Below are 54,496 nucleotides of genomic sequence, written 5' to 3' on the forward strand. Positions count from 1 at the left end.
TCGTGACCGAGACCATGGTCGGCCACAAACTGGGCGAGTTCGCGCCCACCCGCACCTTCCGCGGCCATGTGAAGGACGACAAGAAGGGCCGTCGCCGCTGACGCGGTGACGCTCTGGAGAGAAACAGAGGAGGAGAACAATGGTGGATTCCATCGCACGCGTCAAGCACATTCGCGTGACCCCTCAGAAGGCTCGTCGTGTCGTCGCCCTCATCAAGGGCAAGCAGGCGCAGGAAGCACTGGCCATTCTGAAGTTCGCCCCGCAGGGCGCCAGCGAGCCGATCTACAAGCTCGTCGCCGCTGCGATCGCGAACGCACAGGTCAAGGCCGATCGCGACGGCGAGTTCCTGGACGAGCAGGATCTGTACGTGAAGAACGCGTACGTCGACGAGGGCACGACGCTCAAGCGCTTCCAGCCCCGTGCTCAGGGACGCGCGTTCCAGATCAAGAAGCGCACGAGCCACATCACGGTCGTGCTGGCCACCCCCGAGGTCGCTGACGCGGCTCCGGCGGCCACGACGAAGAAGGCGAGCAAGTAATGGGCCAGAAGGTCAACCCGTACGGCTTCCGCCTCGGCATCACCACGGACCACGTGTCTCGCTGGTTCTCGGACTCGACGAAGCCCGGCCAGCGTTACGCCGACTACGTCGCCGAGGACATCAAGATCCGTCGCCTGCTGCAGACGCAGCTCGACCGCGCCGGCGTCTCGAACATCGAGATCGAGCGCACCCGCGACCGTGTGCGTGTGGACATCCACACCGCGCGTCCCGGTATCGTCATCGGCCGCCGCGGCGCCGAGGCTGAGCGCATCCGCGGCGACCTCGAGAAGCTGACCGGCAAGCAGATCCAGCTGAACATCCTCGAGGTCAAGAACCCCGAGGCAGACGCTCAGCTGGTCGCACAGGGGATCGCCGAGCAGCTGTCTGCTCGCGTGGCGTTCCGCCGTGCGATGCGCAAGGGTCTGCAGGGCGCGCAGCGCGCCGGCGCCAAGGGCATCCGCATCCAGGTCTCCGGCCGCCTCGGCGGCGCGGAGATGAGCCGCTCGGAGTTCTACCGCGAGGGTCGTGTGCCGCTGCACACGCTGCGCGCGAACATCGACTACGGCTTCTACGAGGCCAGGACCACCTTCGGCCGCATCGGCGTGAAGGTCTGGATCTACAAGGGCGACCTCACCAACAAGGAACTCGCGCGCGAGCAGGCCAACATGAAGCCGCAGCGCGAGCGCGGCGATCGCCGTCGCGCTCCGCGCAACGAGGCGCCTGTCGCAGAAGGAGCGTCGGCATAATGCTCATCCCCCGCAAGGTCAAGTACCGCAAGCAGCACCACCCGAAGCGTACGGGTCAGGCGTCGGGCGGCACGAAGGTCTCCTTCGGCGATTACGGCATCCAGGCACTGACTCCCGCGTATGTGACCAACCGTCAGATCGAGTCCGCTCGTATCGCGATGACCCGTCACATCAAGCGCGGTGGAAAGGTGTGGATCAACATCTACCCCGACCGTCCGCTCACCAAGAAGCCCGCCGAGACCCGTATGGGTTCCGGTAAGGGCTCCCCTGAGTGGTGGGTCGCAAACGTCAAGCCGGGCCGCGTCCTCTTCGAGGTCGCGGGCGTGAGCGAGGAACTCGCACGCGAGGCGCTCACCCGGGCCATTCACAAGCTGCCGCTCAAGGCACGCATCATCAAGCGCGAGGAGGGCGACGCGTAATGGCGATCGGCACCAAGGAGCTCGCACCCGCCGAGCTCGACACGTTCGAAGACCAGCGCCTCGTCGAGGAGCTGCGCAAGGCCAAGGAGGAGCTGTTCAACCTCCGCTTCCAGTCGGCCACCGGCCAGCTGGAGAGCCACGGCCGCATCCGCGCCGTCAAGCGCGACATCGCGCGCCTGTACACCGTGATCCGCGAGCGCGAGCTGGGCATCCGTGCCACGCCCGCCCCCGTCGAGGCTCCGGCGAAGGCGAAGAAGAGCAAGGCGAAGAAGTCCGGGGATGCCTCGGCTGACGCCGAAGGGAAGTCCGAGTAATGGCTGAGAAGAAGGCTGCTGAAGCCGTCTCGCACGGCGTGCACGATGTGCGCGAAGCCGGTGCGCGCGGTTACCGCAAGGCCCGCCGTGGCTACGTCGTCAGCGACAAGATGGACAAGACCATCGTCGTCGAGGTCGAGGACCGCGTGAAGCACCCGCTTTACGGCAAGGTCATCCGCCGCACCGAGAAGGTCAAGGCGCACGACGAGAACAACACCGCCGGCATCGGCGACCTCGTTCTCATCAACGAGACCCGCCCGCTGAGCGCCACCAAGCGCTGGCGTCTGGTGGAGATCCTGGAGAAGGCAAAGTGATCCAGTCCGAGTCCCGCCTCAAGGTCGCCGACAACACCGGCGCGAAGGAGCTGCTCGCGATCCGCGTCCTCGGTGGTTCCAGCCGCCGTTACGCCGGTCTGGGCGACACCATCGTCGCGACTGTCAAGGACGCGATCCCGGGCGGCAACGTCAAGAAGGGCGATGTGGTCAAGGCCGTCATCGTCCGCACCAAGAAGTCCACGCGCCGTCCCGACGGCTCGTACATCAAGTTCGACGAGAACGCCGCCGTGCTGCTGAAGAGCGACGGGGAGCCCCGTGGCACCCGCATCTTCGGGCCGGTCGGTCGTGAGCTTCGTGACAAGAAGTTCATGAAGATCGTCTCGCTCGCCCCGGAGGTCATCTGATCATGGCGAACATCAAGAAGGGTGACCTGGTTCAGGTCATCACGGGCCGCAAGCAGGACAAGGGCGGCGACCGCGGCAAGCAGGGCAAGGTCCTCGAGGTCCTCGTCGAGCAGAACCGCGTCGTGGTGGAGGGCGTGAACTACGTCACCAAGCACACCCGCGTCGGCCAGACCCAGCGCGGCACCAAGACGGGTGGGATCGAGACCGTCGAGGCCCCGATCCACATCTCCAACGTCGCCGTCGTGGACCCCTCGACCAAGAAGCCGACCCGTGTCGGCCACCGCGTCGAGGAGCAGGTCAAGGACGGCGTGAAGCGCACGGTCCGCGTGCGCTACGCGAAGAAGTCAGGTAAGGACCTCTGATGGCAGCGACTGAGGCTGCGGAGGCTGTCAAGGTGCAGCCCCGCCTGAAGGCCAAGTACAACACCGAGATCAAGAAGGCCCTGCAGGAGCAGTTCGGCTACGCGAACGTCATGCAGATCCCCGGCCTGGTCAAGGTGGTCGTCAACACCGGTGTCGGCGAGGCCGCTCGCGACAGCAAGGTGATCGACGGTGCGATCGACGATCTCACCAAGATCACCGGCCAGAAGCCGATCGTCACCAAGGCCCGCAAGTCCATCGCGCAGTTCAAGCTGCGCGAGGGACAGGCCATCGGCGCGCACGTCACCCTCCGCGGCGACCGCGCCTGGGAGTTCGTCGACCGCCTGGTGAACCTCGCACTGCCCCGCATCCGCGACTTCCGCGGGCTGTCGGACCAGCAGTTCGACGGCAAGGGCAACTACACCTTCGGTCTCCAGGAGCAGAGCGTGTTCCACGAGATCGATCAGGACAAGATCGACCGCGTCCGCGGATTCGACATCACCGTGGTCACCACGGCCAAGACGGATGACGAGGGTCGTGCACTCCTGCGCGCGCTCGGCTTCCCGTTCAAGGCCGCCGACGCCCCGGCTTGACACTTCGACGGGCTCAGCGACCTGACGGTCACTGAGCCCGTCGATGTGCCCGTATAATTGAAGATTGTGTGTTCACGCAGGTCGGCGTTCGTGTAACGGGCGTCGAAACCTCATGATCGAAAGAAGAAGACAATGACAATGACAGACCCGGTCGCAGACATGCTGACCCGTCTGCGCAACGCGAACTCGGCTCATCACGACTCCGTGTCCATGCCGTCGAGCAAGCTCAAGACGAACATCGCCGAGATCCTCCAGCAGGAGGGCTACATCGCCGGCTTCGAGGTCGCAGACGCCCGCGTCGGCAGCAGCCTCACCCTGTCGCTCAAGTACGGTCCCAACCGCGAGCGCTCCATCGCCGGCATCAAGCGCGTGTCGAAGCCCGGTCTGCGTGTCTACGCGAAGTCGACCGAGCTGCCCAAGGTCCTCGGCGGCCTGGGTGTTGCCATCCTGTCCACCTCCTCCGGTCTTCTCACCGACCGTCAGGCTGAGCAGAAGGGCGTGGGCGGAGAAGTTCTCGCCTACGTGTGGTGATCTGACATGTCGCGTATCGGACGACTTCCCATCGACATCCCCGCGGGTGTGACCGTCTCGGTCGACGGCCGTGAGGTGTCGGTGAAGGGCCCCAAGGGCGAGCTGAGCCTGACGGTGGCCTCCCCCATCCAGGTCGAGGTGCAGGACGGCCAGGTTCTGGTCACCCGCCCCGACAACGAGCGCGAGTCGCGGTCGCTCCACGGCCTGACCCGCACTCTCATCAACAACGACATCATCGGCGTGACCCAGGGCTACACCAAGGGCCTCGAGGTCGTCGGCACCGGCTACCGCGTGCAGCAGAAGGGCAGCTCGGTCGAGTTCGCTCTCGGCTTCTCGCACCCGGTCCTGATCGACCCGCCCGCCGGCATCACCCTGACGGTCGAGGGCACGAACAAGCTCACCGTCAGCGGGATCAGCAAGCAGGCTGTCGGCGAGGCAGCTGCGAACATCCGCAAGATCCGCAAGCCCGAGCCGTACAAGGGCAAGGGCGTGCGTTACGCCGGCGAGGTCGTGCGTCGCAAGGCCGGAAAGGCTGGTAAGTAACCATGGCTGTCAAGTCCAAGTCCGCCGCTCGCGCGGTTCGCCACGCTCGTCTTCGCAAGAAGATCAGCGGCACCGACACCCGCCCGCGTCTGGTCGTCAACCGTTCGGCTCGCCACGTCTTCGTGCAGCTCGTCGACGACAGCAGGGGCCACACCGTGGCATCCGCTTCCACGCTCGAGACCGACCTGCGCACCTTCGACGGCGACAAGACCGCCAAGGCGCGCAAGGTGGGCGAGCTGCTCGCCGAGCGCGCGAAGGCCGCCGGTTTTTCCGAGGCGGTGTTCGACCGCGGCGGTAACCGCTACGCCGGTCGGGTCGCGGCCATCGCCGAAGGCGCCCGTGAAGGGGGCTGGCACTGTGAGTGACAACAAGGAGAACGAAGTGACCGAAACCGCTCCTGCCGAGGCTCCGGCTCAGGCCGAGCCGCAGCGCGAGCAGCGTGACGGCCGTCGTGGCGGCCGCGATCGCGGCCAGGGCCGTGACCGCAACTCGCGCGACCGTGGCGACAACCAGTTCCTGGAGCGCGTCGTCACCATCAACCGCGTCTCGAAGGTCGTGAAGGGTGGTCGTCGCTTCAGCTTCACCGCTCTCGTGGTCGTCGGCGACGGCAACGGCCTGGTGGGCGTCGGCTACGGCAAGGCTCGTGAGGTCCCTCTGGCGATCTCGAAGGGCGTCGAAGAGGCCAAGCGCAACTTCTTCCGCGTGCCCCGCGTCGGCTCGACCATCCCGCACCCGGTGCAGGGCGAGGCCGCTGCCGGTGTCGTGCTGCTGCGTCCGGCCGCTGCCGGTACCGGTGTCATCGCCGGTGGTCCGGTCCGCGCCGTCCTCGAGTGCGCCGGCATCCACGACGTCCTGTCGAAGTCGCTGGGCTCCTCGAACACGATCAACATCGTGCACGCGACTGTCGAGGCTCTGCAGAGCCTCGAGGAGCCGCGTGCCGTCGCCGCGCGTCGTGGTCTCGACTACGACGCCGTCGTGCCGGAGATCATCATCCGCAACGAGGCGAGGGCTGCTGCCGCCGCCGCGCAGAAGGTAGGTGCCTGATGGCCGAGCGCCTCAAGGTCACACAGGTCAAGTCCAAGGTGAGTGAGAAGCAGAACCAGCGCGACACGCTGCGTTCGCTCGGACTCAAGCGGATCGGCGACTCGGTCGTCCGTCCCGACGACGCGCAGACGCGCGGTTACGTCCGCACCGTCGCTCACCTCGTCAAGGTTGAGGAGATCGACTAATGGCTGAGAAGAACGAAGCCGTCGAGGCTGAGAAGAAGGCCGCCGCTCCCAAGGCTGCTGCCAAGAAGCCCGCTGCTGCCGCCAAGGCCGCTCCGGCCAAGGACAAGGCCGCTCCGGCCAAGTCCGCAGCCAAGAAGGCTCCGGCGAAGAAGGAAGCGGATGCCGAGGCTGCGCGTCCTGCCGTGCTGAAGGTGCACCACCTGCGCCCGGTCCCCGGCGCCAACACCGCGAAGACCCGTGTCGGTCGCGGTGAGGGGTCCAAGGGCAAGACCGCCGGTCGCGGCACCAAGGGCACCAAGGCCCGCAACACCGTGCGCCTGGGCTTCGAGGGTGGGCAGATGCCGCTGCACATGCGCACCCCGAAGCTGCGCGGGTTCAAGAACCCGTTCCGCGTCGAGTACCAGGTCGTGAACCTGGCCAAGCTCGCCGAGCTGTACCCGAAGGGTGGCGACGTCACCGTCGGCGACCTGGTCGCCAAGGGTGCTGTGCGCAAGAACGAGAAGGTCAAGGTCCTGGGCGACGGCGACATCTCGGTCAAGCTCACCGTGTCGGTCGACAAGGTCTCGAGCAGCGCGGAGCAGAAGATCGTCGCCGCCGGCGGCTCGGTCAACTGATCCGTCAGGTGTGAACGCTCGGAGGGGTCGGAGATTCTCCGGCCCCTCCTGTGCGTTACCCTGGACTTTCGGCCGTCCTTCGACGTTCGGCAATCCCTTCAGGAGGAACGCCCTTGTTTAGCGCCATCGCGCGAATCTTCCGCACACCCGATCTGCGTGCGAAGATCCTTTTCACCATCGGCATCATCGCCCTGTACCGCCTGGGCTCCAACGTGCCCTCGCCGTTCGTTCACTTCCCGAACGTCGAAGTGTGCCTCGCCGCGAATGCGGGCACCGACGGACTGCTGGGCCTGGTCAACCTGTTCTCCGGCGGTGCGCTGCTGCAGCTGTCGATCTTCGCGCTGGGCGTCATGCCGTACATCACGGCGACGATCATCACGCAGCTGCTGCGCGTGGTCATCCCGCACTTCGAGACCCTCCACAAGGAGGGTCAGGCCGGGCAGACCAAGCTCACGCAGTACACGCGCTACCTGACCATCGCGCTGGCGCTGCTGCAGTCCAGCACCCTGGTGACCGTGGCCCGCAGCGGACAGCTGTTCGGCCAGACCAACGTCTCGGCGTGCCAGAACCTGCTCACCAACGACGTGTGGTGGGCGCAGCTGCTCATCATCATGGCGATGACGGCCGGCACCGGTCTGATCATGTGGATGGCCGAGCTCGTCACCGAGAAGGGCATCGGCAACGGCATGTCGGTGCTGATCTTCACCTCCATCGCGGCGACCTTCCCGAGCGCCATGTGGGGCATCGAAGAGGCCAAGGGCTTCGACGTCTTCCTGCTCGTGCTGGCGATCGGCCTGGTCGTGATGACGCTGATCGTGTACGTCGAGCAGTCGCAGCGCCGTGTGCCCGTGCAGTACGCCAAGCGCATGGTCGGCCGGCGCACCTACGGCGGCACGAACACGTACATCCCGATCAAGGTCAACATGGCGGGTGTGATCCCGATCATCTTCGCCTCGTCGCTGCTGTACCTGCCGATGCTGGTGGCGCAGTTCAACACCCCCACAGACGGCAGCGAGCCGCCCGCGTGGGTCGCATGGATCTCGACGTATCTGGTCTCGGGCGATCAGCCGCTGTACATGCTGATCTACTTCCTGCTGAACATCGCCTTCACCTACTTCTACGTCGCGATCACCTTCAACCCCGTCGAGGTCGCCGACAACATGAAGAAGTACGGCGGGTTCATCCCCGGCATCCGTGCCGGTCGGCCCACGGCCGAGTACCTCGACTACGTGATCACCCGCATCACGTTCCCCGGTTCGCTCTACCTCGGCCTGGTCGCCCTGATCCCGCTGATCGCCCTGGCGACGGTGCAGGCCAACCAGAACTTCCCGTTCGGCGGTGCCTCGATCCTGATCATCGTCGGCGTGGGGCTGGAGACCGTGAAGCAGATCGACGCGCAGCTGCAGCAGCGCCATTACGAAGGGCTCCTCCGATGACCTCATCCGCTCGTCTGCTGATCGTGGGCCCGCAGGGCTCGGGCAAGGGAACCCAGGGCGTGCGCGTGGCCGAGGCCCTCGGCATCCCGGTCGTCTCCACCGGCGACATCTTCCGCGCCAACATCAAGGCCGGCACCGATCTCGGCAAGAAGGTCACCGCTATCCTCGATGCCGGTGACCTGGTGCCCGATGAGCTGACCAGCGAGATCGTGCGCGACCGGCTGTCGCAGCAGGATGCGGCGAACGGCTTCCTGCTCGACGGCTACCCGCGCAACACCGCCCAGGTCGGTCACCTCGACGCGTTCCTCGCCGACCAGGGCGCATCGCTGGACGCGGTGATCCTGCTCGACGTGCCGCGCGAGGAGAGCATCGCCCGTCTCAGCCTGCGCGCAGTGGAGCAGGGCCGCTCGGACGACACCGAGGCGGGCATCGCGCACCGTCTGGACATCTACGAGAACGAGACGGCTCCGATCATCTCGGTGTATCGGGAGCGCGGCATCGTCGATCGCATCGACGGCGTCGGCACGCTCGACGAGATCACGGCGCGGATCTCCGCGGCCCTCGGCGCGCGCGGCATCGGCCAGCTGGTCTGACGCGTTGTTCCGCAAGTCGATCTACAAGACGCCCGCGCAGCTGCGCTCGATGATCGAGCCGGGGCTGATCACGGCTGCGGCGCTGGACGCCGTGCGTCCGCTGGTGCGGGCGGGGGTCACGACCGCCAAGCTGGATGCCGTGGCCGAGCGCACCATCGTGGAGCGTGGCGCGGAGTCGAACTTCAAGCTGGTGCGAGGCTACCGCCACACCACCTGCATCTCGGTCAACGAACAGGTCGTGCACGGCATCCCCGGATCCCGGGTGCTGCAGCCGGGCGACATCGTCTCGGTGGACTGCGGTGCGCAGTACCAGGGTTGGAACGGCGACAGCGCCGTCACCTTCGTCGTCCCTGATCCTTCGCAACCCGAGACGGTCGCACGCCGGGAGGAGCTCTCCCGCGTCACAGAGGGCTCCCTGTGGGCCGGAATCGCCGCCATGGCGACCGCGACCCACATCGGCGAGCTGGGAGCCGCCATCGAGGACTACATCGAGGCGCAGGGGGCCTCTGCCGTCTCGGGCGCGAACTACGGCATCCTGCGTGAATACGTCGGGCATGGCATCGGGCGACGGATGCACGAGTCGCCGAGCGTGTTCAACTACCGCACCCCGGATGCGGGCGCCGAGATCCGCCCGGGTCTGGCGCTGGCGATCGAGCCGATGGTCACCGCCGGGGGAGAGGCCACCTTCGTCGAGGACGACGACTGGACCGTCTCCACGACCGACGGCACCGACGGTGCGCACTGGGAGCACAGCGTTGCCCGCCACGAGGGCGGCATCTGGGTGCTGACCGCGCCCGACGGCGGCGCCGAGGGCCTGGCACCCTTCGGTGTGACCCCCGTCCCCCTCCCGTAGTGAGACTTCCCCTCGGGCGCGAGACTTCCTTTCGGGCGTGAGACTTCCTTCCATGCACGAGACTTCCTTTCGTGCACGAGACTTCGTGCATGGCGTGCGTTCTCGTGCTGGAAGAGAAGTCTCGCGCTCAGGCATGGCGATCACGGGTGCGGCGCCGCAATGACGCGAGCATCGCGGGCTGTGACGGATGCCGTTGACGCAGACCTGCCGCACGCAGAGCCTCGACGAGGGGCTTCACACGCCAGGCATCGTTGAGCTCCCATCGGGCGAACGGATGCCCGTGCCGGCGCAGCCGGTCCTCGCGGCGCTTCTCTTCGGTGAGCAATGCCGCGGCGGCGCTGGGGTCATCGAGCTGATACTTGCCCCAGCCGTCGGCCTCACCGATGGTGCCGCTCCGTGGGAAGAGGAAGTCGACGCGGTCGTGATGCCCGTCGTAGCGGAACTCGTGCTGCAGCTCCGGCTGCTCGAAGCCGCTCCATTCGATGACCGCGCGGCTGATGCTCTCGGCCGGCGATTCTGCGCGCTCGTCAGCGCTGCTGCACACCCAGCGCGCTTGCGACCGCGCTCGCGGGTTGTGCTGGCGGACGATCAGCTCGTAGGCGTCGGCGAGCTGCACGGTCCCTCCCTGCGCCGGAGAGATCGCACTGTCGACGACGGCGAGAGCGAGACCGGGCGAGAGCGCTCGCGCCAAGTCGACGACGGTGTCCAGCAGCGACGTGACGAGGACTCCGGCCTCTGAGACGACCTCGCGCCCGTCGACACTCGTGTGCACACAGACATCTCCGTAGCGCTGCGAGGTCCTCAGGGACGCATCGAACACGTGGATGTCTCGAGGGTGACCGAACAGTGGCAGGCCGTAGATCACGCCGGCGGACTCCAGGCAGAGCACGGCATCCGGATGCGAGCGCACGAACGCATGCACGCGGGTTGCATACTGCTCCCACGGGGTCGCGCGGAGGTAGTCCTCCCGCAGCACGTATATCCCGCGCCGAAGACGGATGTGAGTGCGAGGATGCAGCGCAGTCCCCAGCATCCGTGCTTCCGTCCGTGTGATCAGCGGTATCGGCGAGTCGGTCACGGCGCGATCGGTGAGCTTCAGCATCCGCTCATCCTGCCCAACCCGGGCATCGCAGATCTCATGATCTCCAGTCGCTGTGGAGAACCCACACAGATCACCGCGTTGTGCAGGAGGACTCCCGAGCGCGCGAGACTTCCCCTCCCGCACCAGACTTCCCCTCCCACACAGGACGCTTCCTTTCCAGCACGAGACTGAAGGCACTGGGCCCGGTCTCGTGCTGGAAAGGAAGTCTCGCGGCGGATGCTGGGGAAGCGGCGGATGCTGGGGAAGCGGCGGATGCTGGGGAAGCGGCGGATGCTGGGGAGGGGAGCGGATTCACATGCGGGGCATAGCGTGGGCACGGCAGAATGGGGTGTTACTGCCCGCCGGAAGATCGGACTCTCATGGCCCAGGCCCAGAGCAAGCCCAACTGGTTCGTCATCGGCATCTCCGCCGCTGTCGTCGTCGTGCTCATCGCGCTCGGCGCGATCGTGGTGTGGATGAACAGTCGGGCGACGGATGCCGGGCCTGCGCCCTCGGGCGACCTGATCAACTCCGAGACCGGGGCAATCGTCTTCGGCGATGGTGACAACGTGGTCGACACGTACATCGACTTGATGTGCCCGGCGTGCAACGCCTTCGAGCAGACATTCGCCGAGCGGCTCAACGCGCTGGCAGCCGATGACACGATCACCCTCAACATCCATCCGATCGCGATCCTCGACCACTACTCGGCCGGCAGCAACTACTCGTCGCGTGCGGCGGCAGCGGTCTACTGCGTGGCCGAGAAGAACTCGGATAAGACGCTCGACTACATCAGCACGCTGTACGAGAACCAGCCCGATGAGAACACGACGGGGCTGAGCGACGAGCAGCTCGCGGACTACGCAGAGCAGGTCGGTGCAACCGAAGCGGCCGCCTGTATGTCGGAGGGCACCTACCTGAAGTACCCCGCTGCGCAGGCCAAGGCTCACAAGATCCAGGGCACTCCGACCATCGAGCTCGACGGTGATGCCGTCGAGGGGCAGAGTCTCCAGGAGATGTTCGCCAAGGTCGATGCCTACCTCAAGCCTCTCGAGTGACCCCGAGTTGCCGCAGGCGCCCGGGGGTCTAACATAGATCCTTGGTGCCTTGCGCCTTATCCCGGCGTGTCCGCATAAGGCGGCATCATCATCATTCATCCACCGCAGATCGACCGGTCTGCAGAAGCGTCAGCGAGGCTATGGCTAAGAAAGACGGTGTCATCGAGATCGAAGGCGTGATCTCCGAGGCTCTGCCCAACGCGATGTTCCGCGTCGAGCTCAGCAACGGTCACAAGGTCCTGGCGACGATCTCCGGAAAGATGCGGCAGAACTACATCCGCATCATCCCCGAGGACCGCGTGGTCGTGGAGCTCTCGCCCTACGATCTCACCCGCGGCCGCATCGTCTACCGCTACCGCTGATCGGTCGAGAAGTAACACCTCGGGCATCCGCGCCCGCCCGGTGAAGACAGCGAACAGGAAACATCATGAAGGTCAACCCCAGCGTCAAGCCCATCTGCGACCACTGCCGCGTGATCCGTCGTCACGGTCGCGTCATGGTGATCTGCAAGAGCAACCCGCGTCACAAGCAGCGTCAGGGTTGACGTGAGTCGTGTCACTACGGCGAAGCCACGGTGACACGCGAACGTCAAGGTTGAGCGAGCGCGAGCGAGTCGAAACCCAGGCGAACAACTCAATATCGAACAACAGGCAGCATCGGAACCCGCGCGAGCGGGGACACCTCGGGGCGGAGGCCCGGGAACGGATGCTGCTCCACACCTCCACAACACTCCAGGAGAACCGCATGGCACGTCTTGCCGGCGTTGACATCCCGCGCGACAAGCGCGTGGTGATCGCCCTCACCTACATCTACGGCATCGGCCGTACCCGCTCCGTCGAGATCCTCAAGGCGACCGAGATCGACGAGTCGATCCGCGTCAAGGACCTCAGCGACGAGCAGCTGATCGCACTGCGCGACCACATCGAAGGCAACTACAAGGTGGAGGGTGACCTGCGCCGCGAGGTGGCCGCCGACATCCGCCGCAAGGTCGAGATCGGGTCGTACGAGGGCATCCGCCACCGTCGTGGCCTTCCGGTCCGCGGCCAGCGCACCAAGACCAACGCCCGTACCCGCAAGGGTCCGAAGCGCACGGTCGCCGGCAAGAAGAAGGCCCGCTAAGCGGCCAGGGATTAGGAGAGAATCATCATGGCTGCACCCAAGGCCGCCGCGCGCAAGCCGCGCCGCAAGGAGAAGAAGAACATCGCGCTGGGCCAGGCCCACATCAAGTCGACGTTCAACAACACGATCGTCTCGATCACCGACCCGTCCGGCGCTGTCATCAGCTGGGCCTCGTCGGGTGGCGTGGGCTTCAAGGGCTCCCGCAAGTCGACCCCGTACGCCGCAGGCATGGCAGCCGAGTCCGCTGCCCGTCAGGCATCGGAGCACGGCGTCAAGAAGGTCGACGTGTTCGTGAAGGGTCCGGGTTCGGGCCGCGAGACCGCGATCCGCTCGCTGCAGGCCGCCGGCCTCGAGGTGGGGTCCATCCAGGACGTCACCCCGCAGGCGCACAACGGCTGCCGCCCCCGAAGCGTCGCCGCGTCTGATTTCGCTTGACTCTGCCGGTCCCCGCCTCGGGGATCGGCAGAGTCGCCCGCAGATTCCACAACTCAAGACCTCATCACCCACATGTCATATAGCGGGCATGTGATCGAAAGGAACACATAGTGCTCATTGCACAGCGTCCCACTCTCACCGAGGAAAAGATCTCCGAGAACCGCAGCCGGTTCATCATCGAGCCGCTGGAGCCCGGTTTCGGATACACGATCGGCAACGCGCTGCGCCGCAGCCTGCTGTCGTCGATTCCCGGTGCATCCGTCACCACCATTCGCATCGACGGCGTGCTGCACGAGTTCAGCACGATCCCCGGTGTGAAGGAGGACGTCACCGAGATCATCCTCAACATCAAGCAGCTGGTCGTCTCCAGCGAGCGCGACGAGCCCATCACCGCCTACCTGCGCAAGACGGGCGCCGGTGAGGTCACCGCGGCCGACATCTCCGCTCCGGCAGGCGTCGAGGTGCACAACCCCGACCTGGTGATCGCCACGCTCAACGACACCGCTCGCTTCGAGCTCGAGCTCACCATCGAGCGCGGTCGCGGCTACGTGTCGGCCTCGCAGAACCGCAACGAGTACGCCGAGGCCGGGCAGATCCCGGTCGACTCGATCTACTCGCCGGTGCTCAAGGTCGCCTACCGCGTCGACGCCACGCGCGCCGGTGAGCGCACCGACTTCGACAAGCTCGTCCTCGACGTCGAGACGAAGTCGGCGATCAGCCCCGCGACGCCGTCGCATCGGCGGCCAAGACCCTCACCGAGCTGTTCGGCCTCGCCCGCGAGCTGAACGTCGAGGCCGAGGGCATCGAGATCGGCCCCGCGCCGGTCGAGGCCGTCCTCTCCAGCGAGCTCTCCATGCCGATCGAAGACCTCGATCTGTCGGTGCGCTCCTACAACTGCCTCAAGCGCGAGGGCATCAACACCGTTTCGGAGCTGGTCGCCCTTTCCGAGACGCAGCTGATGAATATCCGCAATTTCGGACAGAAGTCGGTCGACGAGGTGCGCGACAAGCTCGTCTCGCTCGGTCTGTCGCTGAAGGATTCGGTGCCCGGTTTCGACGGCGCCCACTTCTACAGCGGCAGCGAAGACGAATCCTTCTGAAGCCCGACCTCTTTCTGACCAGGAGTTAGACGATTATGCCCAAGCCCACCAAGGGACCCCGCCTCGGAGGCGGCCCCGCCCACGAGCGCCTTCTTCTCGCGAACCTCGCAGCAGCGCTGTTCGTGAACAAGTCGATCAAGACGACCGAGACCAAGGCGAAGCGCCTTCGTCCGCTGGCCGAGCGCCTCATCACGCTCGGCAAGCGCGGCGATCTGCACGCCCGCCGTCGTGCGCTGACCGTGCTGCGCTCCAACAAGGATGCCGCGCACATCCTCTTCAACGAGATCGCGCCGCTGGTCGCCGAGCGTGAGGGCGGCTACACCCGCATCACGAAGGTCGGCAACCGCAAGGGCGACAACGCCCCCATGGCCGTGATCGAGCTCGTGCTCGAGCCGGTCTCGCCGAAGGTGAAGAACGCCAAGCCGGCCGCCAAGGCCGAGAAGGCGTCCAAGGCAGAGAAGGCCGAGAAGGTCGAAGAGGCTCCGGCCGAGACCCCCGCCGAGGAGACCGCCGCTCCGGCAGCGCTCGTCGACGGCGGCTTCGGTGAGGACTCGGCCGCTCCTCTCGAGGACGGCTCGGCTCCCGAGGGCTTCGACATCAAGGGCAACAAGGACTCGATGAAGTACCACCAGCCCGGTGGTCAGTGGTACGACGCCACTGTCGCCGAGGTGTGGTTCCGCACCGCGGAGGCCGCGGAGGCCGCCGGCTTCGTCGAGGCCGGCAAGTAAGCACCGCCGCTGCAAAGAGGCCCGCCGACCCGAGAAGGGTGGCGGGCCTCTCTGCATCCGTGGCGCGCCTGTAGCACTCCGGCGCCTCAGTGCACCCGCAGATCCTTGCGCAGGATCTTCCCGGAGCTCGACTTCGGGATCGCCTCGATGAACTCGACCTGACGCACCTTCTCATGCGGGGCGACCCGCGAGGCGACGAAGCCCATCACCTCGTCGGCGGTCAGCTCGGCATCCGGCTGCCGCACGACGAACGCCTTGGGCACCTCCTGGCCGTCCTCGTCGTCGGCGCCGATGACGGCGGCATCCGCGATCTTCGGATGCTCCAGCAGCAGTGCCTCGAGGATCGCCGGGGCGACCTGATAGCCCTTGTACTTGATGAGCTCCTTGAGCCTGTCGACGATGCGGAACACCCCGTCGTGGGTGACCGTGGCGATGTCGCCGGTGTGCAGCCAGCCGTCGGCGTCGAGCATATCGGCGGTGGCATCCGGACGATTCAGATAGCCCACCATCACCTGCGGTCCGCGCACCCACAGCTCGCCGGGCTCGCTCTGCCCGTCGGCGGGCACCTCGACATCCGTCCCGGTCTCGGAATCGACGATGCGCGCCTCGGTGTTCGCCAGCAGCATCCCGACGCTGGCCCGGTCGACGTCGTCGCGGTCGACGGGCACGGCGTGCACGACCGGACTCGTCTCGGTCATGCCGTAGCCCTGGCAGACGACGCAGTCCAGCCGCTCGCCGACGGCCGAGGCGAGCGTGCCGTCCAGCGGTGCGGCGCCCGAGAAGATCACCTTCACAGCCGACATGTCGTACTGGTCGACGAGCGGATGCTTGGCCAGAGCCACCGCGATCGGCGGGGCGATGAACACCCAGCTGGTGCGGTGCTCGGCGATGATCCGCAGGAACTCGGGCAGGTCGAACTTCGGCATCGTGACCAGCGCGGCCCGCATGCGCACGGCGAAGTTCAGCAGCACCGTCATGCCATAGATGTGGAAGAACGGCAGCACCGCCAGCACGCGATCGTCGGGCGTGATCGAGATCGTGCTGGCACACTGCGCGACGTTGGCCACCAGGTTGCGGTGCGTGAGCATGACGCCCTTCGGCCGCCCCGTGGTGCCGGACGAGTACGGCAGCACCGCCAGGTGCGTGGCAGGGTCGAAGACGACGTCGGGAGCCGCATGCCCTTCGCCGAGCAGCTCGCGCAGACTCGGATGCCCTTCGGCGCCGTCCATCACGATCAGATGATCATCGGCGATGCCGAGTCGGTCGGCCGCGGCCTTCGCCCCTGGGAGCAGCGGCGAGACGGTGATCAGCCAGTCCGCCTCGGCATCCTCGAGCTGATTCGCGATCTCGTCGGCGGTGTAGAGCGAGTTGATCGTCGTGGCGGTGGCTCCGGCGCGGAGGATGCCGTGGAAGACCGTCGCGAACGCCGGCACGTTCGGGCACAGCAGGCCCACCTTCGTGCCGACCCCGACGCCGCGGGCCGCGAGCGCACCGGCGAACAGCTCGATCTGGCCGATCAGCTGCCGGTAGCTCGTCTCGGCACCGGAGGTGCCGTCCACGATCGCGACGCGATCGAGCATGGCGTCGTCCAGGTCGCCGAACAGGTAGTCGAAGATCGGGATCTGCGGGATCTCGACGTCGGGGTAGTCGCTGCGAAGCATGTGATCTCCTTTGATCGTTCGCACAGAGCGGATGTGAGAGTCAGTCTCGCACAATCTGAGACACCGTCCCAGGCGAGTCGGGTGCCGCCGGCGAAGGCGGCGTCCCGATCGGCTCGTTCGCGCGGTACCGGGTACCGGGGCGCCCCTTCGTGGCGTAATCCAGCGAGCGGAGCGCGCGCCCGGTGCTGGCCAGATGCTCCAGATATCGTCGCGCGCTCACGCGGGAGATGGAGAGCACTTCGCCCAGCTCTGCCGCGGAGCATCCCGGATGCGCGGACAGGGCGGTCGAGACGCGTTCCAGGGTCTCGGCGCTCAGCCCCTTCGGCAGGCCCGCGCGCTGGCGGAACGCGATGATCGCGTCGGCGGCCTCCACGCGCCGCACCACGTCGTGCAGCTCGGTGTGGTCGCGCAGCAGCAGGGTCGCCTGCTCGGCCTCGTCACCCGCCGAGGTTCCGGTGCCCCGCGCGACCAGCACCCGGTCGCCGACGATCACCGGCCGGCCGGCGTCCTCCCCGTCGCGCAGCACCGACAGCAGATCGTCGTCGAGCACCTCGGCGGCGGGCCGGTCGGCCAGTGCCGCGGCATCCGTGCCCAGCAGACGTGCGGCAGCGTCATTGACGAGCGTGATCGTGCCGTGCGCGTCGACCGTGATGACACCCTCGCTGAGCCCGTGCAGCGTGGTCTCCTGGTTGTGCACCAGCGCGGTGATCTCGTGCGGCTCCAGCCGGTGGATGCGACGGCGGATGATGGCGGTCACCCATGCCGAGCCGAACATGCCCAGCACGACGGCCGCCAGCATGGCGCCGATGATCCAGAACAGGTTGCCGGCGAACTCGCCGTCGCCCTGGGACTCCAGGATGCCGACCGAGACGGTTCCGATCACCTGCGAGTCATCGGCGAAGATCGGCACCTTCACCCGCCACGACGGCCCCAGCGTGCCGGTCTGCGTGCCCATGTAGATCTGCCCCGACAGCGGCACAGACGGGTCGGTGGAGACCTTCTCGCCGATGCGGGACGGGTTCGGATGCGAGTAGCGGATGCCGTCGGCATTGGCGATCACGACGTAGGTCAGATCCGAGGCCTTGCGGATGGTCTCCGCCAGCGGCTGAATCGTCGCGGCGGGATCCTCATCCTGAAACGCGCTGCGGATGACGGGCATCGACGCGATCGATTGGGCGACCGCCAGCATCCGATCCTCGTACGCATCGCGCACCGTGTGCGCCTGGATGACCCCCGCCGTGACACCGGCGATGAGCGTGACGACGGCGACGATGAGCGCCTGCAGCAGGATCAGCTGCACACGCAGCGTCATACCGCTCTCATGCGTCTGCGCCGACACGAGCTTCGTCTTCGAGGCCACCTGTTCATTCTCCCCGGACGCACTCCGGCGCGGAACAGCTGCACCACGGCATCCGTGACCAATAGTTTCCGAACCCCGACCAATGATTTCGGAAGCAGAGCGCGCGGCGACCGGCGCTCTACGTTTGCCAGCACATCACAACGCTCGAGGAGGAGCGCATGAAGAGAACACGCACAGCACTCATCGCGATCGCGGCGGCTGCCGCACTCGCACTCACCGGATGCTCGGCCCAGGGAGGCGGCGACGGCACCGGGACGGGCGGCGACGAGGAAGCCGCGTTCACGGATGTCTCGATCATCGTCCCCGCCGACCCCGGCGGAGGCTGGGATCAGACCGGCCGCACGATCGCGAAGGTGCTCACCGAGCAGGACATCGTCAAGACCGCTCCGGTGACCAACGTCGGCGGCGCCGGCGGCACGATCGGCCTCGCGCAGCTCGCGAACGTCAAGGATCCGGCGACGCTGATGGTCAACGGACTCGTCATGGTCGGCGCCATCGAGACGAACGGTTCCCAGGTGCGCCTGGAGGACGCCACGCCGATCGCGCGGCTCACGGACGAGGCGCTCGTGGTCGTCGTCCCGGCCGATTCAAAGTACGAGGACCTGAAGAGCCTGATCGACGACATCGTCGACAACGGGCAGGCCGTCACCGTCACCGGCGGATCGGCAGGCGGCGCCGATCATATCCTGGCCGGCCTCATGCTGGAGGCGGCCGGTCTCGGCAGCGCCGAGATCCCGACGACGCTGAACTACACGCCCAACGCGGGCGGTGGCGAAGCCGTGTCGCTGATCCTGGGCGGCAAGGTCGCGGCGGGCATCTCGGGTGTGGCCGAGTTCCAGCAGCACATCGAGGCGGGCAAGATGCGCGCCCTGGCGGTATCGGGGAGTCCGAGGTGCCGCAGCTGCCCGGCGTGCCGACCATCACCGAGGCCGGCTACGACGTGGTGCTCACCAACTGGCGTGGCGTGATCGCCCCCGGCGGCATCTCCGACGCCGACCGTGCGGAGCTGGAGCGCATCGTCACCGAGATGCACGACACCGCGGAGTGGAAGAAGGAGCTGGAGACGAAGGGGTGGGCGGATGCCTTCCTCACCGGCCCCGAGCTGGACGACTTCGTGACGCAGAACATCACCGACGTCACCGGCACGCTGAAGAACATCGGGCTGATCTGACATGCCTGCCCCGATCACCGGGGCGAACGGGCGGGCCGAGCAGACTCGGCCCGCCCCACGGGTTCCGCTCGGAGAACTCGTCTTCGCCCTGCTCATGCTCGTCCTCGGCGTTCTCGCGCTGATCGGCGCGTTCAGCATCCACGTCCCCGTCGGCATCCAGGTCGGCCCCAGGGTGTTCCCGATCGCCGTCTCGGTGCTGCTGATCGGCACGGCGCTCGCCGTGGTCATCGGCGCTCTGCGCGGTGACCGCGCAGAACCGGAAGACGGCGAGGACATCGACCCGAATGCCGCCACCGACTGGATCACGCTCGCCAAGATCGTCGCCGCGCTGGTCGCGCACCTGCTGCTGATCGACGTGATCGGCTGGGCGCCCGCAGCCGCGGTGCTGTTCGGCATCGTCGCCTGGGCCCTCGGCGCGAAGCGCTGGTGGCTCGGCTTCATCATCGGCCTGGTGGTGGCGCTGGCCGTGCAGGTCGTCTTCGGCGGTCTGCTCGGGCTGTCGCTGCCCTGGGGCCCCGCGTTCGGCTGGCTGGGAGGGACGTTCTGATGGACAGCTGGAGTCTGCTTCTGGAGGGATTCGCGACGGCACTGCAGCCGCAGTACCTGATGTGGGCGTTCATCGGCGTCTTCATCGGCACCGCGGTGGGGGTGCTGCCCGGCATCGGCCCTGCCATGACCGTGGCACTGCTGCTGCCGCTGACCTACACACTCGACGCGACGGCGGCGATCATCACCTTCGCGGGCATCTACTACGGCGGAATGTACGGCGGATCGACCACCAGCATCCTGCTGAACACGCCGGGCGAATCGGCGTCGATAGTCACGGCGATAGAAGGCAACAAGATGGCCAAGCTCGGTCGCGGAGCGGCAGCGCTCGCGACCGCCGCCATCGGGTCGTTCGTCGCCGGCACGATCGCCACGGTCGGCCTGACCCTGCTGGCGCCCGTACTGGCGAACTTCGCCGTCTCGCTCGGACCCGCCGACAAGCTCGCCCTGATCGTCGTCGCCTTCATCACCGTCGGCGCACTGATGGGCAAATCGGTCTCCCGCGGCATCCTGTCGCTGGCCATCGGCCTGTTCATCGGCCTGATCGGCACCGACACGCTCTCCGGGCAGCAGCGGTACACCCTCGGCATCCCCGAGCTGGGTGAGGGGATCAGCGTGGTGCTGGTCGCCGTCGGCCTGTTCGCGGTCGGCGAGACGCTGTACGTCGCCGCACGGCTGCGGCACGGCGGTGTCGACGTCATCCCGGTGACCAAGGGCTGGCGCAGCTGGATGAGCAGGGACGACTGGCGCCGGTCGTGGAAGCCGTGGCTGCGCGGCACGGCGATCGGATTCCCGATCGGCACGATCCCCGCCGGCGGCGCCGATGTCGCGACGTTCCTCTCCTACGCGGCCGAGCGCAAGCTCTCCACGCGCAAGGAGGAGTTCGGCCACGGTGCGATCGAGGGCGTGGCCGGTCCCGAGGCGGCGAACAACGCGGCCGCCGCGGGCGTGCTCGTACCGCTGCTGACGCTGGGGCTGCCGACGACGGCGACCGCGGCGATCATCCTGTTCGCCTTCCAGTCCTACGGCATCCAGCCCGGGCCGCAGCTGTTCACCAACCAGCCCGCGCTGGTGTGGGCGCTGGTGGCGAGCCTGTACCTGGGCAACCTCATCCTGATCGTGCTGAACCTTCCGCTGGTGGGGATGTGGGTCAAGCTGCTGCAGATCCCCCGTCCGTACCTGTACGCCGGCATCCTGATGTTCGCGGCGTTCGGCGCCTACGCGATCCGGTTCAACGTCGCCGATGTGGTGATCCTGCTGATCATCGGCGTGCTCGGCTACTTCATGCGCCGCTACGGCATCCCGGTCGCCCCGCTCGTGGTCGGCATGATCCTGGGGCCGATGGGCGAGGCCGAGCTGCGCAAGGCGCTGCAGCTGAGCCAGGGCGACATGTCCACGCTCGTCATGCAGCCCTTCGCGGCATCGGCCTACGGGGTGCTGATCGTGCTGATCCTCGGTGCCCTGTGGCTGCGCCGCAGGCAGACCCGCTACGAGCAGCACCTCACCGAGACGATCGCCGTGCCGATCACCGCCGACCAGGAGGTGTGAGCCGGCATCCGCTCCCGCCCTCGGACTCCGAGGCGGGAGGCGCGAGGTCCCCGGGATAGTCTGTTCCTGTGCACGAGGAACAGGCGATCACCCGGGGACCTCGTGCCTATCTCAGCTTCGTCGGGATCGGGCTGACCGCCGGCCTGCTGTCGGGACTGTTCGGCGTCGGCGGAGGCACCGTGATCGTCCCGCTGCTCGTGGTGCTGCTGCGTTTCGATCAGCGTCGAGCGGCCGGCACCTCGCTCACCGCGATCGTGCCGACCGCGAGCGTGGGCGTCATCTCGTACGCCATGTCGGGTTCGGTGGCCTGGATCGCCGCCCTGATCCTGGCGGCGGGTGCCGTGGTGGGGGCGCAGATCGGCTCCCGGCTGATGCCGAAGATCTCGCAGAAGGCGCTGCGCTGGGGCTTCGTCGTGTTCCTGCTCGTCGTGCTGGTGAGCCTGTTCGTGGTCATCCCCTCCCGCAGCGCGGTGTTCGAGCTGACCTGGCTGAGCGGCGCGGGACTCGTGCTGGTCGGCATGCTCACCGGAGTGATCGCGGGACTGATCGGCGTCGGGGGAGGGGTGATCATCGTCCCCGCCCTGATGATGATCTTCGGCACCAGCGACCTGGTCGCCAAGGGAACCTCGCTGATGATGATGATCCCCACGGCCGTGTCCGGAACGATCGGGAACCTGCGGCACCGCAATGTCGACCTGGTCGGCGCCATCATCATCGGTGTCTCGGCGTGCACGATGACCGCGCTGGGTGCGTGGATCGCCACCTTGATGGATCCGGTGGCGGGGAACATGCTGTTCGCGGTGTTCGTCGTGGCGATCGCCGTGCAGATGGCGATCAAGGCCATTCGCAGCCGCTGACCCCAGTCCTTCCTCCGCCGTGAGACTTCCCTTCCAGCACGAGACTTCCCTTCTGGCGTGAGACTTTGACTTTGCCTCCGGCGTGACACTTTGGCTCTGGCGTGAGACTTCCCTTCCAGCATGAGACGGGGCTGCTGGAGCGTGGTCTCGTGCTGGAAGAGAAGTCTCGAGGGGAGGCGGGGCAGGGGAGGCGGGGGAGGGGATGCGGGGAGGGGATGCGAGGCAGGGATGCGGGGCAGGCATATGAGGCGGGGATGCGGCGCGGATAGGATCGAGGGGTGCCCGTGAACAACGATCTGGTCGGCCGGGAGTTCCCGCCGACGGCCCCCTACCTCGTCGGCCGTGAGAAGGTGCGCGAGTTCGCGCGCGCGGTCTTCGCCGACGCTCCGCAGCACACCGACGTCGACGCCGCACAGGCCGCCGGTTACGCCGATGTGGTCGCCCCGCCCACCTTCGCGATGGTCATCCAGGACCTCACGCTGCAGCAGCTGCTGGCCGAGCCCGACTCCGGCATCGTGCTGGCGCGCACCATCCACGCCGAGCAGCGCTTCAGCTACACGCGCCCGATCGTCGCCGGCGACGAGCTCACCGCGCAGCTGGCGGTCACCGGCATCCGCTCCCTCGGCGGCAACGCGATGATCACGAGCGACGCGACCATCGCCGATGCCGCGGGCGAGCACGTCGTCACCGCGACCAGCGTGCTGCTGGTCGGGCAGGACACCGAGGAGACGAAGTGATGGCCGAGTTCACCGTGGGCGAGGTCATCGCCGAGCGCACCGTGCACCTGACCCGTGAGTCGCTGGTGCGCTACGCCGGAGCATCCGGCGACTTCAACCCGATCCACTACCGCGACGATGTCGCCGCCTCCGTGGGGCTTCCCGGCGTGCTCGCGCACGGGATGCTGACGATGGGCCTGGCCTCGTCGGTGGTCGTCGCCGCGCTCCCGGCCGACGCCCGCCTGCTCGACTACGGGGTGCGCTTCACCAAACCCGTCGTCGTGGATGCCGAGACCGGCGCCGACGTGCACGTGCTGGCGAAGGTCGGTGCCGTCGACGAGGAATCCGCGCGCATCGATCTGACCGTGAAGTCCGCCGAGACGACGGTGCTCGTCAAGGCTCAGCTGCGCGTGGCCCGTTGAGATGGCATCGCACGAGGTCGTGCCCGTCCCGCTTCGCGAGCTGACCACGCTGCGCACCGGCGCGGCACCGGAGCGGATGCTGGATGCCGAGACCACCGCAGACCTGATCGACGCGCTGCAGGCGGTCTGGTCCAGCGGTGACGACTGGTTCGTGCTCGGCGGAGGTTCGAACCTGTTCGCCGGCGATGAGCCCTTCGAGGGCGCGGTCGTCCGCATCCTCACCTCCGGCATCGAGGAGCTGCCGTCCCCGCACGAGGGGCGGATCAGACTGCGTGTGCAGGCCGGGCACAGCTGGGACGACCTGGTCGCCCACGCCGTGCAGCGGGGCTACGCCGGCATCGAGGCGATGAGCGGCATCCCCGGCACTGTCGGGGCCGCACCCGTGCAGAACGTCGGTGCGTATGGGCAGGAGATCCAGGAGACCCTGGTCGAGGTGGAGCTGATCGACGAGGGGGCATCCGAGCCTGTCGTCGTGCCGGCAGATGAGCTGGGGCTGGGCTTTCGCACCTCGGTGCTCAAGCATCATTACGGCGAAGGTCAGCAGCGCCGTGCCGTGATCCTGTCCGTGACGCTCGACCTCGCCGTCACCGGCGCTTCCGGTCGCGTGATCCGCGGCGAGCAGCTGCGCCGCGCGTTGGGCCTCTCGGATTTCGAGCCGGTATCGCTGGAGTGGGTGCGCGAGCGCATTCTCGCCACCCGGGCCGCGAAGGGGATGCTGCTGGACGAGCACGACCCCGACACGCACAGTGCCGGCTCGTTCTTCCAGAACGCGATCGTGCCCGAGCACATCGCCCGTGCCCTGCCGCCGGAGTGCCCGCGCTGGCCGGTGGAACCCGATCTGGACACCATGACCGTCATCCCGCTGGAGAGCTACTACGGGCTCTCGCCGCGCGACGAGAAGCCCGAAGGACTGGTGAAGGTCAGCTCGGCCTGGATGATCGAGAACTCCGGCATCGGCAAAGGCTTCAAGCTGCCGCGCTCGCGCGCCTCGATCTCGACCAAGCACGCCCTCGCCCTGACCAACCGGGGCGGTGCGACCGCAGCAGAACTGGGGGAGCTGGCCCGGTTCATCCAGAGCCGCGTGCACGCGGAGTTCGGTCTGCTGCTGCAACCCGAGCCGGTGCTGGTGGGGGTGGATCTGTAGCGTCGCTCGGCAGCATCCGGTGTGCTCGGCGGGTGCAGCAGGTTACGCTCGCCGGATGAGCGGATTGATTCCCTACCTGCTGTTCCGCGGTGACGCGGACGAGGCGCTGCAGCACTACGCTGCGATCTTCGGCGGCGAGCTGCAGATGTTCACGTACGCGCAGGCCGGGCGCACCGACGGGCCCGGCGACGCCATCGCGCACGGGATGCTGGAGAACGGGCCGGTCGAGCTGGCCGGGGCGGATGCCGCCGACGGCGCGGACTCGGTGGCGATGTCCGGCATGTACTTCTCACTGCTCGGCACAGCGGATGCCGAGACGCTCACCGGCTGGTTCGACGCGCTCGCCGCAGGCGGGGAGGTCATCGACCCCCTGCAGAGGCGGCCCTGGGGCGACCACGACGGCACTCTCGTCGACCGGCACGGTGTGCGCTGGCTGATCGGCTACCAGGGTTGACCCACGAAACCCCTCCTGGCTGCCCAGACCCCTCCTGAATCACGTTTCTCAGGAGGGGTCTCGACGCTCAGGAGGGGTCTCGGCGGTAGGTCAGGGGCGAACAGGCGCTGCAGGCGCTGCACGCCCTCCAGCAGCTGGTCATCGCCCAGGGCGTATGACATGCGGATGTAGCCGGAGGGGCCGAAGGCCTCACCGGGCACGACAGCGACCTCGGCCTGCTCGAGGATGAGGTCGGCGAGCTCCAGGGAGGTCGTCGGCGTGACGCCGCCCCACTCCCGGCCGAGCAGACCCTGCACGTCCGGGTAGACGTAGAACGCGCCCTGAGGGTTCGGCACGACCAGCCCGTCGATCTTCGACAGCTCCGACACGATCAGCCGGCGACGGCGGTCGAACGCCTGGCGGAACTGCTCGGCCTCGTCCTGCGGACCGTTCAGCGCCGCGATCGCACCGCGCTGCGCGACGTTGTTCACGTTGCTCGTCAGATGCGACTGCAGGTTGCCGGCGACCTTGATGGCATCCGCGGGGCCGACCATCCAGCCCACCCGCCAGCCGGTCATCGCGTAGGTCTTGGCCACGCCGTTGACGAGGATCGTCTGCGCTGCGGCCTCGGGAACCGCCTCGACGACCGAGGCGGCCCTCACGCCGTCGTAGGTGAGGTTCTGGTAGATCTCATCGGAGACGATCCAGATGCCGTGCTCCACGGCCCACGCGGCGATCGCCTTCGTCTCCTCTGCGGAGTACACCGAGCCGGTCGGGTTCGAGGGCGACACGAACACCAGCACCGTGGTGCGGTCGGTGCGGGCGGCCTCGAGCTGCTCGACGGTGACCTTGTAGTCCTGATCGGCGCCCGCGAACACCTCCACCGGCGTGCCGTCGGCCAGGCGGATCGCCTCGGGGTAGGTGGTCCAGTACGGCGCGGGCAGCAGCACCTCGTCACCGGGGTTGATCACGGCCTGGAACGCCTGATACACGGCCTGCTTGCCGCCGTTGGTCACGATCACCTGGCTGGGGGAGACCTCCAGGCCCGAGTCGCGCAGCGTCTTGGCCGCGATCGCCTCGCGCAGCGCCGGCAGGCCGGGTGCGGGGGTGTAGCGGTAGTTCGCCGGGTCGGCGAGCGCCTCGGCGGCGGCATCCACGACGAACTGCGGCGTCGCGAAATCGGGCTCGCCGGCGGCATAGGAGATGACGGGCTTGCCCTCGGCCTTGAGGGCCTTGGCCTTGGCATCCACCTTCAGCGTGGCGGACTCGGCGATGGCGGAGAGCTTCTTGGAGAGGGGGCGCGTTCGGTCACGCCTTGAATGCTACTCGGCCAGCCGCGCGAGCGCCTCAGGTGCGGTAGGTCGAGGGCACCGCGCAGAAGTCGGCGAAGACGCGGGACGGATGCTGAGGATCGCTCACATCCACCAGGGAAGTGGCCTCGGTGTGCGGCACCTCGTCGCCGGCCATCAGCCACACGCTGAAGTGCCACATGCCGCGGCGGGTGCCATCGAGCAGCCCTTCGTCGCCCGCGACGATCAGCACCGCCTCCTCGCGCGCGCTGCGGAACGGCGCGACCACCTCGGCGCGCAGCGTGCCGGCATCCGGGGCGTCGGGCGTGACGGCTGTCGCGGTGATCCCTCGTTCGGTGAGTGCTTCGGCGAGCCCGGCGGCGAAGTCAGCCGAGCGTTCGCGGTCGGGGCTCGAGACGGCGATCATTCGCGCACCGCGCGGGTAGGAGCGCAGGAACTCGTCGACGACGCTGTTCAGTAGGGAGATCCGATCCGGCATGCCCCCCAGGCTACGCCCGGCGTGCAGCCGCTGGGTCAGCGCTCGACGAGGACGCCGTCCTCGTCGGCGTGCAGCCCGGCGCCGGGGCGGAAGAGCACCCCTCCGAACTCGACCGGGACGTCGAGCTCGCCGGCGCCCGTCTTGGCGCTCTTGCGCGGGTTGGTGCCCAGGGCCTTCACCCCCAGCGGCATCCCGGCCAGAGCGGCGCTGTCGCGCACGCATCCGTGGATCACCACACCCGCCCAGCCGGCATCCACCGCACTCTGCGCGATCAGATCGCCCATCAGCGCGGTCTCCAACGACCCTGCGCCGTCGACCACCAGCACGGAGCCCTCGCCCGGCGCCGCCAGCACCTGTTTGACCAGCGCGTTGTCCTGGAAGCAGCGGATGGTGCGGATCGGGCCTTCGAACCGTGCGATGCCACCGAAGGAGCGCAGCTGCAGCGGGAGGGACTGCAGGCTGTCGCCGTGCAGGTCGTACAGGTCGGCGGTGGATGCCATGGGGTGTCCTTCTCGCGGTCAGCTGAACTGGTTCATCGTGTTGTGCGCTCCGCCGGCCTTCAGGGCCGCTTCGCCGGCGAAGTACTCCTTGTGGTTGTCGCCGAGGTCGCTTCCGGCCATGTTCTGGTGCTTGACGGTGGCGATGCCCTGCCGGATCTCCTGGCGCTGCACGTCACGGACGTAGGTCAGCATCCCCTCCTCTCCGAAGTAGCCCTTGGCGAGGCTGTCGGTCGACAGCGCCGCCGTGTGATAGGTCGGCAGGGTGATCAGGTGGTGGAAGATGCCGGCGCGCGCCGAGCCGTCGCGCTGGAAGGTGCGGATCTTCTCGTCGGCGAGGCGGGCGAGCTCGGTGTCGTCGTACTCCACGCTCATCAGCCTGTCGCGGTCGTAGGCCGACACGTCCTGACCCTGCTCGACGAGCTGGTCGTACGCCTGCTGACGGAAGTTCAGCGTCCAGTTGAACGATGGGCTGTTGTTGTAGACCAGCTTCGCGTTCGGTACCACCTCGCGGATGCGGTCGACCATGCTGGCGATCTGCTCGACGTGCGGCTTCTCGGTCTCGATCCACAGCAGATCGGCACCGTTCTGCAGCGCCGTGATGCAGTCCAGCACCACACGGTCCTCACCGGTGCCCTTGCGGAACTGGTAGAGGTTGCTCGCGAGGCGCTTCGGCCGCAGCAGCCTGCCGTCGCGCTTGATGACCACATCGCCGTTGCCCAGCTCGCTCTCGGCGATCTCCTCCGCATCGAGGAAGGAGTTGTACTGGTCGCCCAGGTCGCCGGGCTCCCGGGTGACGGCGATCTTCTGCGTGAGGCCGGCGCCCAGCGAGTCGGTGCGGGCGACGATGATGCCGTTGTCGATGCCGAGCTCGAGGAAGGCGTAGCGGACCGCATTGAGCTTCGCGACGAAGTCCTCGTGCGGCACGGTGACCTTGCCGTCCTGATGGCCGCACTGCTTCTCGTCCGAGACCTGGTTCTCGATCTGGATGGCGCAGGCGCCCGCCTCGATCATCTTCTTCGCCAGCAGGTACGTCGCCTCGGGGTTGCCGAATCCGGCGTCGATGTCGGCGATGATCGGGACGACGTGGGTCTCGAAGCCGTCGATCTGGGACTGGATGAACTCTGCTCCGGTCTCGTCGCCGGCCGCACGCGCCTCGTCGAGCTGGGTGAACAGCAGGTCGAGCTCACGGGCGTCCGCCTGGCGCAGGAAGGTGTACAGCTCCTGGATCAGCGCGGGCACCACCGTCTTCTCGTGCATGGACTGGTCCGGCAGCGGCCCGAACTCGGAGCGGAGCGCGGCGACCATCCAGCCCGACAGGTACAGGTAGCGCTTGTTCGTCGACTTCAGATGCTTCTTGATCGAGATGAGCTTCTGCTGCCCGATGAAACCGTGCCAGACGCCGAGCGACTGGGTGTACACCGACGAGTCGGCGTCGTACTCGGCCATGTCACGGCGCATGATGTCGGCGGTGTACTGCGCGATCTCCAGCCCGGTGCGGAAGCGGTTCTGCGCCCGCATGCGCGCAGCCGACTCGGGGTCGATGGCGTTCCAGCCGGAGCCATTGGCGTCCTTCAGCGCTCCGATGGCGGTGATGTCGTCCTGGTAGTGGGTCATTGTGATGTCCTTCGTGATGGGCGGATGGTCAGGCGGTCTCGACGAGGAAGCGGGAGTACGCCGGCAACGTCAGGAATGCTGGGAACTCGGGCTGCAGCGCCACTTCGCGGAACACGTCCGCGGCATCGTCGAAACGGTCGGATGGGGTGCGCGGGGTCTGCGCGAGCATCTCGCCGATCCTGCGCTCGATGTACTCGACGGTGATCAGGTCGCCCTCCGCGGTGCGGCGATCCTGGTTGATCCACTGCCACACCTGCGAGCGGCTGATCTCGGCGGTCGCGGCATCCTCCATCAGCCCGTCGATGGCCACCGCACCCTGGCCGCGCAGCCACGCCTCGATGTAGCGGATCGCGACCGACACGTTCTCGCGCACGCCTTTCTCGGTGATCGGACGGCCGATGCGCAGATCCAGCAGCTGGGCGGCCGTCACCTCGACGTCGTCGCGCTGCCGGTCCAGCTGGTGCGGTCGGTCGCCGAGCACGGCGTCGAACTCGGCCTGCGCGGCGGGGATCAGGTCGGGGTGCGCGACCCAGGTGCCGTCGAAGCCATCGGCGGCCTCACGCCGTTTGTCGGCAGCCACCTTCTCCAGCGCACGCTCGGTCACCTCGGGATCGCGGCGGTTCGGGATGAAGGCGCTCATGCCGCCGATGGCGTAGGCCCCACGCTTGTGGCAGGTCTTCACCAGCAGCTCGGTGTACGCGCGCATGAACGGCACCGTCATCGTCACCTCGCTGCGGTCCGGCAGCACGAACCGGGCGCCGCGGCCGCGGTAGTTCTTGATGATCGAGAAGATGTAGTCCCAGCGGCCGGCGTTCAGGCCCGCGCAGTGGTCGCGCAGCTCGTAGAGGATCTCGTCCATCTCGAACGCCGCAGGCAGGGTCTCGATCAGCACGGTCGCCCGGATGGTGCCGTGCGGGAGACGCAAGTACTCCTCGCTGAACGAGAAGACGTCGTTCCACAGCCGCGCCTCCTCGCTGGACTCCAGCTTGGCGAGGTAGAAGTACGGGCCGCGGCCGGCGTCGATCAGTGACTGGGCGTTGTGGAAGAAGTACAGGCCGAAGTCGATCAGCGAGCCGGATGCCGAGATCGTCCGCCCGGTGCGGTCGGTGAAGTCGATGTGCCTCTCGCTGAGGTGCCAGCCGCGCGGGCGCATCACGATGGTGGGCGTGCGCTCGGCGGTGACGCGGTACTCCCGCCCATCGGGACCGGTGTGCGTCAGCTCTCCGCGGATCGCGTCGTGCAGCGACAGCTGGCCGCCGATCACGTTGTCCCAGGTGGGGCTGGTGGCATCCTCCTGGTCGGCGAGCCACACCCGGGCGCCGGAGTTCAGGGCGTTGATGGTCATCTTCGGGTCGGTAGGGCCGGTGATCTCCACCCTGCGGTCCTCCAGGCCGGGTCCGGCACCGGCGACGCGCCAGTCGGCGTCCTCACGGATGTGGGCGGTGTCCTCGCGGAAGCGCGGGTCGTGGCCGTTTCCGATCTCGAAGCGCCGGCGCATCCGGTCGGCCAGGCGATCGTGGCGGCGGCCGCCGAAGCGGTGGTGCAGCTCGGTGAGGAAGGCGATCGCCTCGGGGGTGAGGATCTCCTCGAACCGGTCCCGCATGGAGCCGGTGACGCGGATCGCCGGTCCCATGGCGGAGACGGCGGTGCCGACGGTCCGGATCGGTGCGGTCGGCGATGCAGTGGGAATGCTCATGATCTTCTCCTCCGTGAGATGTCGGTCGGCACGGGCTGTGTCGAAAGCGGCCAGGTGGCTTGCATCCACTCTGTGTGAAGTTCCCGACGTCATGCGACCAAATCGAATGAGAAGTTTGATGAAATTTCTGTTTTTGTGACACACTGACTCCCATGACCACAGCGGATGCCGCAGAAGACACCGACTCCCTCACGATCGGGCGACGGATCCGTCAACTGCGCACGGCGCGGGGGATGACCCTCGAGGAGCTCGCGGGACGCATCGACCGGGCGCCGAGCCAGCTGTCGATGTTCGAGACCGGAAAGCGCGAGCCGAAGCTCACCCTGCTGCAGAGCATCGCCCGTGCACTGGGCACGACGATCGACGCGCTGCTCGAGGGCGAGCCCCTCGACGAGCGAAGCACGATGGAGATCGCTCTGGAGCGCGCGATGAGAGGGCAGACGTTCCAGGCGCTCGGGATCTCGCCGTTCCGCATCGCGAAGTCGATGCCGTCCGAGGCGTTGAGCGCCATGCTCGCCCTGCACGGCGAGATCGAGCGCCTGCGCGATGAGCGCGCCGCGACCCCCGAGGAGGCACGACGGGCCAATGTCGAGCTGCGGCACCTGATGCGCAGCCAGAACAACTACTTCGCCGATCTGGAGAAGCAGGCCGCCGACATCCTCTCCGCCGTGGGGCATCCGGGTGGGCCGATCACCCAGCGCACGGCATCCGAGATCGCCGCCCATCTCGGCTTCACCCTGCACTACGCGCCCGACCTGCCGCAGACCACCCGCAGCGTCGCCGACCTGGCCAACGGCCGGCTGTACCTCTCCAGCAGCATCCCCGCCAAGGGCGACGCCCGTGCGGCCGTGCTGCAGGCGCTCTCCAGCCGCATTCTGGGCCACGGCGAGCCGCGCAGCTACGCGGAGTTCCTGCGTCAGCGGGTGGAGACCAACTACCTCACCGGCGCCATCCTGGTGCCCGAAGCGCACGTCGTCCCGGTGCTGCAGGAGGCGAAGTCCCGACGGGCGATCTCCATCGAGGATCTGCGCGACGCCTATTCGGTGTCGTACGAGACGGCAGCGCACCGGTTCACGAACCTCGCCACGCAGCATCTCGGCATCCCGGTGCACTTCCTGAAGGTGCACGAGTCCGGCACGATCACCAAGGCCTACGAGAACGACGACGTGAACTTCCCCACCGACCGGCTGGGCTCCATCGAAGGGCAGATGTGCTGCCGCCGTTGGACCAGCCGCGAGGTGTTCGACGTCGAGGACAGGTTCAACCCCTACTACCAGTACACCGACACCGGCAACGGCACCTACTGGTGCACGGCCCGCGTGGAGCCCTCCAGCGAGGGCCTGCACTCGGTGAGCGTGGGGGTGCGCTTCGACGACACGAAGTGGTTCGTCGGGCGCGACACACCCAACCGCGGCGTCTCCAAGCATTCTGTGGAGACCTGTTGCCGCCGGGCGCCGGCAGAGCTGGAGGAGCGGTGGCGGGAGCAGTCCTGGCCGAACGTGCGCACCCCCGCACGCTGCTGGCCACCCTGCCCACCGGCGCGTTCCCGGGAGTGGACACCACCGACGTGTACGAGTTCCTCGACGCGCACGCACCGCGCTGAGCGCGCGGCTACGCGGTCGGGGCGATGATCTTCAGCCCGCCGCCAGCAGCGCCGCCCACAGCTCGGCGCGGGCGGGGAACGTGCCCAGATCCGTGCCCAGCAGCCGCGAGGCCTGCGCCACGCGCGCCCGCAGGGTGTGCCGGTGGATGCCGAGGTCTCGCGCGGCCGACTCGAACCGGGCGTCGTGCTCGAGCCAGACCCGCAACGTCTGGATGAGGCCCTCCTGTGCACGCAGCGGGGCCAGGCGCGCCTCGGCGATCAGTCGTGCCTCATCGCCGGAGAGCGCGCTCAGGATGCTCGAATCCGCGGTGGCCGCGTAGTGCGCGGCACCGGCCCGGCCGTGGCGCAGAGCCACCACAGCCTGGCGGTGCGCGTGCGAGAACGCGTCGTAGCCGGCGGGCTCGGAGACGCCCAGACGGATGCCGAAGCGCTCGGCGATCGCATCCAGCATGCCGGCGTCTGCATTCGACACGCAGATCGTCAGTCCTTCCGGCGCCTCCGCATCGAAGACCCGGGAGCCGGACAGTGACCGCAGTCGGTCGCCGAACTGCGTGATCGCGTCCGCCGGGGCGCCGTGTTCGGCGACCGCGACGAGCACGGGCGCCTGCGGCAGGGAGCCGAGCACCGTCCGTGCGAGCGCGGGGTCATCCCGGCGCAGGGTGACCAGCAGCTCGGATCGCAGACGTCGCCGATCCCGCGCGAGCTGCTCGTTCTGCTGCAGTGTCAGACCCGTCATCGCGATCGCCGAAGTCACCACGGCCCGCGCCTCGGCATCCAGAGTGGCCGTTGCGACCGCGATCGTTCCGCGCAGGTTCCCCGTGGGGCCGAGCGTGAACAGGGCGAAGGAGTCCGGCCCGGCGGTGAGGGAGTCGCCGGCCTGATCCCCGCGCGCAGCCAGTTCGATCGTGCGCACCGACAGCTCGCCGATCCGGTCGGCGGGCACGCGCCCGGCCGGATGCTCATGGGCGAGCGCTCCGGCGGCGTCGAACATCCCCACCCAGTGCCCCAGGCGACGGGCCAGCTCGGTGAGCGTGGACTCCAGGGGGCGCGGGCGCAGTGCGGCGATGGCGAGTGCACGCTGTGCTTCGAGCGCCCACGTCCGTCGCGCATACGTCCGCGCGGCGATCGCCTCGGCGTGCGCGCGGGCGATCGCGATGAACGGCGTCAGGTAGGGAACCTCGAACAGGGGAGTGCGGCCTCGGCGCACGCCTCGACGAGCTCTGCCGGAACGCCGGCCCGGTGCACATCCGTGCCGAAACCCAATCCCCGCACTCCCCGGTCGTGCAGCCGTGAGACGTAGGCCGCAGCGCCGGTCGCGTCGTCGTCTGCGAACTGGCTGCCGGTGGTCAGCAGCACCAGGTCGTCGGCGAGGAATGGGGTGGGGTCGGCCAGGTCCGAGCTGTGCACCCAGCGCAGCGGATGCTCCAGCGCGCCGGCCGGCAGCATCCGCTGGTCCGAGATCAGCCGCAGCCGCAGGTCGCGCTGACCCAGCAGCGTTCGCAGCGTCGGTTCCTCCATGGCATCCTTGCTTGTACAGTCGGGCGAACAACTCGCCATAATCATACGATCCGGCGAATGCATTCCGCATCCGTCGGACGTACTCTCGCCACATGACCCTCATCGACGAGACCAGCACCACCCCCGCCGGCGGACCCGCGCTCGAGCAGGTCCGTCGCCTTGTCACGGTGCTGCCCGGTCCGCGTTCGGCCGCGATCCTCTCCCGGAAGACCGATGCGGTCGCCGGTGGAGTGGCGCACTCCATCCCGGTCTCGGTGGTCGCGGCAGGCGGTGGTGTCGTGCTGGATGCCGACGGGAACTCGCTCATCGATCTGGGTAGCGGCATCGCCGTGACCACCGTCGGCAACGCCCATCCGGCCGTCGCCGCGGCGATCGCTGCACAGGCCGCGCAGTTCACCCACACCTGCTTCATGGTCTCGCCGTATGAGTCGTATGTGCAGGTCGCCGAGGCGCTGAACCGCTTGACTCCCGGCCGGTTCGCCAAGAAGAGCGCGCTGTTCAACTCCGGCGCCGAGGCCGTTGAGAACGCGATCAAGATCGCGCGCAAGCACACCGGGCGCCAGGCCGTGGTCGCCTTCGATCACGGCTATCACGGCCGCACCAACCTCACGATGGCGCTGACGGCCAAGTCCATGCCCTACAAGGCCGGCTTCGGGCCGTTCGCCCCCGAGGTGTACCGCGTGCCCGGCTCGTACCCGCTCCGCGACGGGCTGAGCGGCGCCGATGCCGCCGCCCGCGCCCTCTCGCTCATCGAGAAGCAGATCGGCGCCGACGGCCTGGCGGCCGTGATCATCGAGCCCATCCAGGGCGAAGGCGGCTTCATCGTCCCGGCCGAGGGATTCCTGGAGGCCGTCGTGTCATGGTGTCGCGCCCACGACGTCGTCTTCATCGCCGACGAGGTGCAGACCGGGTTCGCGCGCACCGGCGCCATGTTTGCCAGCGAGATCTTCGGCATCGAGCCCGACCTGATCACCACAGCCAAGGGCATCGCCGCCGGCCTTCCACTGGCAGGGGTCACCGGGCGGGCCGAGATCATGGATGCCGCGCACGCCGGCGGCCTGGGCGGCACCTACGGCGGGAACCCGGTCGCCTGCGCCGCCGCGCTCGCCGCCATCGACGCATTCGAGAACGACGGCCTCGTCGAACGCGCCCAGCAGATCGGTGCGATCCTGCGCAGCCGCCTCGACGCGCTGCGCGACGCCGACCCGCGCATCGGCGAGGTGCGCGGTCACGGCGCGATGATGGCCGCCGAGTTCGTCGATCCCGCCACCGGCGCACCGGATGCCGCACTCACCGCCGCGGTGGCCAGGGCGTGCATCGCCGAGGGCGTGATCGTGCTCACCTGCGGCACCTTCGGCAACGTCATCCGCTTCCTCCCCCGCTCTCCATCGGCGACGACCTGCTGAACGAGGGTCTCGACGTCGTCGCCGCGGCTCTGGCCGCTTCCTGACCACCGGCCGCCACTCGGATCGGGGGATGCGAGCGGCGGCCGGAACATCCCCGACACCTCCCAGTAAGCAGAAGGACTTCATGAGCACCGCACTCGCACCCAACGAGCAGGATCTTCTCAGCCGCGTCCCCGCCGGGCTGTTCATCGCCGGCGAATGGTCCGACGCCTCGGACGGGGCGAGCTTCGATGTGCGCGACCCCGCCACCGGAGAGGTGATCGCCTCGATCGCCGATGCGACGCCTGCCGACGGCATCCGTGCTCTCGACGCCGCCGTGGCGGCGCAGGACGAATGGGCGGCCACCGCGCCCCGCACCCGCAGCGACATCCTGCGCCGCGCCTTCGATCTCGTGCAGGCGCACAAGGAGGACCTCGCGCTGCTGATGACGCTGGAGATGGGCAAGCCGCTGGCGGAGTCCCGCGGCGAGGTCGCCTACGGCGGCGAGTTCCTGCGCTGGTTCAGCGAGGAGGCCGTGCGCATCCAGGGCCGCTACGGCAGCAACCCCGAGGGCACCGGCCACATGATCGTGTCGCAGCGACCGGTGGGACCGTCGTTCTTCATCACCCCGTGGAACTTCCCGTTCGCGATGGCCACCCGCAAGATCGCTCCGGCGCTGGCGGCCGGCTGCACCGTCGTGGTCAAGCCCGCCGCCCTGACGCCGCTGACGACGATCTTCTTCGCGAAGCTGCTGGAAGAGGCGGGGCTGCCCGCCGGCGTCGTCAACGTCGTACAGACCTCGTCGTCGTCGAAGCTGTCTGGCCCGGTCATCGCCGACCCGCGACTGCGCAAGCTGTCGTTCACCGGATCGACCGAGGTGGGCCGCAAGCTCATCGCGCAGGCCGCCGACGGCATCCTGCGGGTGTCGATGGAGCTGGGCGGCAACGCCCCATTCGTCGTCTTCGAGGACGCCGATCTCGACAAGGCCGTGGACGGCGCGATGGCGGCGAAGTTCCGCAACATCGGGCAGGCGTGCACGGCTGCGAACCGCTTCATCGTGCACGAGGACGTCGCCGACGAGTTCGCCCGCCGGGTGGCCGAGCGGGTGCAGAAGATGAAGATCGGTCGCGGCACCGAGGAGGGCGTGGTAATCGGTCCGCTCATCGATGCGGATGCCGTGGCGAAGGCGCAGGAGCTGGTGGGGGATGCCGTGCAGCGCGGTGCCCGGGTGCTGGCCGGCGGCAATGCGCTGGACGGCGCGGGGACGTTCTACGAGCCGACCGTGCTCACCGATGTCGTCGCCGGCAGCGAGATCCTGCGCGAGGAGATCTTCGGGCCGGTGCTCGCCATCGCGCGCTTCTCGGACGAGGCCGAGGCTGTACGCCTAGCCAACGACACCGAGTACGGACTGGTGGGCTACGTGTTCACCGAGAACCTCGCCCGCGGGCACCGCATGATCGATGCGCTGGAGACGGGCATGATGGGACTGAACGTGGGCGTGGTCTCCAACGCGGCGGCGCCGTTCGGCGGGGTGAAGCAGTCCGGCATCGGCCGCGAGGGCGGCGCCGAGGGCATCCACGAGTACCTGTCCACCAAGTACACCCTGCTCCCCAACTCCTGACCCGAAAGCCCGTCTATATGGCGCGTGTGCACGCGAATCGCCGCCGAAAGCGGGCCTAGGCGCCATATAGACGGGCGTGAGAGAGGAACCGACATGACCGATTACGCCGTCGTCAACCCGGCCACGGGCGAGACCGTCGCCAGGTACGACACCTTCACCGACACCCAGATCGAAGACGCCATCGCCCGCGCGGCATCCGCGGCCGGCACCTGGGCGGCGACCGCGCCGGCCGATCGTGCTGCGGTGATCCGGCGCATCGCCCGACTGCACCGCGAGCGCACCGACGAGCTCGCCGCGATCATCGTGCGCGAGATGGGCAAGCCCATCGCCGCCGCCGTCGGCGAGGTCGAGTTCGCCGCTGACATCATCGAGTTCTACGCCACCAACATCGAGCAGATCACCGCCGATCAGCAGCTCGCGATCCTCGCGGCGGGCAGCGCCGTCGTGCGACGCGCTCCGCTGGGCGCACTGCTCGGGATCATGCCGTGGAACTTCCCGGCCTATCAGGTCGCACGATTCGCCGCCCCGAACCTGGCGATCGGCAACACCATCATCCTCAAGCACGCACCGCAGTGCCCCGAGTCGGCCGCCGCCATCGAGGCGATCTACCGCGACGCCGGGCTGCCCGACGGCGCCTACGTCAACGTCTACGCCACGAACGAGCAGGCGGCCACGATCATCGCCGACCCGCGCGTGCACGGGGTGTCCGTGACCGGATCCGAGCGCGCCGGCGCCGCGGTCGCCGAAGTCGCCGGGCGCAATCTGAAGAAGGTGGCGCTGGAGCTGGGCGGCTCGGACCCGTTCATCCTGCTCTCCACCGACGATCTGGATGCCGTGGTGCAGAACGCCGTCGACGCGCGGCTGGACAACAACGGCCAGTCCTGCAACGGGGCGAAGCGCTTCATCATCGTCGATGACCTGTACGAGGAGTTCACCGAGCGGTTCGTCGCCGCGCTCGGCGCGGTCTCGGCGCAGGATCCGACCAGCGAGGACACGGTGCTCGGCCCGCTCTCGTCGCTGGCCGCGGCCGAGCGCCTGCAGCAGCAGATCGACACCGCCGTGGCACAGGGTGCGACGCTGCTGACCGGCGGCACCCGCGAGGGCACGTTCTTCGCCCCGACCGTTCTCGCCGACGTCACTGCCGAGATGGACGTGTACCGCGAGGAGCTGTTCGGCCCCGCAGCCGTCGTCTACCGGGTCGCTGACGAGGATGCCGCCGTCGCCCTCGCCAACGACACCCCCTTCGGCCTGGGGTCGTACGTCTTCACGACGGATGCCGAGCAGGCCGAGCGCGTGGCGGACCGGATCGAGGCGGGCATGGTCTACGTGAATCTGGTCGGCGCCGACAGCCCGGAGCTGCCCTTCGGCGGCGTGAAGCGCAGCGGCACCTCCCGCGAGCTCGGACTGCTGGCAGCCGAGGAGTTCGTCAACAAGAAGCTCATCCGCATCGGCTGAGGCGCCTTCAGGCACCTGCCGAGCAGTCACACCACCCTCGAGCCACCATGCAGATCACCGCGATCTGGATGGTGGCTCGTCGTCTGGATCATGGCTCGCGGGAGAACCATCGAGGAGCGCAACGAATCGTGCTCATCCGGGAATGAACATGTGAGGACCTGGAAAGGAGAGCCACATGGACACTCTGGATGAGCGGCTCGCGTCGATGGCGCAGGCGCTGCCGGCGGAGGCGGAGAACGAAGCGCACCGGATGGCGCGAGCGACCGCCCCCACGCGACGGAAGAGGGCGCGATGGATGTTGCCGGCACTCGTTGGCGGTGCGGTGGTGCTGACTGCGGGCACCAGCATCGGAGTGGCGACGATGTCGCATTGGGCGGGCGTCGAGATGCCGCTCGAGAATGTGCGCAACGAACAGCCGATCCCTTTGAACTGGGTCACGGAGTCCGGCCACTCGGAGCAGTGCCGCGCGTGGATCGAGATCCGCAATCCCCAGGACGGTGATCGGGCTTCACTGGACGCAGCGATCCTCGCGCACAATTGGACCGGGTTGGGGCAGCGGATGTACGACGACGGCACGCCGGAACCCGACGATGCGGATGGCGAGGGGCGGGTCGGTGCGGGGCTGGAGCCCGTGCTGCGGGCGTTCGCGGAGGACACCTTCCCCGGCATCGCGTGGCTCAACGCCAATGCGGGGACGACGACCCGCGCCGTAGCCGCGACAGGATTCACCTGCGTGCCGGATGTCGAATGACCGCTGAGGACCGAAGACAGCGGGTGGAACGGGCGGTGCAGGAGCATGCGCCGGCGCTGCTGGGCTACTTCGCTCGACGCGCGGTGCAGCGCGAGGATGCGGCGGACCTCCTGGCAGAGACGCTGCTGGTGCTGTGGCGCCGCTCTCGTTCGCTGCCGGACGTCGATGACGAGATCCGCCCGTGGATGTTCGGCATCGCGCGGAACGTGCTGATGCATCATCGGCGGCACCGAGCTCGACAGGGCGCGCTCGTCGACCGGCTCCGCGGCATCCTCTCTACCATCCCGAGACCCGGATTCACGGACGTCTCGACCTACGATGACCTGCATCGGGCGATCGCCGAGCTCTCAGACACCGACCGCGACATCATCGGGCTCGTGCACTGGGAAGGCTTCTCGTTGATCGAGGTGTCGCGAATGCTCGGGATGAAGGAGGGCACCGTGCGCAGTCGCTATCACCGGGCTCGCTCGGCGCTACGGGAGAGCCTGTCAGACGACCCGCCGCCTCCCCTCGAACGGACATAGGCTCGAACCATGGTCACCGTCGCTGAGAACATGGTCCACGCGCTGCGCGCCAACGGCATCGATCGCGTCTACGGCATCCCGGGGGATTCGCTGAACGGCTTCACCGACGCCCTCCGCAAGGACGGCACGATCCGCTGGGTGCACGTGCGGCACGAGGAGTCGGCGGCGTTCGCCGCGGCGGCGGATGCTGCGCTCACCGGCGAGCTCGCGGTCGTCGCGGGCTCCTGCGGTCCGGGCAATCTGCACCTGATCAACGGCCTGTACGATGCGAACCGCTCCCGCGTGCCCGTGCTCGCGATCGCCGCGCACATCCCCTCCGTCGAGATCGGCACCGGGTACTTCCAGGAGACGCACCCGCAGGAGCTGTTCCGCGAGTGCAGCGTCTACGTCGAGTACGTCGCCGATCCGGTGCAGATGCCGCGGCTCATGGAGATCGCCATGCGCGCGGCCATCGAGCAGCGCGGGGTCGCCGTGCTCGTCATCCCCGGCGACGTCGCGCTCGCCGAGATCGCCGACGACCGCGCCGTCGTCCTGCCACGCACGCACCCCGTCGTCACGCCCAGCAGCGACGAGCTCGAGCGGGCCGCGACGCTGCTGAACGGATGCCGGCGAGTCACGATCCTCGCGGGCGCGGGCGTGGAGGGGGCCCACGACGAGGTCATCGCCCTGGCCGACCGGCTGGCCGCTCCCATCGTGCATGCGCTGCGCGGCAAGGAACACATCGAGTACGACAATCCGTTCGATGTCGGCATGACCGGGCTGCTCGGCTTCGCCTCCGGCTTCCGCGCGATGGAGGATGCCGAGGCGCTGCTCATCCTCGGATCCGACTTCCCGTACACGCAGTTCTACCCCGATGACGCGACCACGATCCAGGTCGACATCCGTGGCGAACAGCTCGGCAAGCGGCATCCGCTCGACCTGGGGCTCGTCGGCGATGTGAAGGCGACCGTCGACGCGCTGCTGCCGCGCCTTGCGGAGAAGACCGATCGCTCACACCTCGACGACGCCACCGCGCACTACCGCAAGACGCGGGCGAAGCTCGACGACCTGGCGGTGCCCGCGCGCGGCAAGTCTCCGATCCATCCGCAGTACCTCGCGCGGCTGATCGACGAGGCGGCGGCATCGGATGCCATCCTCACCGCCGACGTCGGCTCACCCACGGTGTGGGCGGCGCGTTATTTCACCATGACCGAGAAGCGCCGGCTGATCGGCTCGTTCACCCACGGCTCCATGGCCAACGCGGTCATGCACGCCATCGGCGCGCAGGTGGCCCGCCCCGACCAGCAGGTGATCGCCCTGGCAGGGGACGGGGGACTGGCGATGATGCTCGGCGAGCTGATCACCATCACCCAGAACAGGCTGCCGGTGAAGACGATCGTGGTGAACAACTCCTCGCTCAACTTCGTGGAGCTGGAGATGAAGGCCGCCGGGTTCGTCACCTACGGCACGGATCTGCAGAACCCCGACTTCGCCGCCGTCGCGCAGGCGCTGGGCATCTTCGCGCGCCGTGTGGAGCGCTCGGAGGATCTTCTGGACGCCGTCGCCGAGGTGCTCGCTCACGACGGGCCCGCACTGCTGGATGTCGTCACCGAGCGACAGGAGCTGTCGATGCCGCCGTCGATCAGTGCCGAGCAGGTCAAGGGCTTCGCGCTCTACGCCATCCGCACGGTGATGTCCGGCCGCGGAGACGAGCTGCTCGACCTCGCCAAGGCCAACTGGCGTCAGCTGTTCTGACCGTGCGACGCACGCGGGAGTCGGCTCGGTTCGGCCCGGGGGATCGGATGCCGTACACTTGAAGGGCAGTTGTCTGCATCCTTCACTGTGCCCTCGTCGGCACGCGGAGGTCGCGGACCCAGGGACCACCGGTCTCTAGGGCGGTAGCTCAATTGGCAGAGCAGCGGTCTCCAAAACCGCAGGTTGCAGGTTCGATTCCTGTCCGCCCTGCGCGTCAGCGCACATGCTGACTCACGAAAGGTACGTGCAGGATGGATCAGGACAACGTTCGCGGCGAACTCGCCGCAGCAGGCCCGTACTCCCTGCGCGATAAGCAGCTGGGCTTCTTCGGTCGCATCGCGCTGTTCTTCCGCCAGGTGATCAGCGAGCTGCGCAAGGTCGTCACCCCGACCCGCAAGGAACTGATCAAGTTCACCGTCGTGGTGCTCGTCTTCGTGCTGATCGTGATGGGTCTGGTCTACGGATTCGACTCCCTGTTCGGTTACGTGACCCATCTGGTGTTCGGGGTTCCCGATAGCTGACGCACCTTTCGACGAGCTCAGGGACCACCTGCTGGGCCATCGAGTGAACGGAAAGAAACAACGTGTCTGAACGATATTCCGACGACGCCGACTGGGCCACCGCCGCCGAGCAGTCCAGCGAGGAGGACGAGGCCCAGGAGGGCAACGTGCTCGCTGCGCAGCAGCAGGCGTCGGCCCCGGCGGAGACCGTCGGCCTGCACGTCGAGGGCGATGGCGACGCCGGCGAGGAATACCCCGACGACACCGACGACATCGAGATCCAAGACCCGGAGGCGGACGCGATCGTGAACGACGCTCTCAACCTGGACGAAGCGGCAGAGTCTGAAGCTGCCGCCGAGGTCCTCAACGACGCTGCGGCCGAAGAGACGGCTGAAGAAGAGGCGGCGGCTGCCGAAGAGGTGGCGCCGTACGACGGACCCGACCTCGGGGGCGACGAGGCTGACGAGTCTGCGGATGCCGACCAGGCTCCGGCCGAGGAGGACCCCTACGAGGCCTTCCGGATGGAACTGCGGATGCTGCCGGGCAAGTGGTACGTCATCCACTCGTACGCCGGCTTCGAGCGCAAGGTGAAGGCCAACATCGAGCAGCGCAAGTCGACGCTCGAGGTCGAGGAGGAGATCTACCAGGTCGAGGTCCCGATGGAGGACGTCGTCGAGATCAAGAACGGCCAGCGCAAGATGGTCACCCGCGTGCGCATCCCGGGCTATGTGCTCGTGCGCATGGAGCTCAACGAAGACACCTGGTCGGTCGTGCGGCACACCCCGGGTGTGACCGGCTTCGTCGGCAACGCCCACAACCCCACTCCGCTGCGCTTCGAAGAGGCGTTCAACATGCTCAAGGCGCTCGTCGAGGTCAAGGACGTCCCCACCGCGAAGTCCATCGCGGCCAAGGGCGGCGTCGCCGTGGCGCGTCCGATGCCCGCCGAGGTCGACTTCGAGATCGGCGAGACCATCACCATCAAGGAAGGCTCGTTCGCGGGTCTTCCCGGTACGATCAGCGAGATCAACGCGGCCAGCGGCAAGCTCACCGTGCTCGTCTCGCTCTTCGAGCGCGAGACACCGGTGGAGCTGTCGTTCGAGCAGGTCACCAAGATCTGATCCCGTTCTTCGGGTAAGATCAAGAGGTTTGTGCGTCAGCGCACGAACAGCACCGCACCTCGGAGATGCCGAGGACGCGGGAGAGGATGCCTCCGGCATCCGCTCGATGAAAGGAAAGAGAATGGCACCGAAGAAGAAGGTGACCGGCCTGATCAAACTTCAGATCAACGCCGGTGCAGCCAACCCGGCGCCGCCGATCGGCCCCGCGCTCGGTCAGCATGGCGTCAACATCATGGAGTTCTGCAAGGCGTACAACGCTGCGACCGAGTCGCAGCGCGGCAACGTCGTCCCCGTCGAGATCACCGTCTACGAGGACCGCAGCTTCACGTTCATCCTGAAGACCCCGCCGGCAGCAGAGCTGATCAAGAAGGCCGCCGGTGTGTCGAAGGGCTCCGCCACTCCGCACACTGTCAAGGTCGCGAAGATCAGCGCTGAGCAGGTCCGTCAGATCGCCGAGCAGAAGCAGGCCGACCTGAACGCGAACGACATCGACGCCGCGTCGAAGATCATCGCCGGAACCGCCCGCTCCATGGGCATCACGGTCGAGGGCTGAGGGAGATAACAATGGCTACCAAGTCCAAGGCATACCAGGCTGCTCTCGCGAAGATCGAGGCAGACCGTTTCTACACCCCGACCGAGGCCGTCGCTCTGGCGAAGGACACCGGCTCGGCGAAGTTCGACTCCACCGTCGAGGTTGCGCTGAAGCTCGCGGTCGACCCGCGCAAGGCTGACCAGATGGTGCGCGGCACCGTCATGCTCCCGCACGGCACCGGCAAGACCGCCCGCGTCATCGTGTTCGCCAACGGCCCGGCCGCTGAGGCTGCGATCGCCGCCGGCGCGGACGAGGTCGGCGGCTCCGAGCTGATCGAGAAGGTCGCCGCAGGGTGGACCGACTTCGACGCCGCCGTGTCGACCCCTGAGCTCATGGGCCAGGTCGGCCGTCTCGGCAAGGTGCTCGGACCTCGCGGTCTGATGCCGAACCCGAAGACCGGCACCGTGACTCCGAACCCGGCCAAGGCCGTCGAGGAGATCAAGGGCGGAAAGATCGAGTTCCGCGTCGACAAGCACGCCAACGTGCATTTCATCGTCGGCAAGGCCTCGTTCTCGGCCGAGCAGCTCGACGAGAACATCGGCGCTGCGCTCGAGGAGATCGTGCGGCTGAAGCCGTCGAGCGCCAAGGGCCGCTACATCCAGAAGGGCGTCGTGTCGACCACGTTCGGCCCCGGCATCCCGCTGGACGTCAACGCCATCTGATCGACGGTCACTGATCCCGTCACGAAGACCCCCGCCGGTTCGCACCGGCGGGGGTCTTCGGCATCCAGGTCCTCCCCGACTGAAATCCGGCGTCACGCGATGCGGGGCTCCGGCCTCTCGGCGCGTACTGTGGGGTCGTCCTGCGGCTCACCTGCCGCAGAGCCCTGCGATGCGCGCTCGCGTGCCGCAGCACACAGCACACAGCACCCCAGGAGGGTATCCGCATGTCTCGTCGCCTCATCGTCGCCGCCGCACGGCCGCTCCCGCCGAGAGCCCCAGCGGGGCGGGCGCCGACTACGGCCTCGTCAAGGGCGGTACGCTCACTGTCGCCACCGAGGGAACCTACCGCCCGTTCAGCTTCCACGCTGACGGCGGCACCGGCGATCTGACCGGCTTCGATGTCGAGGTCATCCAGGCCGTCGCCGATGAGCTGGGTCTCGAGGTCCGGTTCCAGGAGACCCAGTGGGATGCGATCTTCGCCGGTCTGGATGCCGGCAGGTTCGACGTCATCGCCAACCAGGTCACGATCAACGATGAGCGCAAGGCGAAGTACCTCTTCAGCGCGCCGTACACGGTCTCGCCTGGCGTGATCGTGGTCGCCGAGGACGATGACTCGATCAGCTCCTTCGACGACCTGGCGGGCAAGACCGCCGCGCAGTCGCTGACGAGCAACTGGAACGACCTCGCTCTCGAGTCCGGCGCCAAGGTCGAGGCCGTCGACGGATGGGCGCAGGCCGTCTCACTGCTGCGGCAGGAGCGCGTGGACGCCACGATCAACGACAAGCTCACCTTCCTCGACTACGAGACCACCGATGGTCCCACCGGCCTGAAGATTGCGGCCGAGACCGAGGAGTCCGGCAAGCAGGCGTTCGCCTTCGCGAAGGACAAGGAAGCGCTCGTGAAGGCCGTCGACGGCGCACTCGACGGGCTGCGGGCCGACGGCACCCTCGCGAAGATCAGCGAGAAGTACTTCGGCGCCGACGTCACCGAATAGAACGCGACGGAAGAGGATGCGACGATGGATGCCTGGCAGCTGTTCCTGAACTCCCTCGGGCCGATCGCCCTGGGCGGGCTGCTGGGCACCATCCCGCTCGCGCTGGTCTCCTTCGCCCTCGGCCTGATCCTCGCGGTCGGCGTCGCCCTGATGCGGATCTCGAAGGCTCCGGTCGTAGCCGGGATAGCCCGGTTCTATGTGTCCGTGATCCGCGGAACCCCGCTGCTCGTGCAGTTGTTCGTGATCTTCTACGGCATGCCCGCCGTCGGCATCGTCATCGATCCGTGGCCGAGCGCCATCGTCGCCCTGTCGCTGAACGTCGGCGGCTACGGTGCCGAGGTCGTGCGGGCCGCGATCCTCTCGGTGCCGCAGGGGCAGTGGGAGGCGGCGTACACGATCGGGATGAATCGCACGCACACCCTCACGCGGATCATCCTGCCGCAGGCGGCGCGGGTGTCGGTGCCGCCGCTGTCGAACACGTTCATCTCGCTGGTGAAGGACACCTCGCTGACATCGACGATCCTGGTCACCGAGCTGTTCCGGGTGTCGCAGCAGATCGCGGCGTCGTCGTATCAGGTGATGGTGGTGTATCTCTGCGCGGCATTGGTGTACTGGGTGATCTGCCTGGTGCTGGCCACAGGGCAGAGCGCCCTGGAGAGGAGGCTCGACAGCCGTGTCTCGAACTGATCCGTCCGATGCCCCGCTGCTCGCGGCGACGCAGCTGCACAAGCGGTTCGGCGCCAACGAGGTGCTCCGCGGGATAGACCTCACGCTGCATCGAGGCGAAGTCGTCGTGCTCATCGGACCCAGCGGGTCGGGCAAGACCACGGTGCTGCGCTCGCTGAACGGGCTGGAGACCCCGGATGCCGGGACGATCGCTGTCGACGGCGGACCGGAGATCGACTTCGCGGGCCGCGTGTCTTCACAGCAGCGCTTCGCGCTGCGCGACCGTTCCGCGATGGTCTTCCAGCACCACAATCTCTTCCCGCATTTCACCGTGCTCGAGAACGTCATCGAGGGCCCTGGCGCGTGCAGGGGCGGCCCAAGGGGAGGCCATCGACGCGGCTCGGCTGCTGCTGGATCGGGTCGGTCTTGCCGACAAGGAGAATGCGCGACCGCATCAGCTCTCCGGCGGTCAGCAGCAGCGCGTCGGGATCGTCCGCGCGCTCGCGCTCCGCCCCGATCTGCTGCTCTTCGACGAGCCCACCAGCGCGCTCGACCCGGAACTGGTCGGCGAGGTGCTGCTGGTGATCAAGGAGCTCGCCGACGAGGGCTGGAGCATGGTCGTGGTCACCCACGAGCTCAGCTTCGCGCGCGAGGCCGCGGACCGGGTGCTGTTCATGGACGGCGGTGTCGTCGTCGAGCAGGGCCCGCCCGCTCAGCTGTTCGGTGCGCCCCAGCACGAGCGCACACAGAAGTTCCTCACGCGCATCCTGCGCCCGCTCGACGGCACCTGAGCGTCGGCATCCCGGCGCTGCGGCGTGCACGCCGACTCTGCGGCGTCTACACGCCGAGCGTGAGGCGTCTACACGCCGAGCGTGGGCAGCACCAGGCCGACGGCGAGCATGATCATGACGACCGCGATCAGCGCGTCCAGCACGCGCCACGCGCGGGGAGTGCGCAGCCACCGACCGAGATAGCGGGCACCGAAGCCGAGCGCGGCGAACCACAGGATGCTGGCGGCGATCGCCCCGGCGGCGAAGAGCCAGCGCTGCTCGCCGTGCGTCGCGGCGATCGACCCCAGCATGAGCACCGTGTCGAGGTACACGTGCGGGTTCAACCAGGTCAGCGCCAGCGTGGTGAGGATCACCGGGACCAGGCGCGTTCGGGTCAGCGTCGCGGCACCGCCTGACCGAGCGGATGCGGTGCCGGCTGACGGCTCCGTGCGCTCTGCTGCGAGCTCGGTGCCCTCTGCCGTGAGCTCGCCGCCCCCGTGCCACGCGCGCCGGGCGGCCAGGATTCCATAGGTCGCCAGGAACAGGGCTCCCGCCCACCGTGCGATCGGCACGAGCCAGGGCGCGGCGGAGATCATGACGCCGAGCCCTCCGACCCCGGCGGCGATGAGCACGGCATCCGATGCGGCGCAGATCACCACGACGGCGAGCACGTGCTCCCGGCGCATTCCCTGCCGCAGCACGAAGACGTTCTGGGCCCCGATCGCCACGATGAGCGACAGGCCGAGTCCGAGACCCGCGAGAACGGTGAGCATGGCTCCTACGCTAAAGGGCGCTCAACGACAGCACCAGCGAAGATACCTGATGAAGCATTAGCATCGCTTATGTGAGGATCGATGCGCAACTGGCTGCCACCGTCGCCGCAGCCATCGACGAGGGCAGCTTCGACGCCGCCGCCCGGCGCCTGCACATCACCCTCGGCGGTGAGCCAGCGGATCAAGGCCGTCGAGCAGCAGCTCGGCCGGGTGGTCGTCGTGCGCTCTCGACCGGTGCGCGCCACCGAGGCGGGGAGGCCCTCGTCCGACTGGCGCGGCAGGTCGAGCTGCTGGAGCACGATGCCATCGCCGGCTTCGGGCTCGCGGATGCCGAGGGGGAGCAGGTGCCCCGCATCCGGGTGCCGCTCGCCGTGAACGCCGATTCGATGGCGACCTGGTTCCTCGCTCCGATCGCGCGCGTCGCGCAACGGCATCCGGTCGACGTCGACCTGCACCGCGACGACCAGGACTACACCGCGCGGCTGCTGGAATCCGGCGAGGTGATGGCGGCGGTCACCAGCGAGTCCGATCCGGTCGGCGGAAGCGCGGTGACGCCGCTGGGGGTGCTGGAGTACCGTCCGATGGCGACGCCCGACTACATCGCCCGGTGGTTCGGCGGCGGCGTGAGCACCGACGCCCTGCGGTCGGCGCCGTTCGTGGACTTCGATCGGCGCGACAGCCTGCAGCAGGACTGGCTGCGGGCCAAGGGAGTGGACCCCTGGCAGGTGCCACGCCACTACGTGCCGGCCTCCCACGACTTCTCTCAAGCCGTGCGGCTGGGACTGGGCTGGGGACTCATCCCCTCGCCGCAGGCCGGGGCCGACCTCATCGACCTGGGCGGGCCGCCCACGCGGGTGCCGCTGTACTGGCAGCAGTGGAACCTGAGCTCCCCTCTGCTGGACGCGCTCGCCGCAGAGATCGTCGCCGAGGCCCGCCGCGTGCTCTCCCCGCTCTGACCCGGTGCGCGGGCCGGCAGCGCGTGCGGGCAGCGCGGCTGGCAGTGCGCGCGGGCAGCGCGTGCGCGTGACGGCGAGCGGGTTCAGTCCGAGAGCGCGAGGGCACGGAACATGTCGCGCTCGCGCAGGGCGCTCCGGCGACTCGGGGTCACGGGCTCGCGGGCCGGCGGCAGTTGTCCGGTGGTGCGATGGTAGAGCTCGTCTATCAGCCGGTTCGCCAGCCCGACCAAGCGGCGGATCTGCGTGTCGTCACGATCGATCCACACGCTCTTGGGCTCGTCGTGCACCGGCTGGAAGTCGACGTGCTCCTCCCAGACGAACAGTGTGCGCTCCGCCCCCAGCACGTACTGCTGCCACCACACCTGGCGCAGGTAGGTGCGCGGGATGGTGTGCCAGGACTTGTTCGTGGTCTTGATCTCGGCGAGCAGCACGCGTCCCTCGCCGTCGACGCACACGCCGTCGGGCGTGGCCAGGTGGCGCTTCTCCACCTCGGCGCGGAACAGCGCGGAGGAGGGCAGGATGCCGTGTGTCGCGGCCACCCAGGAGGCGATCTCCGGTTCGCGCCGGCGGCCGTGATCGGTGTACGCGTTGCCGCCGAACCGCGGGCCGTGGCCGAGCTTGGCATCCGCCGCCCTGGCGATCGACGACTCTCCGGAGAGCCCTGCGACGTCGGTCGCGGTGATGCCGCGTGCCCGTGCTCGAAGCCAGGCGACCCGATCGCGAGAATCCGCGATGATGCGCGCTTCGAGTTCCGGGGTCACCCCTCGAGGCTACCCCCGCCCCCGGCATCCGCCCGCCCGCACACACCGCTCGACACGGCATCCGTGGGCGCGGTGTCTGCCCCTCCACGCCGCCCCTGCTCGCCTACCGCGCCCCTGCTCATTCACGTGAATGAGCAGGGGCGGCGAAGCTCAGCAGGGGCGGTGACGGAGATGACGTGCCACGACCGGGTGCCGCGCGGCACTCTTCCTGCACAATGCAGGGCAGTGCACGAACTCGTCGTGAGCCTGTGGAGAGCTCCGAATCAGGCGAGAGGATGGCACAGGATCGGGGGATGCCGAAGTCCATCGACGTCACCCGGGCACGTGCGCTGATCCTCACCCGAGCGCAGTTGCGCGGACGTGGGCACTCCGAGCGCGACATCGAACACCTGGTCGCATCGGAGGTGCTGCGTCGCGTGCGGAACGACCGCTACGTGGCCGTCGACGACTGGAGAGGCCTGTGGAACGAGGGCCGTCATCTCGTGGAAGTCGTCGCGACGCACCTCAACTCCGCCGAGCCTGGCCCGGTCTTCTGGGGCCCCTCAGCCGCTGTGCTGCACGCGCTGCCGCTGTATCGTCTGGCGCCGAAGAACGTGCACACGGCGATCCTGGGCGCTCGTCACGGCCGCACCGTGGCCGGCGTGGTGTGGCATCGGATCCCGGTGGATTCTGCCGACATCGTCGAGATCGACGGCATCCGCTGCACTTCACTCGATCGCACGATCCTCGATCTCGCCTGTGCGAGCTCAGCACCCGTGTCGCTCTCGGCTGCAGATGCCGCGCTGCGTCGTGAGGCGGTCGTCGGGCAGGTGCAGGACGCAGATGTCGCCGGAGAATGGCAAGCACGGATGCTGGATCGCGCGGAGCACTCGCATCGGCCGGGGATCGTCCAGGCGCGGCGGATCATCCGCTTCGCCGACGGGCGGGCTCAACTGCCCGGCGAGAGCGTGAGCAGACTGCACCTGCGGAATCTGGGATTCGCCGATCCCGACCTGCAGGTGCATGTCGTGGGCTCCGCAGGCGATGACTACTGGCTCGACTTCGGCTTTCCGCGCTTGCGCTGCTTCGGCGAATTCGACGGCAAGGGCAAGTACCTCGACGATGAGTTGCGCGGAACGATGAGCGCAGAAGAGGTCGTCCTTGCGGAGAAGAGACGAGAAGACGATATTCGCGGGGTCACCGGCTGGCGCATGGCACGCTGGGGATCGTCCGACCTCCGCACCGCGGCGGTCTTCGGTGCAAAGCTCGCCGCATTCGGCATCCGTCCGCCGGGCTGATCGGCTTCCGCCCCTGCTCGGCTACCGCGCCCCTGCTCATTTACGTGACTGAGTAGGGGCGGCGAAGCTCAGCAGGGGCGGCGACGGAAGAGGCCTGGGGCGACGGCAGGATTTTGGGGAGAGGGGACGGATGCCGTAGAGTTGGCGTAACCGAAGACCGCCGGTCATCGTCGTGTGCGAACACGAGGATCGAAGCACTGCTCAGCAGGGGCCCGCGCAGGTGTCATAGAGAGTTTCTCCTTGAGATCCACGCTCCGTGCGCTTGCGCCGGAGCGTTTTTGTTTGAGCCGGGTGGTGGTCGAGGTCGACGTTGCGCAGCCGCGCGGCGTCCGTACACGTAAGGAGTGACCATGGCGCAGAAGGATGCAACGGTTGCCGAGCTCACGAAGAACTTCGAGAACTCGAACGCCGTCCTGCTGACCGAGTACCGCGGTCTGACGGTTGCCCAGCTCAAGCAGCTGCGCAACGACATCCGTCAGGACGCGGAGTACGCCGTGGTGAAGAACACGCTGACCAAGATCGCCGCCAACAACGCGGGGATCACGACGCTGGACGACGACCTCAAGGGTCCGTCGGCCGTCGCGTTCGTGCACGGTGACTTCGTCGCCACTGCCAAGGCTCTGCGTGACTTCGCCAAGGCCAACCCGCTTCTCGTGATCAAGGGCGGCGTGTTCGAGGGCAAGACCCTCGACGCCGACGAGGTCAACAAGTACGCCTCGCTCGAGAGCCGTGAGGTTCTGCTGGCGAAGGCTGCGGGCATGATGAAGGCGACGATGGGCAAGGCTGCCGCCACCATCGACGCGCTTCGCGAAAAGCTGGAGACCGCAGAGGCCGCGTGAGCGACCAGCGTTTTCCTCACCCAAACCCCATTTATTAGGAGATACATCATGGCGAAGCTCACCACTGAGGAGCTGCTGGAGCAGTTTGCTGGCCTTACCCTTGTCGAGCTCAGCGAGTTCGTGAAGGCGTTCGAGGAGAAGTTCGACGTCACCGCTGCCGCCCCCGTCGCCGTTGCCGGCGCTGCCGGTGGCGCAGGCGAGGCCGCTGCCGAGGAGGAGAAGGACTCGTTCGACGTCATCCTCGAGGCTGCCGGCGACAAGAAGATCCAGGTCATCAAGGCTGTCCGCGAGCTCACCTCGCTCGGCCTCGGCGAGGCCAAGGCCGTCGTCGACGGTGCCCCCAAGGCCGTCCTGGAGGGCGCCAACAAGGAGGCCGCCGAGAAGGCCAAGGAGGTCCTCGAGGCCGCTGGAGCCACGGTCACCCTCAAGTAATCACGCCTCGCAGCGTCGATACTTCCAGAAGGCCCCGGGACATCCCGGGGCCTTCTGCTATGCACGGGGAACGGCCGTCGATGCGCGCACGACGAGTTCGGAGGGCAGCACGCGCTGCACGGATGCCGCATCCGGCGCCTTGATGTGCTGGCGCAGCAGCTCGACGGCGGCCCGGCCCTGGGCGCGCGGCTGCTGCCGGACCGTCGTGAGGGTGAACATCTCAGCATGCTCATGATCGTCGATGCCGACGATGCTGAGCTCGGCAGGCACAGACAGGCCGAGCCGCCGCGCGGCGATCATGGCGCCGATCGCAGCCTCGTCGCAGACGGCGAGCACGGCCGTGGGGCGATGCTGGCGGTCGCCCAGCATCCGCACCCCTGCCTCGTAGCCGCCGGGCATGGTCGGCGCCCCTTCGGCGAATCTGATGTGCGATTCCAGATCGGCCGCGGTCATCGCCGATCGGTAGCCGGCGCGTCGCTGCTCGTCGCCGTAGGCATGGGTCGCGGCATCCGCCCGTCCGCAGAGGAAGACGATGTCGCGGTGCCCGAGGTCGATGAGGTGCTCGGTCGCGATGCGCGCGGCGGCGGCGTCGTCGATCGAGACGGCGCTGGTGTGCTCCCGGTAGGCGCCGACGCTCACCAGGGGCGAATCGACCTGCACGAGCCGCTCGAGTTCGCGGGCGCTGGGCTGGATGCCGACGGCGATGATGCCGTCCAGGCGCCGGCGGGGAGTACCTTCTCGAAGAGGCGCGCTCGTTCGGCGGTGCCCTCGCCGATGCCGTACAGCACGAGATCCAGGCCGGATGCCAGCAGCTCGTCCTGGATGCCGGCGAGCAGCTCTGTGAAGAACCAGCGGTCCAGTGCCGGCAGGATCACCCCGACAGACAGCGAGCGACCGGTCGCCAAGCTCATCGCCGAGGAGTGCGCGATGTAGTCCAGCTCGCTCGCAGCGGTCAGCACCCTGGTGCGTGCGGCATCCGAGACGTAGCCGCCGCCGCTGAGGGCGCGACTGGCTGTGGCTTTGGAGACGCCGGCGCGCGCGGCGACATCGGCGATCGTGCTCATGAATCCTCCGGAGGGGCTCTCGACAGCGTATCCGGATTCGGGTGTCGAAGGGAACCGGTTCCACAGGTTAGGCTTTGGGAGCGCTCCCACGAAACGCATCACGTCTCCACAACGGTTGTGAAGATCTCTGTGCGTGGCGTTGTGAAAGGGCGCCCAGGGCAAGTAGGTTGTCCTGGAATCGGTTCCTCAAGGGCAGCGGAGATCGCCGCCCGTGAGGGACCGGGATCCACCCAAAGAGGAGAAAACACATGGCTTTGTCACAGCGATACCGCCTTCTCGCTCCCCTCGCTCTGGTCGGTGCGGCTGCGATCGCCCTGACCGGGTGCGCGGAAGCGACACCGGGCGGCGGCAACGGCGACAGCGACGGCAAGACGACGATCCGCATCTCCGGCGGCATCACCGGCTCGGAGGCCGAAGACCTCAACAAGTCGTTCGAGCAGTTCACCAAGGACACCGGCATCAAGGTCGAGTACACCGGTGACAAGAGCTTCGAGGGCAACATCGTCACCAAGGTGACCGGTGGCGACGCGCCCGACATCGCGATCGTCCCGCAGCCCGGCCTGCTGAAGACCCTGGTCGAGACCGGCAAGGTCAAGGAGGCGCCGGACAGCGTCTCGAAGGCAGTCGACGAGAACTGGTCCGAAGACTGGAAGAACTACGGCACCTTCGACGGCACGTTCTACGCGGCGCCGATGCTCGCCAACCTCAAGGGCTACATCTGGTACTCGCCGCAGAAGTTCAAGGAGTGGGGCGTCGAGGTTCCCAAGACCTGGGACGAGATGATCTCGCTCACCGACACGATCCGCGAGAAGACGGGTGACGCACCCTGGTGCGCCGGATTCTTCTCCGATGCGGCCTCCGGCTGGCCGGGAACCGACTGGATCGAGGACATGGTTCTGCGCCAGTCCGGCCCCGAGGTCTACGACAAGTGGATCGACGGCGACGTGAAGTTCACCGACCCCGAGATCAAGGAGGCGTTCGACGCCGTCGGCTCGATCCTGAAGAACCCGGACTACGTCAACGCCGGGTTCGGTGGAGTCAAGAGCATCAACTCGACGGCGTTCGGTGACGTGGCGGCCAAGGTGGCCGACGGCACCTGCGCACTGACCCACCAGGCGTCGTTCCTGTCGGCGAACTTCCTCGACGTGAAGAACGCCGATGGCGAGACCCCGACGGTCGACCCCGACGGTGACGTCTACGCGTTCCTGATGCCGGGTGTCAAGGAGGGCGAGCTGAGCGTCGAGGGCGGTGGCGAGTTCGTCGCCAGCTTCAACGCCGACCCGTCCACCGTCAAGGTGCTCGAGTTCATGGCCTCGCCCGAGTTCGCCGACGCTCGCGTTGAGCTGGGCGGCGTGCTCTCCGCAAACAAGAACGCCGACCCGAGCCTGGCCTCGAGCGAGTTCCTGCAGGAAGCCATGAAGATCATGCAGGACGACAACACCACCTTCCGCTTCGACGCATCCGATCTGATGCCGTCCACGGTCGGCTCGGGCTCGTTCTGGAAGGGCATGGTCGACTGGATCGACGGCAAGTCCACCGACGAGGTGCTCGCCAACATCCAGGCGGGTTACGAGAACTGACAGCTCGCGCTAGTCTGAGCGCAACCTGCTGACAGGTGCGGGGTCGGGCACACACGCCCGACCCCGCACGCACCTCCCTGGGTCGCACACCTCACGACCCAGCCGCGCCGGCGCAGGCCGGAGCCGTACCCAGAAGGGGAATCCATGTCGCAAGTCATCGTCGACGACGTACAGACGGATGAGCTGCCGCAGACCACGCACGGTGCCGATGCGAAGGGCCGCAGGCTCACGCGCACGATCGTCGTGGTCGGCTTCGTCCTGATCGCCGCTCTGTTCTTCCTGCTGCTCTTCTCGGCACCGGTCGAGGATCCGGTGCGCATCGCGCTGGGCCCGGTGTCGCTCAACACCTTCTTCATGTGGCTGGGCAACCTGCATCCGCTGCTTCAGATCCCGGTGGTGCTGGCGGTGTTCGGTGCCGTGGTGGCGGTGCTGCTGGTGCTCATCGAATACGCACCGCGTCCGGGCAGGGGCTACTTCATCATGCGGCTCGTCGCCTGC

62 protein-coding genes, 1 tRNA gene and 5 pseudogenes (1 of these 68 only partly in view) are annotated in these 54,496 nt (G+C 67.8%); 54 read left to right on the top strand and 14 right to left on the bottom strand.

The features are described from left to right. From rpsS to map, 18 genes are all read left to right on the top strand, one after another. A protein-coding gene (gene rpsS, locus QUE33_RS15445) for a 30S ribosomal protein S19 (RefSeq protein ID WP_286301169.1) crosses the window boundary here: on the top strand, positions 1-101 show its final stretch. It extends 181 nt beyond the left edge of the window; 101 of the gene's 282 nt are visible here — the last part of the coding sequence; its start codon lies off the left edge, out of view; the stop codon is at positions 99-101. Positions 102-139: 38 nt separating this feature from the next. After that, positions 140-538, top strand: coding sequence for a 50S ribosomal protein L22 (gene rplV / locus QUE33_RS15450; protein WP_286301170.1), 399 nt, complete (start codon positions 140-142; stop codon positions 536-538). Further along, positions 538-1,284: a 30S ribosomal protein S3 gene (gene rpsC, locus QUE33_RS15455; RefSeq protein ID WP_286301171.1), complete on the top strand. Its 747-nt coding sequence runs from the start codon at positions 538-540 to the stop codon at positions 1,282-1,284. Before rplV ends, rpsC begins: the two co-directional genes overlap by 1 nt. Next, positions 1,284-1,703 (top strand): 50S ribosomal protein L16, encoded by a 420-nt coding sequence (gene rplP, locus QUE33_RS15460; RefSeq protein WP_286301172.1) that lies wholly within the window; start codon positions 1,284-1,286, stop codon positions 1,701-1,703. Before rpsC ends, rplP begins: the two co-directional genes overlap by 1 nt. Continuing rightward, positions 1,703-2,017, top strand: a complete 315-nt coding sequence (gene rpmC / locus QUE33_RS15465; protein ID WP_286301173.1) for a 50S ribosomal protein L29 — start codon at positions 1,703-1,705, stop codon at positions 2,015-2,017. Before rplP ends, rpmC begins: the two co-directional genes overlap by 1 nt. Beyond that, complete coding sequence (rpsQ, locus tag QUE33_RS15470; protein WP_286301174.1) at positions 2,017-2,331, top strand: 30S ribosomal protein S17; 315 nt, start codon at positions 2,017-2,019, stop codon at positions 2,329-2,331. The genes rpmC and rpsQ overlap by 1 nt, the downstream gene beginning before the upstream one ends. After that, entirely contained in the window at positions 2,328-2,696 is a 369-nt protein-coding gene (rplN, locus tag QUE33_RS15475) for a 50S ribosomal protein L14 (RefSeq protein ID WP_286301175.1), read from the top strand. The genes rpsQ and rplN overlap by 4 nt, the downstream gene beginning before the upstream one ends. A gap of 2 nt (positions 2,697-2,698) precedes the next feature. Beyond that, positions 2,699-3,058 (top strand): 50S ribosomal protein L24, encoded by a 360-nt coding sequence (gene rplX / locus QUE33_RS15480; RefSeq protein ID WP_286301176.1) that lies wholly within the window; start codon positions 2,699-2,701, stop codon positions 3,056-3,058. Continuing rightward, positions 3,058-3,648 (top strand): 50S ribosomal protein L5, encoded by a 591-nt coding sequence (rplE, locus tag QUE33_RS15485; RefSeq protein WP_286301177.1) that lies wholly within the window; start codon positions 3,058-3,060, stop codon positions 3,646-3,648. The genes rplX and rplE overlap by 1 nt, the downstream gene beginning before the upstream one ends. Before the next feature lie 132 nt (positions 3,649-3,780). Then, positions 3,781-4,179 carry a 30S ribosomal protein S8 gene (gene rpsH, locus QUE33_RS15490; RefSeq protein WP_286301178.1) on the top strand — a complete coding sequence of 133 codons (399 nt, stop codon included), beginning with the start codon at positions 3,781-3,783 and terminating at the stop codon, positions 4,177-4,179. Between the two features lie 6 nt (positions 4,180-4,185). Then, positions 4,186-4,722 carry a 50S ribosomal protein L6 gene (rplF, locus tag QUE33_RS15495; protein ID WP_286301179.1) on the top strand — a complete coding sequence of 179 codons (537 nt, stop codon included), beginning with the start codon at positions 4,186-4,188 and terminating at the stop codon, positions 4,720-4,722. Positions 4,723-4,724: 2 nt separating this feature from the next. Next, complete coding sequence (gene rplR / locus QUE33_RS15500) at positions 4,725-5,087, top strand: 50S ribosomal protein L18 (RefSeq protein ID WP_286301180.1); 363 nt, start codon at positions 4,725-4,727, stop codon at positions 5,085-5,087. After that, positions 5,080-5,766, top strand: coding sequence for a 30S ribosomal protein S5 (gene rpsE, locus QUE33_RS15505; RefSeq protein ID WP_286301181.1), 687 nt, complete (start codon positions 5,080-5,082; stop codon positions 5,764-5,766). Before rplR ends, rpsE begins: the two co-directional genes overlap by 8 nt. Continuing rightward, positions 5,766-5,951 carry a 50S ribosomal protein L30 gene (gene rpmD, locus QUE33_RS15510; protein ID WP_286301182.1) on the top strand — a complete coding sequence of 62 codons (186 nt, stop codon included), beginning with the start codon at positions 5,766-5,768 and terminating at the stop codon, positions 5,949-5,951. The genes rpsE and rpmD overlap by 1 nt, the downstream gene beginning before the upstream one ends. After that, positions 5,951-6,565, top strand: coding sequence for a 50S ribosomal protein L15 (rplO, locus tag QUE33_RS15515; RefSeq protein WP_286301183.1), 615 nt, complete (start codon positions 5,951-5,953; stop codon positions 6,563-6,565). Before rpmD ends, rplO begins: the two co-directional genes overlap by 1 nt. A 113-nt stretch (positions 6,566-6,678) precedes the next feature. Beyond that, positions 6,679-8,001 (top strand): preprotein translocase subunit SecY, encoded by a 1,323-nt coding sequence (secY, locus tag QUE33_RS15520; protein WP_286301184.1) that lies wholly within the window; start codon positions 6,679-6,681, stop codon positions 7,999-8,001. Then, positions 7,998-8,594: an adenylate kinase gene (locus tag QUE33_RS15525; RefSeq protein WP_286301185.1), complete on the top strand. Its 597-nt coding sequence runs from the start codon at positions 7,998-8,000 to the stop codon at positions 8,592-8,594. Before secY ends, QUE33_RS15525 begins: the two co-directional genes overlap by 4 nt. A gap of 49 nt (positions 8,595-8,643) precedes the next feature. Next, positions 8,644-9,447, top strand: coding sequence for a type I methionyl aminopeptidase (gene map / locus QUE33_RS15530; protein WP_286303186.1), 804 nt, complete (start codon positions 8,644-8,646; stop codon positions 9,445-9,447). 127 nt (positions 9,448-9,574) lie between these two features. On the opposite strand, the gene QUE33_RS15535 is transcribed toward map, so the two are convergent. Next, positions 9,575-10,549, bottom strand: coding sequence for a hypothetical protein (locus QUE33_RS15535; protein ID WP_286301186.1), 975 nt, complete (start codon positions 10,547-10,549; stop codon positions 9,575-9,577). A 359-nt stretch (positions 10,550-10,908) separates the two neighbouring features. Here QUE33_RS15535 and QUE33_RS15540 point away from each other — a divergent pair, with 359 nt between their 5' ends. From QUE33_RS15540 to rplQ, 7 genes and pseudogenes are all read left to right on the top strand, one after another. After that, complete coding sequence (locus QUE33_RS15540; RefSeq protein WP_286301187.1) at positions 10,909-11,586, top strand: DsbA family protein; 678 nt, start codon at positions 10,909-10,911, stop codon at positions 11,584-11,586. A 140-nt stretch (positions 11,587-11,726) separates the two neighbouring features. Continuing rightward, entirely contained in the window at positions 11,727-11,948 is a 222-nt protein-coding gene (gene infA / locus QUE33_RS15545; protein ID WP_017201569.1) for a translation initiation factor IF-1, read from the top strand. 65 nt (positions 11,949-12,013) lie between these two features. Further along, positions 12,014-12,130, top strand: coding sequence for a 50S ribosomal protein L36 (gene rpmJ, locus QUE33_RS15550; protein ID WP_071644008.1), 117 nt, complete (start codon positions 12,014-12,016; stop codon positions 12,128-12,130). A 200-nt stretch (positions 12,131-12,330) separates the two neighbouring features. Further along, entirely contained in the window at positions 12,331-12,705 is a 375-nt protein-coding gene (gene rpsM / locus QUE33_RS15555; protein WP_286301188.1) for a 30S ribosomal protein S13, read from the top strand. Between the two features lie 27 nt (positions 12,706-12,732). After that, a pseudogene (rpsK, locus tag QUE33_RS15560) lies at positions 12,733-13,130 on the top strand (30S ribosomal protein S11). Positions 13,131-13,250: 120 nt separating this feature from the next. Further along, a pseudogene (locus tag QUE33_RS15565) lies at positions 13,251-14,239 on the top strand (DNA-directed RNA polymerase subunit alpha). A gap of 35 nt (positions 14,240-14,274) precedes the next feature. Next, the gene (gene rplQ, locus QUE33_RS15570) at positions 14,275-14,967 is read left to right on the top strand and encodes a 50S ribosomal protein L17, sunset domain variant (RefSeq protein WP_286301189.1); all 693 of its coding nucleotides are present in this window, start codon (positions 14,275-14,277) and stop codon (positions 14,965-14,967) included. An 86-nt stretch (positions 14,968-15,053) separates the two neighbouring features. Here rplQ and QUE33_RS15575 read toward each other — a convergent pair whose 3' ends face one another. Then, complete coding sequence (locus tag QUE33_RS15575; protein ID WP_286301190.1) at positions 15,054-16,628, bottom strand: AMP-binding protein; 1,575 nt, start codon at positions 16,626-16,628, stop codon at positions 15,054-15,056. Positions 16,629-16,668: 40 nt separating this feature from the next. Beyond that, positions 16,669-17,988, bottom strand: coding sequence for a PAS domain-containing protein (locus tag QUE33_RS15580; protein WP_286301191.1), 1,320 nt, complete (start codon positions 17,986-17,988; stop codon positions 16,669-16,671). Positions 17,989-18,146: 158 nt separating this feature from the next. Here QUE33_RS15580 and QUE33_RS15585 point away from each other — a divergent pair, with 158 nt between their 5' ends. From QUE33_RS15585 to QUE33_RS15620, 9 genes are all read left to right on the top strand, one after another. Continuing rightward, positions 18,147-18,956 carry a Bug family tripartite tricarboxylate transporter substrate binding protein gene (locus QUE33_RS15585; RefSeq protein ID WP_350226476.1) on the top strand — a complete coding sequence of 270 codons (810 nt, stop codon included), beginning with the start codon at positions 18,147-18,149 and terminating at the stop codon, positions 18,954-18,956. Continuing rightward, entirely contained in the window at positions 18,899-19,159 is a 261-nt protein-coding gene (locus QUE33_RS16305; protein WP_350226477.1) for a hypothetical protein, read from the top strand. Before QUE33_RS15585 ends, QUE33_RS16305 begins: the two co-directional genes overlap by 58 nt. A 1-nt stretch (position 19,160) precedes the next feature. Continuing rightward, entirely contained in the window at positions 19,161-19,706 is a 546-nt protein-coding gene (locus QUE33_RS15590) for a tripartite tricarboxylate transporter TctB family protein (protein ID WP_286301192.1), read from the top strand. Further along, the gene (locus QUE33_RS15595) at positions 19,706-21,253 is read left to right on the top strand and encodes a tripartite tricarboxylate transporter permease (protein ID WP_286301193.1); all 1,548 of its coding nucleotides are present in this window, start codon (positions 19,706-19,708) and stop codon (positions 21,251-21,253) included. Before QUE33_RS15590 ends, QUE33_RS15595 begins: the two co-directional genes overlap by 1 nt. A gap of 68 nt (positions 21,254-21,321) precedes the next feature. Continuing rightward, positions 21,322-22,110 carry a sulfite exporter TauE/SafE family protein gene (locus QUE33_RS15600; protein ID WP_286301194.1) on the top strand — a complete coding sequence of 263 codons (789 nt, stop codon included), beginning with the start codon at positions 21,322-21,324 and terminating at the stop codon, positions 22,108-22,110. Positions 22,111-22,388: 278 nt separating this feature from the next. Continuing rightward, positions 22,389-22,847, top strand: coding sequence for an FAS1-like dehydratase domain-containing protein (locus QUE33_RS15605; protein ID WP_286301195.1), 459 nt, complete (start codon positions 22,389-22,391; stop codon positions 22,845-22,847). Then, complete coding sequence (locus tag QUE33_RS15610) at positions 22,847-23,248, top strand: MaoC/PaaZ C-terminal domain-containing protein (RefSeq protein WP_286301196.1); 402 nt, start codon at positions 22,847-22,849, stop codon at positions 23,246-23,248. Before QUE33_RS15605 ends, QUE33_RS15610 begins: the two co-directional genes overlap by 1 nt. Before the next feature lies 1 nt (position 23,249). Then, positions 23,250-24,392 carry a UDP-N-acetylmuramate dehydrogenase gene (locus QUE33_RS15615; RefSeq protein ID WP_286301197.1) on the top strand — a complete coding sequence of 381 codons (1,143 nt, stop codon included), beginning with the start codon at positions 23,250-23,252 and terminating at the stop codon, positions 24,390-24,392. Positions 24,393-24,447: 55 nt separating this feature from the next. Further along, entirely contained in the window at positions 24,448-24,846 is a 399-nt protein-coding gene (locus QUE33_RS15620; protein WP_286301198.1) for a VOC family protein, read from the top strand. Here the strand turns inward: QUE33_RS15620 and QUE33_RS15625 are convergent. The 5 genes from QUE33_RS15625 to aceB all read right to left on the bottom strand — a co-directional run bounded on the left by QUE33_RS15625 (position 24,834) and on the right by aceB (position 30,360). After that, a complete protein-coding gene (locus QUE33_RS15625) occupies positions 24,834-26,075 on the bottom strand; it encodes a pyridoxal phosphate-dependent aminotransferase (protein WP_286301199.1) in 1,242 nt (413 codons plus the stop codon). The two genes, QUE33_RS15620 and QUE33_RS15625, sit on opposite strands and share 13 nt — an antisense overlap. A gap of 97 nt (positions 26,076-26,172) precedes the next feature. After that, complete coding sequence (locus QUE33_RS15630; protein WP_286301200.1) at positions 26,173-26,613, bottom strand: hypothetical protein; 441 nt, start codon at positions 26,611-26,613, stop codon at positions 26,173-26,175. Positions 26,614-26,648: 35 nt separating this feature from the next. Next, positions 26,649-27,113, bottom strand: a complete 465-nt coding sequence (gene rraA, locus QUE33_RS15635; protein ID WP_286301201.1) for a ribonuclease E activity regulator RraA — start codon at positions 27,111-27,113, stop codon at positions 26,649-26,651. A gap of 18 nt (positions 27,114-27,131) precedes the next feature. Beyond that, on the bottom strand, positions 27,132-28,727 hold the full coding sequence (locus QUE33_RS15640) for an isocitrate lyase (protein ID WP_286301202.1): 1,596 nt from the start codon (positions 28,725-28,727) through the stop codon (positions 27,132-27,134). Positions 28,728-28,755: 28 nt separating this feature from the next. Further along, positions 28,756-30,360 carry a malate synthase A gene (gene aceB / locus QUE33_RS15645; RefSeq protein WP_286303188.1) on the bottom strand — a complete coding sequence of 535 codons (1,605 nt, stop codon included), beginning with the start codon at positions 30,358-30,360 and terminating at the stop codon, positions 28,756-28,758. Positions 30,361-30,575: 215 nt separating this feature from the next. Here aceB and QUE33_RS15650 point away from each other — a divergent pair. Continuing rightward, positions 30,576-32,026: pseudogene (locus QUE33_RS15650) on the top strand (helix-turn-helix domain-containing protein). Between the two features lie 31 nt (positions 32,027-32,057). On the opposite strand, the gene QUE33_RS15655 reads toward QUE33_RS15650, so the two are convergent. Both QUE33_RS15655 and QUE33_RS15660 read right to left on the bottom strand, forming a co-directional pair. Then, the gene (locus tag QUE33_RS15655; protein WP_286301203.1) at positions 32,058-33,233 is read right to left on the bottom strand and encodes a PucR family transcriptional regulator; all 1,176 of its coding nucleotides are present in this window, start codon (positions 33,231-33,233) and stop codon (positions 32,058-32,060) included. Continuing rightward, positions 33,191-33,544, bottom strand: coding sequence for a PucR family transcriptional regulator ligand-binding domain-containing protein (locus QUE33_RS15660; RefSeq protein WP_286301204.1), 354 nt, complete (start codon positions 33,542-33,544; stop codon positions 33,191-33,193). The genes QUE33_RS15655 and QUE33_RS15660 overlap by 43 nt, the downstream gene beginning before the upstream one ends. Before the next feature lie 92 nt (positions 33,545-33,636). On the opposite strand from QUE33_RS15660, the pseudogene gabT reads away from it, so the two are divergent. The 14 genes and pseudogenes from gabT (at position 33,637) to QUE33_RS15730 (ending at position 46,337) form a co-directional block, all read left to right on the top strand. Next, positions 33,637-34,994 (top strand): annotated as a pseudogene (gabT, locus tag QUE33_RS15665) (4-aminobutyrate--2-oxoglutarate transaminase). A gap of 80 nt (positions 34,995-35,074) precedes the next feature. Then, positions 35,075-36,550, top strand: a complete 1,476-nt coding sequence (locus QUE33_RS15670; RefSeq protein ID WP_286301205.1) for an NAD-dependent succinate-semialdehyde dehydrogenase — start codon at positions 35,075-35,077, stop codon at positions 36,548-36,550. 93 nt (positions 36,551-36,643) lie between these two features. After that, positions 36,644-38,005 (top strand): aldehyde dehydrogenase family protein, encoded by a 1,362-nt coding sequence (locus QUE33_RS15675; RefSeq protein ID WP_286301206.1) that lies wholly within the window; start codon positions 36,644-36,646, stop codon positions 38,003-38,005. Between the two features lie 175 nt (positions 38,006-38,180). Next, positions 38,181-38,756 (top strand): hypothetical protein, encoded by a 576-nt coding sequence (locus QUE33_RS15680; RefSeq protein WP_286301207.1) that lies wholly within the window; start codon positions 38,181-38,183, stop codon positions 38,754-38,756. Next, complete coding sequence (locus QUE33_RS15685) at positions 38,753-39,280, top strand: RNA polymerase sigma factor (protein WP_286301208.1); 528 nt, start codon at positions 38,753-38,755, stop codon at positions 39,278-39,280. The genes QUE33_RS15680 and QUE33_RS15685 overlap by 4 nt, the downstream gene beginning before the upstream one ends. A 9-nt stretch (positions 39,281-39,289) precedes the next feature. Then, a complete protein-coding gene (poxB, locus tag QUE33_RS15690; RefSeq protein ID WP_286301209.1) occupies positions 39,290-41,014 on the top strand; it encodes a ubiquinone-dependent pyruvate dehydrogenase in 1,725 nt (574 codons plus the stop codon). Between the two features lie 137 nt (positions 41,015-41,151). Continuing rightward, a tRNA-Trp gene (locus QUE33_RS15695) sits at positions 41,152-41,224 on the top strand. A gap of 41 nt (positions 41,225-41,265) precedes the next feature. Next, the gene (gene secE, locus QUE33_RS15700) at positions 41,266-41,535 is read left to right on the top strand and encodes a preprotein translocase subunit SecE (protein WP_286301210.1); all 270 of its coding nucleotides are present in this window, start codon (positions 41,266-41,268) and stop codon (positions 41,533-41,535) included. 62 nt (positions 41,536-41,597) lie between these two features. After that, positions 41,598-42,632, top strand: coding sequence for a transcription termination/antitermination protein NusG (gene nusG, locus QUE33_RS15705; RefSeq protein WP_286301211.1), 1,035 nt, complete (start codon positions 41,598-41,600; stop codon positions 42,630-42,632). Between the two features lie 121 nt (positions 42,633-42,753). After that, positions 42,754-43,185: a 50S ribosomal protein L11 gene (rplK, locus tag QUE33_RS15710; protein ID WP_286301212.1), complete on the top strand. Its 432-nt coding sequence runs from the start codon at positions 42,754-42,756 to the stop codon at positions 43,183-43,185. 11 nt (positions 43,186-43,196) lie between these two features. Then, a complete protein-coding gene (gene rplA, locus QUE33_RS15715; RefSeq protein WP_286301213.1) occupies positions 43,197-43,886 on the top strand; it encodes a 50S ribosomal protein L1 in 690 nt (229 codons plus the stop codon). 181 nt (positions 43,887-44,067) lie between these two features. Then, a complete protein-coding gene (locus tag QUE33_RS15720) occupies positions 44,068-44,880 on the top strand; it encodes an amino acid ABC transporter substrate-binding protein (protein WP_286301214.1) in 813 nt (270 codons plus the stop codon). A gap of 24 nt (positions 44,881-44,904) precedes the next feature. Further along, positions 44,905-45,567 (top strand): amino acid ABC transporter permease, encoded by a 663-nt coding sequence (locus tag QUE33_RS15725; RefSeq protein ID WP_286301215.1) that lies wholly within the window; start codon positions 44,905-44,907, stop codon positions 45,565-45,567. Then, positions 45,554-46,337 (top strand): annotated as a pseudogene (locus QUE33_RS15730) (amino acid ABC transporter ATP-binding protein). Before QUE33_RS15725 ends, QUE33_RS15730 begins: the two are co-directional and overlap by 14 nt. 68 nt (positions 46,338-46,405) lie before the next feature. Here QUE33_RS15730 and QUE33_RS15735 read toward each other — a convergent pair. After that, complete coding sequence (locus tag QUE33_RS15735) at positions 46,406-47,089, bottom strand: LysE/ArgO family amino acid transporter (protein WP_286301217.1); 684 nt, start codon at positions 47,087-47,089, stop codon at positions 46,406-46,408. Positions 47,090-47,160: 71 nt separating this feature from the next. Between QUE33_RS15735 and QUE33_RS15740 the strand changes: the two genes are divergently transcribed. Further along, the gene (locus tag QUE33_RS15740) at positions 47,161-48,045 is read left to right on the top strand and encodes an ArgP/LysG family DNA-binding transcriptional regulator (protein WP_434019603.1); all 885 of its coding nucleotides are present in this window, start codon (positions 47,161-47,163) and stop codon (positions 48,043-48,045) included. 83 nt (positions 48,046-48,128) lie between these two features. Here QUE33_RS15740 and QUE33_RS15745 read toward each other — a convergent pair whose 3' ends face one another. After that, on the bottom strand, positions 48,129-48,806 hold the full coding sequence (locus QUE33_RS15745; protein ID WP_286301218.1) for a YqaJ viral recombinase family protein: 678 nt from the start codon (positions 48,804-48,806) through the stop codon (positions 48,129-48,131). A 293-nt stretch (positions 48,807-49,099) separates the two neighbouring features. Between QUE33_RS15745 and QUE33_RS15750 the strand changes: the two genes are divergently transcribed. From QUE33_RS15750 to rplL, 3 genes are all read left to right on the top strand, one after another. Beyond that, entirely contained in the window at positions 49,100-50,083 is a 984-nt protein-coding gene (locus tag QUE33_RS15750; RefSeq protein WP_286301219.1) for a hypothetical protein, read from the top strand. Positions 50,084-50,433: 350 nt separating this feature from the next. Beyond that, entirely contained in the window at positions 50,434-50,922 is a 489-nt protein-coding gene (gene rplJ / locus QUE33_RS15755; RefSeq protein WP_286301220.1) for a 50S ribosomal protein L10, read from the top strand. A 48-nt stretch (positions 50,923-50,970) separates the two neighbouring features. Further along, positions 50,971-51,354: a 50S ribosomal protein L7/L12 gene (gene rplL / locus QUE33_RS15760; protein WP_286301221.1), complete on the top strand. Its 384-nt coding sequence runs from the start codon at positions 50,971-50,973 to the stop codon at positions 51,352-51,354. A gap of 57 nt (positions 51,355-51,411) precedes the next feature. Here the strand turns inward: rplL and QUE33_RS15765 are convergent, their stop codons facing one another. Together QUE33_RS15765 and QUE33_RS15770 are read right to left on the bottom strand one after the other, a co-directional pair. Beyond that, on the bottom strand, positions 51,412-52,071 hold the full coding sequence (locus QUE33_RS15765) for a LacI family DNA-binding transcriptional regulator (RefSeq protein ID WP_286303189.1): 660 nt from the start codon (positions 52,069-52,071) through the stop codon (positions 51,412-51,414). Further along, complete coding sequence (locus QUE33_RS15770; RefSeq protein WP_286303191.1) at positions 51,990-52,418, bottom strand: LacI family DNA-binding transcriptional regulator; 429 nt, start codon at positions 52,416-52,418, stop codon at positions 51,990-51,992. The genes QUE33_RS15765 and QUE33_RS15770 overlap by 82 nt, the downstream gene beginning before the upstream one ends. 248 nt (positions 52,419-52,666) lie before the next feature. On the opposite strand from QUE33_RS15770, the gene QUE33_RS15775 reads away from it, so the two are divergent. Continuing rightward, positions 52,667-53,998, top strand: a complete 1,332-nt coding sequence (locus QUE33_RS15775) for an ABC transporter substrate-binding protein (RefSeq protein WP_286301222.1) — start codon at positions 52,667-52,669, stop codon at positions 53,996-53,998. The last annotated feature ends 498 nt before the right edge of the window (positions 53,999-54,496 follow it).

It is taken from the genome of Microbacterium suwonense (genome assembly GCF_030296555.1).
Taxonomy (GTDB): domain Bacteria; phylum Actinomycetota; class Actinomycetes; order Actinomycetales; family Microbacteriaceae; genus Microbacterium; species Microbacterium suwonense.

Excerpts from the sequence above, each read along its gene's own strand:
- rplV (WP_286301170.1), top strand. The coding sequence starts at position 140 with ATGGTGGATTCCATCGCACGCGTCAAGCACATTCGCGTGACCCCTCAG.
- rpsC (WP_286301171.1), top strand. The coding sequence starts at position 538 with ATGGGCCAGAAGGTCAACCCGTACGGCTTCCGCCTCGGCATCACCACG.
- rplP (WP_286301172.1), top strand. The coding sequence starts at position 1,284 with ATGCTCATCCCCCGCAAGGTCAAGTACCGCAAGCAGCACCACCCGAAG.
- rpmC (WP_286301173.1), top strand. The coding sequence starts at position 1,703 with ATGGCGATCGGCACCAAGGAGCTCGCACCCGCCGAGCTCGACACGTTC.
- rpsQ (WP_286301174.1), top strand. The coding sequence starts at position 2,017 with ATGGCTGAGAAGAAGGCTGCTGAAGCCGTCTCGCACGGCGTGCACGAT.
- rplX (WP_286301176.1), top strand. The coding sequence starts at position 2,699 with ATGGCGAACATCAAGAAGGGTGACCTGGTTCAGGTCATCACGGGCCGC.
- rplE (WP_286301177.1), top strand. The coding sequence starts at position 3,058 with ATGGCAGCGACTGAGGCTGCGGAGGCTGTCAAGGTGCAGCCCCGCCTG.
- rpsH (WP_286301178.1), top strand. The coding sequence starts at position 3,781 with ATGACAATGACAGACCCGGTCGCAGACATGCTGACCCGTCTGCGCAAC.
- rplF (WP_286301179.1), top strand. The coding sequence starts at position 4,186 with ATGTCGCGTATCGGACGACTTCCCATCGACATCCCCGCGGGTGTGACC.
- rplR (WP_286301180.1), top strand. The coding sequence starts at position 4,725 with ATGGCTGTCAAGTCCAAGTCCGCCGCTCGCGCGGTTCGCCACGCTCGT.
- rpmD (WP_286301182.1), top strand. The coding sequence starts at position 5,766 with ATGGCCGAGCGCCTCAAGGTCACACAGGTCAAGTCCAAGGTGAGTGAG.
- rplO (WP_286301183.1), top strand. The coding sequence starts at position 5,951 with ATGGCTGAGAAGAACGAAGCCGTCGAGGCTGAGAAGAAGGCCGCCGCT.
- QUE33_RS15525 (WP_286301185.1), top strand. The coding sequence starts at position 7,998 with ATGACCTCATCCGCTCGTCTGCTGATCGTGGGCCCGCAGGGCTCGGGC.
- map (WP_286303186.1), top strand. The coding sequence starts at position 8,644 with ATGATCGAGCCGGGGCTGATCACGGCTGCGGCGCTGGACGCCGTGCGT.
- QUE33_RS15535 (WP_286301186.1), bottom strand. The coding sequence starts at position 10,549 with ATGCTGAAGCTCACCGATCGCGCCGTGACCGACTCGCCGATACCGCTG.
- QUE33_RS15540 (WP_286301187.1), top strand. The coding sequence starts at position 10,909 with ATGGCCCAGGCCCAGAGCAAGCCCAACTGGTTCGTCATCGGCATCTCC.
- infA (WP_017201569.1), top strand. The coding sequence starts at position 11,727 with ATGGCTAAGAAAGACGGTGTCATCGAGATCGAAGGCGTGATCTCCGAG.
- rpmJ (WP_071644008.1), top strand. The coding sequence starts at position 12,014 with ATGAAGGTCAACCCCAGCGTCAAGCCCATCTGCGACCACTGCCGCGTG.
- rpsM (WP_286301188.1), top strand. The coding sequence starts at position 12,331 with ATGGCACGTCTTGCCGGCGTTGACATCCCGCGCGACAAGCGCGTGGTG.
- rplQ (WP_286301189.1), top strand. The coding sequence starts at position 14,275 with ATGCCCAAGCCCACCAAGGGACCCCGCCTCGGAGGCGGCCCCGCCCAC.
- QUE33_RS15575 (WP_286301190.1), bottom strand. The coding sequence starts at position 16,628 with ATGCTTCGCAGCGACTACCCCGACGTCGAGATCCCGCAGATCCCGATC.
- QUE33_RS15585 (WP_350226476.1), top strand. The coding sequence starts at position 18,147 with ATGAAGAGAACACGCACAGCACTCATCGCGATCGCGGCGGCTGCCGCA.
- QUE33_RS15590 (WP_286301192.1), top strand. The coding sequence starts at position 19,161 with ATGCCTGCCCCGATCACCGGGGCGAACGGGCGGGCCGAGCAGACTCGG.
- QUE33_RS15595 (WP_286301193.1), top strand. The coding sequence starts at position 19,706 with ATGGACAGCTGGAGTCTGCTTCTGGAGGGATTCGCGACGGCACTGCAG.
- QUE33_RS15610 (WP_286301196.1), top strand. The coding sequence starts at position 22,847 with ATGGCCGAGTTCACCGTGGGCGAGGTCATCGCCGAGCGCACCGTGCAC.
- QUE33_RS15615 (WP_286301197.1), top strand. The coding sequence starts at position 23,250 with ATGGCATCGCACGAGGTCGTGCCCGTCCCGCTTCGCGAGCTGACCACG.
- QUE33_RS15620 (WP_286301198.1), top strand. The coding sequence starts at position 24,448 with ATGAGCGGATTGATTCCCTACCTGCTGTTCCGCGGTGACGCGGACGAG.
- QUE33_RS15630 (WP_286301200.1), bottom strand. The coding sequence starts at position 26,613 with ATGCCGGATCGGATCTCCCTACTGAACAGCGTCGTCGACGAGTTCCTG.
- rraA (WP_286301201.1), bottom strand. The coding sequence starts at position 27,113 with ATGGCATCCACCGCCGACCTGTACGACCTGCACGGCGACAGCCTGCAG.
- QUE33_RS15640 (WP_286301202.1), bottom strand. The coding sequence starts at position 28,727 with ATGACCCACTACCAGGACGACATCACCGCCATCGGAGCGCTGAAGGAC.
- aceB (WP_286303188.1), bottom strand. The coding sequence starts at position 30,360 with ATGGGACCGGCGATCCGCGTCACCGGCTCCATGCGGGACCGGTTCGAG.
- QUE33_RS15660 (WP_286301204.1), bottom strand. The coding sequence starts at position 33,544 with ATGGAGGAACCGACGCTGCGAACGCTGCTGGGTCAGCGCGACCTGCGG.
- QUE33_RS15670 (WP_286301205.1), top strand. The coding sequence starts at position 35,075 with ATGAGCACCGCACTCGCACCCAACGAGCAGGATCTTCTCAGCCGCGTC.
- QUE33_RS15675 (WP_286301206.1), top strand. The coding sequence starts at position 36,644 with ATGACCGATTACGCCGTCGTCAACCCGGCCACGGGCGAGACCGTCGCC.
- QUE33_RS15680 (WP_286301207.1), top strand. The coding sequence starts at position 38,181 with ATGGACACTCTGGATGAGCGGCTCGCGTCGATGGCGCAGGCGCTGCCG.
- QUE33_RS15685 (WP_286301208.1), top strand. The coding sequence starts at position 38,753 with ATGACCGCTGAGGACCGAAGACAGCGGGTGGAACGGGCGGTGCAGGAG.
- poxB (WP_286301209.1), top strand. The coding sequence starts at position 39,290 with ATGGTCACCGTCGCTGAGAACATGGTCCACGCGCTGCGCGCCAACGGC.
- secE (WP_286301210.1), top strand. The coding sequence starts at position 41,266 with ATGGATCAGGACAACGTTCGCGGCGAACTCGCCGCAGCAGGCCCGTAC.
- rplK (WP_286301212.1), top strand. The coding sequence starts at position 42,754 with ATGGCACCGAAGAAGAAGGTGACCGGCCTGATCAAACTTCAGATCAAC.
- rplA (WP_286301213.1), top strand. The coding sequence starts at position 43,197 with ATGGCTACCAAGTCCAAGGCATACCAGGCTGCTCTCGCGAAGATCGAG.
- QUE33_RS15725 (WP_286301215.1), top strand. The coding sequence starts at position 44,905 with ATGGATGCCTGGCAGCTGTTCCTGAACTCCCTCGGGCCGATCGCCCTG.
- QUE33_RS15735 (WP_286301217.1), bottom strand. The coding sequence starts at position 47,089 with ATGCTCACCGTTCTCGCGGGTCTCGGACTCGGCCTGTCGCTCATCGTG.
- QUE33_RS15750 (WP_286301219.1), top strand. The coding sequence starts at position 49,100 with ATGCCGAAGTCCATCGACGTCACCCGGGCACGTGCGCTGATCCTCACC.
- rplJ (WP_286301220.1), top strand. The coding sequence starts at position 50,434 with ATGGCGCAGAAGGATGCAACGGTTGCCGAGCTCACGAAGAACTTCGAG.
- rplL (WP_286301221.1), top strand. The coding sequence starts at position 50,971 with ATGGCGAAGCTCACCACTGAGGAGCTGCTGGAGCAGTTTGCTGGCCTT.
- QUE33_RS15770 (WP_286303191.1), bottom strand. The coding sequence starts at position 52,418 with ATGAGCACGATCGCCGATGTCGCCGCGCGCGCCGGCGTCTCCAAAGCC.
- QUE33_RS15775 (WP_286301222.1), top strand. The coding sequence starts at position 52,667 with ATGGCTTTGTCACAGCGATACCGCCTTCTCGCTCCCCTCGCTCTGGTC.